The organism is Serratia sp. B501, assembly GCF_051172315.1.
In the GTDB taxonomy this organism is placed as follows: Bacteria; Pseudomonadota; Gammaproteobacteria; order Enterobacterales; family Enterobacteriaceae; genus Serratia; species Serratia ureilytica.
The window spans coordinates 1-55,390 of the sequence record NZ_JBPIZB010000004.1 but is presented as its reverse complement, the minus strand read 5'-3'; the positions used below and the strand labels follow the sequence as shown (position 1 = coordinate 55,390).

The window sequence follows — 55,390 nt, the reverse complement described above, 5'->3', positions numbered from 1 at the left end:
CCACTGCCGCCCCGACGGCGATGGCCTGGACTGGGCCGATCTGGCGCGGGCGCGGCAGACGCTGGCTATCTACATGGGCACCATGAAGGCGGCGGACATCAGCCAGCGCCTGATCGCCCACGGTCGCGACGCCGCGACGCCGGTGGCGGTGATCAGCCGCGGCACGCGCGCCGATCAGCAGGTGCAGATCGGCACGCTGGAACAACTGGAATATCTGGCCCAACGGGCGCCGTTGCCGGCGCTGCTGGTGATCGGCGAAGTGGTGGAACTGCACCACCAAATCGCCTGGTTCGGGCATCAATCGCAGACGGAAGGGGCCGCGCGCCCGGCCGTCGTGAATTTGGCATAGGCAAGGCTTTTAAGGACCTGTTATGGACGAAAAACGACTCACTCATTTGCGGCAATTGGAGGCGGAGAGTATCCATATCATCCGTGAAGTCGCCGCTGAATTCGCCAACCCGGTGATGCTGTATTCCATCGGCAAAGACTCTTCCGTGATGCTGCACCTGGCGCGTAAGGCGTTCTTCCCCGGCACGCTGCCATTCCCGCTGCTGCACGTCGATACCGGCTGGAAATTCCGCGAAATGTACGAATTCCGCGATCGCACCGCGAAGGAGTACGGCTTCGAGCTGCTGGTGCATAAAAACCCGGAAGGGGTGGCGATGGGCATCAACCCGTTCGTGCACGGCAGCGCCAAGCATACCGACATCATGAAAACCGAGGGCCTGAAGCAGGCGTTGAACAAGTACGGTTTCGACGCCGCCTTCGGCGGTGCGCGGCGCGACGAGGAGAAATCGCGCGCCAAAGAGCGCATCTATTCGTTCCGCGATCGCTTCCACCGCTGGGATCCGAAAAACCAGCGGCCGGAGCTGTGGCACAACTACAACGGCCAGATCAACAAAGGGGAGAGCATCCGCGTCTTCCCGCTGTCGAACTGGACCGAGCTGGATATCTGGCAGTATATCTTCCTGGAAAACATCGACATCGTGCCGCTGTATCTGGCGAAACCGCGCCCGGTGGTGGAGCGCGACGGCATGCTGATGATGGTGGACGACGATCGCATCGATCTGCAGCCGGGTGAAGTGATCAGCCAGCGCATGGTGCGTTTCCGCACCCTGGGGTGCTGGCCGCTGACCGGCGCGGTGGACTCGCAGGCGCAAACCCTGCCGGAGATCATCGAAGAAATGCTGGTCTCCACCACCAGTGAACGCCAGGGGCGGATGATCGATCGCGATCAGTCCGGCTCGATGGAGCTGAAAAAGCGTCAAGGGTATTTCTAAGGAGCCGCCGGATGAACAACGCAATTGCACAACAAATCGCTGACCAGGGCGGCGTCGAGTCCTATCTGCACGCGCAGCAGCACAAGAGCCTGCTGCGTTTTCTGACCTGCGGCAGCGTCGACGACGGCAAAAGCACCCTGATCGGCCGCCTGCTGCACGATACCCGCCAGATCTACGAGGATCAGCTGTCGACGCTGCACAGCGACAGCAAACGCATCGGCACCCAGGGCGAGAAGCTCGATCTGGCGCTGCTGGTGGACGGTCTGCAGGCCGAGCGCGAGCAGGGCATCACCATAGATGTGGCCTATCGCTACTTCTCGACCGAAAAACGCAAGTTTATCATCGCCGATACCCCGGGGCATGAGCAGTACACCCGCAACATGGCCACCGGCGCCTCCACCTGCGATCTGGCGATCCTGCTGATCGACGCGCGTAAAGGGGTGCTGGATCAGACTCGCCGCCACAGCTTTATCGCGACCCTGCTGGGCATTCGCCATCTGGTGGTCGCGGTAAACAAAATGGATCTGGTGGACTATCAGGAAGCGGTGTTCGAGCAGTTCAAACAGGATTACCTGACTTTCGCCCAGCAGCTGCCAGGCGATCTGGACATCAAGTTCGTGCCGCTGTCGGCGCTGGACGGCGACAACGTGGCGAGCGAAAGCGCCCATATGCCGTGGTACAGCGGCCCGACGCTGCTGGAAGTGCTGGAGAGCGTTGACGTGGTCAGCGAGCGAGAAAACCAGCCGCTGCGCTTCCCGGTGCAGTACGTCAACCGCCCGAACTTCGATTTTCGCGGCTATGCCGGCACGCTGTCCGCCGGCGTGGTGCGGGTGGGGCAACGCATCAAAGTGCTGCCTTCCGGCGTGGAGTCCAGCGTGGCGCGCATCGTGACCTTCGACGGCGATCTGCCAGAGGCGGTGCCGGGCGAAGCGATTACGCTGGTGCTGAAGGATGAAGTGGACATCAGCCGGGGCGATCTGCTGGTCGACGCCGGCGAAAGTCTGCAGGCGGCGCAGAGCGCGCTGGTGGACGTGGTATGGATGGCCGAGCAGCCGCTGGTGCCGGGCCAGAGCTACGACATCAAGATCGCCGGTAAAAAGACCCGCGCACGCGTGGAGAGCATCCGTCATCAGGTGGAGATCAATACGCTGGCGCAGCATCCGGCCGACACGTTGCCGCTCAACGGCATCGGATTGGTGGAGCTGACCTTCGACGAACCGCTGGTGCTGGACAGCTACCAGAGCAATCACGACACCGGCGGGCTGATCTTTATCGATCGCATGAGCAACGTGACGGTTGGCGCCGGGCTGGTGCGTGAAACGCTGCAGGCCGCATCGGCGGCGCGCGGCGAATTCAGCGCCTTCGAGCTGGAGCTGAATGCGCTGGTGCGCAAGCACTTCCCGCACTGGGGCGCGCGCGATCTGCTCGGTGGCCGATAAGGTGGCCGTTGAACTGAGGGCGACCGGGCCGGACGACGAAAATGTGGTTTGGCATCCGCACGCGGTGACGCGCGCGGATCGCGAAGCGCGCAACGGCCATCGCGGCGCGGTGCTGTGGTTTACCGGGCTGTCCGGCTCGGGCAAATCCACCGTCGCCGGCGCGCTGGAGCAGGCGCTGCATGGGCTCGGCGTCAGCACCTATCTGCTGGACGGCGATAACGTGCGCCACGGCCTGTGTCGCGATCTCGGCTTCTCCGACGAGGATCGGCGCGAGAACATTCGCCGGGTGGGGGAAGTGGCCAAGCTGATGGTGGACGCCGGGCTGGTGGTGCTGACCGCATTCATTTCGCCGCACCGCGCCGAACGGCAGATGGTGCGTGAGATGCTCGGCGACGATCGCTTTATCGAGGTGTTTGTCGATACGCCGTTGGCGATCTGCGAGGCGCGCGATCCGAAGGGATTGTATAAGAAAGCGCGCGCCGGCGAGCTGCGCAATTTCACCGGTATCGACGCGGTTTACGAGGCGCCGCAGCAGCCGGAAATCCACCTTGATGGCCAACAATTGGTAACAAATTTGATTGCGCAATTGTTAGACGTGTTGCGTGGTCAGGCTATTATCAAACCCTGAATTCAAAAAAAGCGTGTGGCGTTTTTCGCCATGCGCTTTTTACTCTAAGCCGCCGCAGAGCGAGCCGAATAACCAGGGATCACTATGCAAAATGTCACGCCTATCTTGATCGACTCCAAGCAGTCAAAACAGGAGAAAGAGGAGCCTTCTTATTCTTTCCTGGGCGGCGTCAGCGGCTTTGTTTTCTACTGGCTGGCGTTCGCGTTGCCGTTTTTGGTTTACGGTTCCAACACGCTGTTTTTCCTGCTTTATACCTGGCCATTCTTCCTGGCGCTAATGCCGCTGTCGGTGCTGATCGGCATCACCCTCAGCATGCTGCTGCGCGGCCGTCTGATCTTGACGCTGCTGCTGACCGGCGCCGTTGTGCTGTGCCTTTTCTGGCTGGTGTTCAGCTTCCTGACCGGGTGGTGAGAGAGTGGGCGCCGAGGCCGGCGCCCGCAGGATTGCAAAGCCGTGCCGAAGGTTACAAAACTTTGCTCAAAAATGCCTGAGTGCGCGGATTGGACGGGTGACTGAAGATCTGCTGCGGCTGCCCCTCTTCCTGAATGATCCCCTGATCGATAAACAGTACCCGGTCGGCCACCTCGCGGGCAAAGCCCATCTCATGCGTGACGACCACCATGGTCATGCCCTCATGGGCCAGCGATTTCATCACCGCCAACACTTCGCCCACCAGCTCCGGATCGAGCGCGGAGGTCGGTTCGTCGAACAGCATGATTTTCGGCTCCATCGCCAGCGCGCGGGCGATCGCTACCCGCTGCTGCTGGCCGCCGGACAGGCTGTTGGGATAGGCGTCGATTTTGTCGAGCAGGCCGACCTTGCGCAGCAGCTGTTCCGCTTGCGCGATGGCTTCGGCGCGCGGCAGTTTTTTCACGCTTACCGGCGCCATGATGATGTTTTCCAACACCGTCATGTGCGGGAACAGGTTAAAGCGTTGGAACACCATGCCCACGCTTTCACGCATCTTGTTCAGGTCGGTTTTCTGATCGTGGACGGCGAAGCCATTCACCTCTATCTCGCCGCCGGAGAGCGTTTCCAGCGCGTTGATGCAGCGCAGGAAGGTGCTTTTACCTGAGCCGGAGGGGCCGATGACGCACACCACTTCGTTGGCGGCGATCCGGCAGGAAATGCCGCGCAGCACGTGGCTTTCACCGAACTGTTTTTGCAGGTTATGTACGCGAATCACTTTTACCGAACCTCTTTTCCATGTGTTGCACCAGCAGCGAGAGCAGGAAGGTGATGACCCAATAGACCAGCGAAATGGTCAGGTAGGGCTCCCAATAGGTGGCGTAGGCGCCGGAGACGGTGCGGGCGGCATAGGCCAGATCCGCCAGGCCGATGGCGGAGGCCAGCGACGAATCCTTGACGATGGCGATGGCGTTGTTGCCCAGCGGCGGCAGCATGCGCCGGAAGGCTTGCGGCAAGATAACCTGTCGCATGGTCTTGCCGTAGCTCATGCCCAACGAGCGGGATGCTTCCATCTGGCCGCGGTCGATCGATTGGATCCCGGCGCGGAAGATCTCCGACACATAGGCGCCGGCGTTGAGCGTGATCGCCACCACGCAGGAGAGAAAGGCGCCGTAGTCGGCGCGCAGCGCGCGGGCGAAGTCGACGCTCATCAGGCCGCTGGTGACCAGCAGGCCGTCGCGCGGGTTGATGAACAGCGGCACCAGCGCAAAGTGCACCACCATGATCTGCACGAACAGCGGGGTGCCGCGAAAGGCGCTGATGTAGATACGTACCGGCCACTGAACGCCGTAATGCAGGATGGGTTTCCAGATGCCGTGCGGCGCCTGCGCCAAGCGCCCCAGACCGAGGATCAATCCCCAGGTGGTGCCCAGCAGCACGCAGATAATGGTGCATTTGATGGTCATCCAGGCGCCTTCCATAAACAGCGGCGCGTATTCCTGGATGATCTCCCAGCGGAAGTTCAAAGGGTATTCCTTCTTGGTATGCTGAAACGGTGGCGCGCCGACGGCCTTGCGGGCGCCGGCGGCAGGGCATTATTCCGCCGGCAGCGTCGGTACGTTGCTGTCGAACCAGGCTTGGTAGATCTTGGCGTAGGTGCCGTCGGCGATGATTTTCTTCAGGCCGGCGTTGATTTTGTTGCGCAGCTCATCGTTGCCTTTGGCGACGGCGATGCCGAAATACTGACGTTCGAACTTGGCGTCGGGCACCAGCTTGAAGGCTTTCTCAGGGTGGGTTTTGATATAGAACTTGGCCACGCCGACGTCGCCGACCGCCGCGCCGATGCCGTCTTCATACAGCTCTTGCAGCATCAGCGGGGTATTGTCGAAGCGTTTGATGGCGGTGCTGTTTTTGCCCAGTGCGTCGGACACCACGATGTCGCCGGTGCTGGAGTTCACCACGCCGACCTTCAGCGCTTTCAACGCGGCAATGGAGTCTACCTTCGAGTCTTGCGGCACCACGATGGCCTGCTCTGCCGGGAAGTAAGGCGCAGAAAAATCAACCATTTGTTTGCGTTTATCGGTGATGGTGATGCCGGAGATGATGATATCGCGATCGCCGGAATTCAGCGTGGCGAAGATCCCTTCCCACGGCGTATTGATCAGTTTTATTTGAAAACCTTCGGCCTTGGCTACGGCTTTGATTATGTCGATGTCGAAACCTTCCAGCTGCTTTTGGCTGTTTTCAAACTCGAACGGCCGATAGGTGCCGCCGGAGCCAACGACGTAGGTAGGTTCAGCCGCCAACGCGGCGGTGGAGAAGGTGGCGGCCAGGCAGGCGCCGATCAGAACTAAACGTTTTAACATCGCGATCCCCGATAATGAATGGTTATATATTGGAATTATTTATGCACTATGAGTGCATAAAAATAAGCTTCAATGAATGAAAGTGCAACCACTGCATGAGGATTATTCTTTCTATGGTGTTAAATATTCACTTCTTGCTTTGCCTTGGCGTAAGCGACGGGTCAGGATGCGATGGTGCAGTGATTCTTGCTGCATAATGGGGGAAGGGCAGTGTGTGTATCAGCGGAAAACGCGGCGCGCGCGCCGGACTAAAGCGGCTTTTTTTGCCGCTTTCGCAGCGGAATTAGGCGCTGAACACGGGAATCCTTCATCCGTATTCTGAATTTGGCGTTGAAATGCCGCTCTCAGTGTGGAGTCCAAAGAGAAGTTGTGGGATGATTGGTCGGTTTTTCAGGGGGCGGAGATGGGAAAACTTACGCTGCTATTGCTGGCATTGCTCGGTTGGTTACAGTATTCACTGTGGCTGGGCAAAAATGGTATTCACGATTACGTGCGGGTCAATGAAGACGTTGCGGTCCAACAGGGCAACAACGCGAAGTTGAAAGCGCGTAACGATCAGCTGTTTGCCGAAATCGATGATTTGAACGGCGGTCAGGAAGCGATCGAAGAGCGAGCGCGTAATGAGCTGGGCATGATCAAGCCCGGTGAGACTTTCTATCGTCTGGTTCCTGACCAATCCAGACGCAACGCGGCGTCTTCCTCGCAAAATAACGCACAAAAATAACGCATGAATCACTCCGCAGGCACCTTTCCCTCGGTGATTGCCGTCCTGCCCGCTGCCGGTATCGGCAGCCGCATGCAGGCGGAATGCCCGAAGCAATATTTAACCATCGGCCGGCACAGCATCGTCGAACACGCTATCCATGCCCTGTTGCGTCACCCGCGCATTGAACGGGTGATCGTGGCGATCGGCCCGGAAGATCGTCAGTTCGAACGGCTGCCCATCGCTCAGGATCCGCGGGTGATCGTCACCGAGGGCGGCAAACAGCGCGCCGATTCGGTGATGGCGGGGCTGAAACTGGCGGGTGATGCGGACTGGGTGCTGGTACACGACGCTGCGCGCCCCTGTCTGCACGCCGACGATCTCGAGCGCCTGTTGGCGATCACCGCACACAGCAAGGTGGGCGGCATTCTCGCCGCGCCGGTGCGCGACACCATGAAGCGCGCCGAACCCGGCCGCGACACCATCGCCCACACCGTTGACCGGCAGGATCTGTGGCATGCGCTGACGCCGCAGCTGTTTCCGCTGCCGCTGCTCAAGCAGTGCCTGCAGCGCGCGCTGGATGAAGGCGCAAACGTCACCGACGAAGCCTCGGCGCTGGAGCATTGCGGTTATCATCCGCTGCTGATCGCCGGCCGGGCGGATAACATTAAAGTAACGCGGCCGGAGGATTTGGCGCTGGCGGCGTTCTATTTGACTCAGTTGGACAATTAAGGAGCGCACCATGCGTATCGGTCACGGTTTTGACGTACATAAATTCGGCGGCGAAGGCCCGTTGGTGATCGGCGGTGTTCGCATCCCTTACGACAAAGGCTTGTTGGCCCACTCCGACGGCGACGTTGCGCTGCACGCCGCGACCGACGCCTTGCTGGGCGCGGCGGCGCTGGGCGATATCGGCAAGCTGTTCCCCGATACCGATCCGGCCTTCAAGGGCGCGGACAGCCGCGAGCTGCTGCGCGAAGCCTGGAAGCGCATCCGCGCCAAAGGGTACCGCCTCGGCAACCTCGACATCACGATTATTGCCCAGGCGCCGAAAATGGCGCCGCACATCCCGCAGATGCGCGTCTTCCTGGCGGAAGATCTGCAGTGCCATATGGATGACGTCAACGTGAAGGCCACGACCACCGAGCAGCTCGGCTTCACCGGGCGCGGCGAGGGCATCGCCTGCGAAGCGGTCGCCTTGCTGATCAAGGAATAACCGCATGGATATGGCGAATCTGACCTGGCTGCATGGCCAGCCGCAGAGCACCGGGGTGTTGAAAGCCAATCCGGAAGACTTCGTGGTGGTGGAAGACCTGGGCTTTGCGCCGGATGGCGAAGGCGAGCATGTGCTGGTGAACATCCGTAAAAACGGCTGCAATACCCAGTTCGTGGCCGACTATCTGGCGCGCTTCGCCGGTATTCACGCCCGTTCCGTCAGCTATGCCGGTTTGAAGGATCGCCACGCGGTGACCGAACAGTGGTTCTGCCTGCATATGCCGGGCAAAGACACGCCGGATTTCTCACAGTTTGCGCTGGAAGGCTGCGAGGTGCTCTCGTTCGCCCGCCACCTGCGCAAAATGCGCATCGGCAATCTGAAGGGCAACCACTTTACGCTGGTGCTGCGCCAGATTTCCGATCGTCAGGACGTTGAGCGCCGCCTGCAGGCTATCGCCGCGCAGGGCGTGCCAAACTATTTCGGCAGCCAACGCTTCGGCCGCGGCGGCAACAATCTGGTGATGGCACGCCGCTGGGCGAACGACGAAATCCGCGTTAAAGAGCGCAGCAAGCGCAGCTTCTACCTTTCCGCCAGCCGCAGTGCGCTGTTCAATCTGATAGCCGGCCGGCGCCTGGCCGACGGCCTGCAGCGCACCGTGCTGGAAGGGGATGCCCTGCAGTTGAGCGGCCGCGGTAGCTGGTTCGTCGCCAAAGCCGATGAGCTGGAGACGTTGCAACAGCGGCTGGATGCCGGCGAGCTGGCGATCACGGCCTCCTTGCCGGGCGACGGAGAGCCAGGCACCGCCGGCCAAGCCTTGGCTTTTGAACAACAATGCTTGGCGGAACAACCGGAATTGCTTACGCTTTTAAAGCGCGAGCGTGTCGAACCCGCTCGCCGGGCCCTGCTGTTGCAGCCGCAAAATTTGCAGTGGAACTGGTGGGATGACGTTACCGTGGAACTGCGCTTCTGGTTGCCGGCAGGCAGCTTTGCTACCAGCGTGGTTCGCGAAATCATGCAGCAGGATAACAGTGATGCGGATATTGCTGAGTAACGATGACGGCGTCAGCGCCCCGGGCATTCAGGTGCTGGCGGCGGCGCTGCGGGAGTTTGCCGAGGTGCAGGTCGTGGCGCCGGATCGTAACCGCAGCGGTTCTTCCAATGCCCTGACGCTGGAGTCGCCGCTGCGCACGCAAACGCTGGCCAACGGCGATATCGCGGTGCTGCAGGGGACGCCGACCGACTGCGTTTATCTTGGCGTCAACGCATTGATGCGCCCTGCGCCGGATATCGTGGTCTCCGGCATTAACGCCGGACCGAATTTAGGCGATGACGTCATCTATTCCGGCACCGTCGCGGCGGCGATGGAGGGCCGGCACCTGGGGCTGCCCGCGCTGGCGGTGTCGCTGAACGGTCACCAACACTACGCGACTGCAGCGGCCATTGCCTGCCGCATCTTGCGTGCGCTGCAGCGTGAACCGTTACGCACCGGAAAAATCCTGAATATCAACGTGCCGGATTTGCCGCTGGCGGAGATCAAAGGCCTGCGCGTCACTCGCTGTGGCAGCCGCCATCCCGCCGATAAGGTCTTCTGCCAGCAGGATCCGCGTGGACAAAATCTCTACTGGATCGGGCCGCCTGGTGATAAATTTGATGTCGGGCCGGATACCGACTTTGCGGCGGTGGAACAAGGCTATGTGGCGATCACGCCGCTACAGGTGGATCTGACCGCCTACGCGGCGCAGGAAGTCGTGAAAACATGGTTAACCAAGGCAGAGGTTAGCGGGGAATGGTGAACAAGCGTATGCAAACATTGCTGACGCAACTGCGTCAGCAAGGGATCCGGGACGAAAAGCTGCTACGAGCGATCGAAGCGGTGCCGCGCGAGCGTTTTGTTGACGAAGCGCTGGATCATAAAGCCTACGAAAACACTGCATTACCGATCGGTTCCGGCCAGACTATTTCTCAGCCTTATATGGTGGCGCGGATGACCGAGCTGCTGAATCTGAAGCCTACTTCACGGGTGCTTGAGATCGGCACCGGTTCCGGTTATCAAACCGCCATCCTGGCGCATCTGGTGCAACACGTTTGTTCCGTCGAGCGCATCAAGGGGCTGCAGTGGCAGGCCAAGCGCCGCCTGAAGCAGCTCGACCTTCATAATGTTTCCACTCGCCACGGCGACGGCTGGCAGGGCTGGGCGTCGCGCGGCCCGTTCGATGCGATCATCGTCACTGCCGCGCCGCCGGAGATCCCGCAGGCGCTGGTTGAGCAGTTGGACGACGGCGGCATTTTGGTGTTGCCGGTGGGCGAGCATGCCCAAACCCTCAAACGCATTCAGCGCCATGGCAACGATTTCGTGGTCGACGCGGTAGAGGCGGTGCGCTTTGTGCCGCTGGTGAAAGGCGAATTGGCCTAGCGATTGTCTGATTTTTCGACCGTCTGAAAAATCTGTTGCACTTTCATCACGTGCGGATAAGGTTTTCTCGTTCCAATCAGGCTAATTTTCACTAGAATTGGCCTTTCTACGTAGTTGTCTTATGGTGCGGTGACGCCAATGTGGTTAGCATTGGCGCGCGTTTTGATGCTCCGGCGGGAGATGACCTGGCGTTCAGGGATCGGCCGGCGGCGCCTTTACATCGCAGAAACTGGGAAGTGGCAAAAGCTCGGCTACGATGTAAAGGGTATTTTGGATATATCACTGATATTGCTGTCATGGGGGAAGCATGAGCACGGGAAGCCCAATGATTACGTTACGCCGGGTTGCGGTGTGTACGATGGTAAGTTTGTGGTTGGCGGGTTGTACAAACACGGCCTCGACGTCAGCCCCTATCAGCAGCGTGGGCGGCGGCGGCGCCGTTCCATCCGGCAATAATAATGGCGGAGCGCAGCAGGCCAGCCCAGAGGGCCGCATTGTCTATAACCGCAGTTATAACGCTATCCCTAAAGGGAGCTACAGCGGCGGCGACACCTATACGGTCAAGCGCGGTGATACGCTGTTTTACATCGCCTGGATCACCGGCAATGATTTCCGCGACCTGGCGCAGCGCAACAATATTCCCGAGCCTTACAGCCTGAATGTTGGCCAAACCATTCAACTTGGTAATGGTTCTGCCAATGGCGGCGGCGGTATGCTGGCGACGACTGACGCGACCAAAGGCGGTGTTCCGAAGCCACCTTCCAGCGCCCAGATCCAGACAGCAACGGTTGATTCTCAATCAACTAACGCGTATTCTGAAAACTCGGGTAAACAGAATGTAGGTAAGATGTTACCTGCAGCGGGCGCCGCAGCGGTTGGGACCGCGACTGCGCCTGTTACCGCACCGGAAGCCGCTCCACCAGTGAGCAGCACCGTCAGCAACAGCGCTCCGGTCAGTACCTGGAGATGGCCGACTGACGGCAAGATTATTGATAACTTTTCCTCATCAGAAGGTGGGAATAAGGGCGTCGATATCGCCGGTTCCCGTGGGCAGCCTATCTTCGCTACCGCCGATGGTCGCGTAGTGTATGCAGGCAACGCTTTACGGGGTTACGGTAATCTAATCATCATCAAACATAATGATGATTACCTGAGCGCCTACGCTCATAACGACACAATGCTGGTCCGGGAACAACAAGAAGTGAAGGCGGGTCAAAAAATAGCCACCATGGGTAGCTCCGGTACCAGTTCAGTACGTTTGCATTTTGAAATTCGTTACAAGGGGAAATCCGTAAACCCGCTGCGTTATCTTCCGCAGCGATAGATTGGGCAGAATACGCTGAGATTCTGCTCGCGGTATCACGGGTAGGAGCAGCATATGAGCCAAAATACGCTGAAAGTTAACGAGTTACATGATGATGCGGATTTCGACGAGAATGGAGCTGAGGCTGAGTCGTTTGATGAAAAAGCGCTGGTAGAAGAAGAGGCCAGTGAGAACGATTTAGCGGAAGAAGAGCTGTTGTCTCAAGGCGTTACGCAACGCGTATTGGATGCGACGCAGCTCTATCTGGGTGAGATCGGTTATTCACCTCTGTTGACCGCAGAGGAAGAGGTCTATTTTGCGCGGCGTGCTCTGCGCGGTGACGTGCCGTCCCGCCGTCGCATGATTGAAAGCAACCTGCGGCTGGTGGTGAAAATCGCCCGCCGCTACAGCAACCGCGGTCTGGCGCTGCTGGATCTTATCGAAGAGGGTAACCTTGGTCTGATCCGCGCGGTGGAAAAATTCGACCCGGAACGCGGTTTCCGTTTCTCCACTTACGCAACCTGGTGGATCCGTCAGACGATTGAACGGGCGATCATGAACCAAACCCGCACCATTCGTTTGCCTATCCATATCGTCAAAGAACTGAATGTTTATCTGCGCACCGCGCGCGAGCTTTCCCATAAACTGGATCATGAACCGAGCGCTGAAGAGATTGCCGAGCAACTCGACAAGCCGGTGGATGACGTCAGCCGCATGCTGCGCCTGAATGAGCGCATCACCTCGGTGGATACGCCGTTGGGCGGGGATTCGGAGAAAGCGCTGCTGGACATTCTGGCCGACGAGAAGGACAACGGGCCTGAAGACACCACGCAAGACGACGATATGAAGCAAAGCATCGTCAAATGGCTGTTCGAACTGAACGCCAAACAGCGTGAAGTGTTGGCGCGTCGTTTCGGCCTGCTGGGCTATGAAGCGGCGACGCTGGAAGACGTGGGCCGGGAGATTGGCCTGACGCGTGAACGCGTCCGTCAGATTCAGGTTGAAGGTCTGCGTCGCCTGCGTGAGATTCTGCAGATGCAGGGCCTGAGCATTGAGGCGCTGTTCCGCGAATAACGCCGGTTGTTGAATCGCATCAAATAAAAACGGTGAGCATGATGCTCACCGTTTTTTTATGCCCGCGTTTGGCGTCTGACTACACCATATTTTTCAGCCGGTAGATCCATTCCAGCGCCTGGCGCGGCGACAGGGAATCCGGATCCAGCGCCTCCAGGGCTTCTACTGCCGGCGAAGTCTCTTCCTGCAACAGCGTCATCTGGGTGGCATCAACGCTGCCCGACGCGGTGTGGCTGGAGATGGATTCCAGCTCGCGCAGCTTTTGGCGGGCGCGCTTGATGACGTCGCGCGGCACGCCGGCCAGCGCGGCGACCGCCAGGCCATAGCTTTTGCTGGCGGCACCGTCCTGCACGCTGTGCATAAAAGCGATGGTGTCGCCGTGCTCAAGCGCGTCCAGATGCACGTTGACCACGCCTTCCATTTTTTCCGGCAGCGTCGTCAGCTCGAAGTAGTGAGTGGCGAACAGTGTCATCGCTTTGATGCGGTTGGCCAGGTTCTCGGCGCAGGCCCAGGCCAGCGACAGGCCGTCGTAGGTGGAGGTGCCACGGCCGATTTCATCCATCAACACCAGGCTGTGCTCGGTGGCGTTGTGAAGAATATTGGCGGTTTCGGTCATCTCCACCATGAAGGTGGAACGGCCGGAAGCCAGATCGTCCGCCGCGCCGACGCGGGTGAAGATGCGATCCACCGGGCCGATGGTGGCTTTGGCAGCCGGAACGTAGCTGCCGATGTGCGCCATCAGCACAATCAGCGCCGTTTGCCGCATATAGGTGCTTTTACCGCCCATGTTAGGGCCGGTGATGATCAGCATGCGGCGCTGTGGCGACAGGGAGAGCGGGTTGGAGATAAACGGTTCGCTCAGCACCTGCTCCACCACCGGGTGGCGGCCTTCGGTAATGCGGATCCCCGGCTGGTCGCTCATGACCGGGCAGGCGTAGTTCAGGGTGTCGGCGCGCTCGGCCAGGTTGGCCAGCACGTCCAGCTCGGCCAGCGCGGCGGCGCTTTGCTGCAGTTCCGCCAGGTGCGGCAGCAGCAGATCGAACAGCTCGTCGTACAGGCTTTTCTCTATCGCCAGCGCTTTGCCCTTGGAGGTGAGTACCTTGTCTTCGTACTCTTTCAATTCCGGGATGATGTAGCGCTCGGCGTTTTTCAGCGTCTGGCGACGTACATAGTGGATCGGCACCAGGTGGCTCTGGCCGCGGCTCACCTGAATGTAGTAGCCGTGTACGCCGTTGAAGCCGACCTTGAGCGTATCCAGCCCCAGCTTTTCACGCTCGCGGATCTCCAGCCGATCGAGGTAGTCGCTGGCGCCGTCGGCCAGCGCGCGCCACTCGTCCAGCTCGCTGTTGTAACCGGGGGCGATCACGCCGCCGTCGCGCACCAGCACCGGCGGCGATTCAACGATCGCGCGTTCCAGCAGTTCGCGCAGCTCGTCGAACTGGCCTACCTGAGATAGCAGTTGCTGCACATGCGGCGTATCCACATCTTGCAGCACCGCGCGGATGTCCGGCAGTTGCTGGAAAGCATGACGCATGCGGGCCAGATCGCGCGGACGCGCAGTGCGCAGCGCCAGGCGCGCCAAAATTCGCTCCTGATCGCCCACCTGGCGCAGCGAAGGCTGCAGATCGGCGAACCGTTCCTGCAATGCGCCGATCGCCTGTTGGCGGGCGGTCAGCACCTTGATGTCTCGGGTCGGCATGTGCAGCCAGCGTTTCAGCATGCGGCTGCCCATCGGCGTGACTGTGCGATCGAGGATCGCCGCCAGCGTGTTGTCGCTGCCGCCGGACAGGCTCTGCGTCAGCTCCAGGTTGCGGCGGGTGGCGGCGTCCATGATGATGCCATCCTGCTGACGCTCCATGGTGATGCCGCGAATGTGCGGTAGTGAAGTGCGCTGGGTATCTTTCACGTACTGCAACAGACAGCCGGCGGCGCGCAGCGCCTGATGCGCCTGCTCGACGCCGAAGCCGGTCAAATCGCGGGTGCCGAACTGCAGGTTGAGTTGTTGGCGTGCGGTCTCCAGTTCGAATTCCCACAGCGGACGGCGGCGCAGGCCGTGGCGTTGTTCGATCAGCGCCATTTGTTCGAAGGTTTCCGGGTAGAGCAGCTCGGCCGGATTGGTGCGCTGCAGCTCGGCGGCCATGGTCTCTAGATCCTGCGGCTCGGCGACGCGGAAGCGGCCGGAGCTCACGTCCAGCGTGGCGTAACCGAAGCCGCGCGCATCCTGCCAGATCGCCGCCAGCAGGTTGTCCTGGCGCTCTTGCAGTAGCGCTTCGTCGGTGATGGTGCCGGGGGTGACGATGCGTACCACTTTGCGCTCGACCGGCCCTTTACTGGTGGCCGGATCGCCGATCTGTTCACAGATGGCGACGGATTCGCCGAGTTGAACCAGCTTGGCCAGGTAGTTCTCCACCGCGTGGTGCGGCACGCCGGCCATTGGGATCGGCTCGCCCGCCGAGGCGCCGCGTTTGGTCAGCGAGATATCCAGCAGTTGGGAAGCGCGCTTGGCGTCGTCGTAAAACAGCTCGTAGAAGTCGCCCATGCGGTAGAACAGCAGGATTTCAGGATGCTGGGCCTTGAGGCGCAGGTACTGCTGCATCATCGGCGTGTGCGAATCGAGTTTATCGGTGCTATTCATGCGATTATTTTTCCAATCCATTGAATGTAAAGGGAACTGTGATTTTCATTGTCGTCATTCGCTATCACATTGTTTCAGCAGGCGTCGCCCCACTCAGCGCTTGGCGGGCGGCGCAAATCAAATCATCAAAACGCCAAACGGCGCACTCAAACCTGAGGTTTGCACAGACGCTTATACTAGCCCAGCGGGCAATCGGCTGTCACAGGTAAAAATGGGAAGCGCTGCGCAAGGCGGGTTTGTAACGCGGTGAGATTGTTGTTCGCCTGCGGGCAACAACGCAAGTGTCGCCCGCTGAGGCGGCGTAGAGGTTATTGCGCGGCGGTGAGAGGCAAGGGCAGTTGATAGATGCGGAAGCTGTCGGGCACTTCGGTTTCATGGCCGGGCAGCAGGCGGTGGCGGATGCGCGACTCGCTGACGAAGGCGCAGCCTTGTGGGGTGATAGTCAGGTTGACCGGCGACTCCATGCCTTCGCGCAAGACCTCAATCCGATGCATGCCGGTCGCTTTTGGCAACGCGATCCGCAGGATCCGCCCTTGGCCGCTCTGGATCCCGTTCTCCAGCACGATCAATGCGCCGTCCGGCGCCAATCCCATTCCGTCCGGGTTTTCAATCAGGCGCGGCAGCTGCATTTCCGTCAGCTGCGGCTTTGGATCGTGATAGCTGAGAGTGTAAAGCTTACCGGTGCCGAAATTGGCGACAGCCATCAGCCGATCGTCGAGCAGCACGATCCCGGCCGCGCCCAGCCCGCTCGGAGCCGCCAACCGCGCATCCTGAAACAGCGTACTGAATGCCGCTTCGCCCGGCCGCAAGCGCAGGATGCCGCCGCCTCGGGTTTCTGTCACGTACACCGTACCGTCTGTGCCGAGCACGATATCGTTGCCCATTTCCCCCGTCGGCAGCGCCAGGCTGCGGTTGAGCGTGCCATCGGCGACGTTCAGCGCATAGATGCGGTTGGCGCGCGATTTGCCGCCGGAAAGGAAGTCCGGCGAATTGCCCCATAGCAACCCGCGCCGTTCGTCCAGCCGCAGCGCGTTTGAGGCGAACACCGTGTCAGCGCCAGGGAAAAAGGTTTCCCACGCTTTACCCGGCCGCTTGCGCAGCACGTTGCCGCTGGTGATCAGGCCGACATACAGCGTGCCGTCCGCCGCGCGGGCGATGCCGTTGGGATAAAGCGCGCCGGGCGGCAGCGTCATGCTGCTTTCGGCGCAGTGGGTATTGGCGGCGGCCTGCGCCGGAGTGGTCAGGGGGAGTGCGGCGGCGAGGGTGAACAACGCTGCTCGCGCGGTAAGCACATATGACATGTCTTCTCTCCTGGAATGACGGAAAAGGGGCTACCAGCGATCGGGGCGGGCAGCGTGCGCCATCGGCGCCTCCAGCGCGGCCACGTCTTGCGGCGATAAGCTGAGATTAAGCGCCGCCAGCGCATCCTGCAGATGGTGCGGCTTGGACATGCCCACCAGCGGCGACGCCACGCCGGGTTTGGCCAGCAGCCAGGCCAGCGCGATCTGCGCCGATGGAACGTCGCGCGCGGCCGCCACCTCCGCTACCGCTGCGACGGTGCGTTCCACTTCGTTTCTGCCGCCGTACCAACGGGGCGCCTGTTCGTCGGTGGCGGCGCGCAGCGTGCCGGCGTTGCCGGAACCGGCCAGCACGCCGCGGGCCAGCGGCGACCAGGGCGTCAGGCTGAGCCCCTCCTCCAGGCACAGCGGGATCAGCTCCTCTTCATCTTCACGCGTCACCAGGTTGTATTGGCTTTGCAGCGAAATAAACGGCGCCAGGCGGTGCTGACGTTGAAAGGCCAGCATTTTCATCAGGCGCCAGGCGTGCAGCGAGGAGGCGCCGAGATAGCGGATCTTGCCCGCCCGTACCAGGCCGTCGAGGGTATCGGCGGTTTCTTCGATCGGCGTTTCGGTGTCGAAGCGGTGCAGTACAAACAGATCGAGGTAATCCGTCCCCAACCGCTGCAAAGAGGCGTCGACGCTGTGCAGCAGGTGCTTGCGCGACAGCCCTCGGCTGTTCGGCTGCGCGTCCATCGGAAAGTAGGCCTTGGTGGCGATCACCACGTCTTCGCGGCGGGCGAACGCCTTCAGGGCGCGGCCGAGAATGCGCTCGCTTTCTCCGCTGGAGTAAATGTTGGCGGTATCGAAAAAATTGATGCCCGCTTCCAGCGCTTCGCGGATAAAGGGGCGCGCTTCATCTTCCTTCAGCACCCAGGGGCGCCAGGCCGGATCGCCATAGGTCATGCAGCCCAGGCAGAGACGAGACACTTTCAGGCCGCTGTCGCCAAGCCGAACGTAGTTCATGGCATCGTCTCCTCAGCGCATGCCGGCGATGGTGTAACCGCCGTCCACCAGCAGGCTTTGGCCGGTGATGAAGCGGGCCTCGTCCGTCGCCAACCACAGCGCCACATCGCCGATGTCTTCCGATTCGCCCAGGCGGCCGGCGGGCGTATGGGCGATAAAGGGCGCGAACGCCGCGCTGTCGGCCACGCTGCCGCGCGCCATCGGCGTGTCGATGATGCCGGGGTTGATGTTGTTGACGCGGATGCCCTGGCCGCTGTATTCGAGCGCCACCGCGCGGATCATCGCATCGAGCGCCCCTTTACTGGCGGAGTAGCTGGATGAGCCGGCCAGCGCGCCGTGGGTCAGCCAGGAGGAGGTGTTGATGATCACGCCGCCCGACCGCTGAGCCAGGAAGGTTTCAATCTCGTATTTCATCGCCAGCCAGACGCCTCTGAGGTTAATGGCAATCACCCGGTCAAAATCCTCGCTGCTCTGTTCGGTGATGGGGGCGAAGTTGCCGATGATGCCGGCGTTGTTGAAAGCGACGTCGAGCCGGCCGTAGTGGGCGGTCACCGCGGCGAGTAGCCGGCGGATATCGTCTTCTTGGGAGACGTCGGTCACGATGGGCAGGGCATCGCCGCCAGCCAGCGCGATATCGCGCGCCGTGGCTTCGATCTCCGCCGCGCGCCGGCCGGCCAGCGCCACGTTGGCGCCTTCGCGGGCATAGGCCAGCGCGGCGGCGCGGCCGATGCCGGTGCCGCCGCCGCTCACCAGTACGACTTTGCCCGCCAGACGGCGCGGCGTTTCATGGGTTGGAGCTGTAGCATTAATCATCGCATCAATACCTGGTAATGGGTTCGATCGCAATGCTATGTTGTTAGATGGTGGATAACTATCCGCTAAAAATTCATCTCACTATTAGATAATTTATATCAATAGCATGAAGAAACCCGAACTGTCCGGCCTGGCGGCCTTCGTGGCTATCGCCAGTGAACGCAGCTTCCGCCGCGCCGCCGTCCGATTGGGCGTGACGCCGCCGACGCTGACCCACACCCTGCGCGAACTTGAAGCGCAGGTGGGCATTCGCCTGCTGAACCGCACCACCCGCAACGTCTCGCCGACGGAGGCCGGAGAGCATCTGCTGGCGCAGCTGGTGCCGGCTTTTACCGACATCGACGCCGCGCTGGAGAGCCTGAATGCGTTTCGCGAAGGGCCACGCGGCCTGGTGCGTATCAACGCGCCGCGTTCGGCGATCGATCTCGCCATCGTGCCGCATCTGGGACGGCTGGCCAGCGAATACCCCGGCATTACGCTGGAAGTGGTGGCGGACGAGGGGTTCGCCAACATCGTCGAGCAGGGCTTTGACGCCGGCATCCGGCTCGGCGAGGATCTGCACAACGATATGCGCGCGGTGCGCCTGACGCCGGATCTGCGTTTTGCCATCGTCGCCACGCCGGATTACTTTCAACGGCACGGTGAACCGACGCATCCGCAGGATTTACTGCAGCATCGCTGCATCGGTTGGCGCAAGGCCTCTTCGGGCGAGCGCTACAAATGGGCTTTTCAGCAGGGGGAGCAGCGATTTTCCGTGGCGGTCAACAGCCCGTTGATACTCGATGACGGCAGGATGATGGTGCAGGCGGCGCTGGCGAACGTCGGCATCGCTTTTGCCATCGAGCAGGAGGTGGAAGAATATCTGGCGAGCGGGCGGCTGCGGCGGGTGCTGGCCGATTGGTGCGCGCCGTTTCCCGGTTTTTACCTCTATTACCCCAACCGCAGAAACCATTCCGTGGCGCTGGCCACGGTGATTGAGTTGCTGCGTCTGCCCACGTAATCCTCCTCACCAGCCATCGCGTTCGGATGGCAGCAGGCGAATCAAGCTTGAACTATTTTTATTCCCTCGCCGTTTGTTCAGACGCAAATAAACCCTTAAATTCCCAGCGAGTTCATAACTTGCTGTTTATAATTGTTATTTGATTATTTATTACGAATATTCTGAGTTTTTATCGGTTATTTGAGAGCCCGGTCACACTATTTTTTTGTGCGAAATGTGAAGAGGGTCAATCCATCAGGTCAATGAGAGACGGTTCTGTCTCCTTCTGGCTTACCGATCCTTTTTTCATGCTCCGTATACTGTCTGTAACCAGGGCAACGTGACGGAAATTTTCATAAGGAATGTGCGTGAAGCAATCGTGATTGCATCTGGCATACAAATAACACCGGGTTTTTTTGATTATCTGAGGTGCTTGGTATGGAAAAGAAAAAAATCTATCTGTTTTGTTCTGCCGGTATGTCCACTTCCCTGTTGGTATCAAAAATGAAGGCGCAGGCCGAAAAATATGAAGTGCCGGTGATCATCGCCGCCTATCCGGAAGCGCTGGCCGCGGAGAAGGGGGGGGAAGCGGATCTGATCCTGCTGGGGCCGCAGATCGCCTACACCCTGCCGGAAGTGCAGAAACAGTTGCCCAATAAACCTGTTGAAGTCATCGATCCGCTGCTGTACGGCAAGGTCGATGGGCTGGGCGTGCTGAAGGCCGCGGTGGCCGCCATCAAGAAAGCCAATCAATAACAGGAGGCCGCCGTGAATACCCTCATTGCCTCGCTCGAGAAGGTTATCCTGCCTTTCGCCGTAAAAATCGGTAAGCAGCCCCACGTCAACGCCATCAAAAACGGCTTTATCCGCCTGATGCCGCTGACCTTGACCGGGGCGATGTTCGTGTTGATCAACAACGTGTTCCTGAGCTTTGGCGAGGGATCGTTCTTCTATTCGCTGGGCGTGCGATTGGACGCCTCCACCATCGAGACGCTCAATAGCCTGAAGAGTATTGGCGGCAGCGTTTACAACGGTACGTTGGGGATCATGTCCCTGATGACGCCGTTCTTTATCAGCATGGCGCTGGCCGAAGAGCGCAAGGTCGATCCCCTGGCCTCGGCGTTGCTGGCGGTGGCGGCCTTCATGACCGTCACGCCGTTCAACGTCGGCGAGGCCTATGCGGTGGGCGCCAATTGGCTGGGCGGCGCCAACATCATTTCCGGTATGGTGATCGGGCTGGCGGTGGCTGAGATGTTTGCCTTCATCGTGCGGCGCAACTGGGTGATCAGCCTGCCGGACAGCGTGCCGGCTTCGGTGTCGCGCTCCTTCTCGGCGCTGATCCCCGGCTTCATCATCCTCTCCATCATGGGGCTGGTGGCGTTCGCGCTGGCGCACTGGGGCACTAACTTCCACCAGATCATCATGGACGGCATTTCGGCGCCGCTGGCCAAGATGGGCAGCGTGGTGGGCTGGGTATACGTGCTTTTCTCTTCGCTGCTGTGGTTCTTCGGGGTACACGGCTCCATGGCGCTGGCGGCGCTGGACAGCGGCATCATGACGCCTTTCGCGCTGGAAAACGTGGAGCTGTACAATAAATACGGTTCGGTCGAGGCGGCGGTGGCCGCCGGCAAAGAGTTCCACATGTGGGCGAAACCGTTCGTCGACTCTTATATTTACCTCGGCGGCACCGGTTCGACGCTGGGCCTGATAATCGCCATCTTCATCGCCTCGCGCCGCGAAGATTACCGCCAGGTCGCCAAACTGGCGACGCCATCCGGCATTTTCCAGATCAACGAACCTATCCTGTTCGGTTTGCCGGTGATCATGAACCCGGTGATGTTTATTCCGTTCATCCTGGTGCAGCCGGTGCTGACCCTCATCACCTCGCTGGCTTACTACTCTGGGCTGATCCCGCCGATCACCAACATCGCGCCCTGGACCATGCCGGTCGGCCTGGGAGCGTTCTTCAACACCAACGGCAGCATCATGGCCCTGTTGCTGAGCTTGTTCAACCTGGCGGTCGCCACCGTGATTTATCTGCCGTTCGTGGCGATTTCCAACAAGGCGCAAAGCCAGATCGACGCGGCGACGGAAAGCGAAGAAGACATCGCCAAGGCGCTGAAATTCTAACTGTGGAACGGGGCGGCGCGGTCGCCCCGCGAGGGACGCGAATATGGAATATCAATTTGCCGACGGGTTCTGGTGGGGCAGCGCCACCTCCGCGCCGCAGTCTGAAGGGGCGGCCGCGCGCGATGGCAAGAGCCGCAACATCTTCGACTATTGGTACGAGATCGCGCCCGAGCGCTTTCACGATCGGGTGGGGCCGGCCGAGGCCTCGACCTTTTATGACCATTTCCGCACCGATATCGGGCTGCTCAAAACGCTGGGCCACAATACCTTCAGAACCTCGATCTCGTGGTCACGGCTGATCCCGGACGGCGACGGCGAGGTGAACCCGCAGGCGGCGGCATTCTACAACGCGATGATCGACGAGCTGTTGGCGCAGGGCATCACCCCGTTTATCAATCTCTACCACTTCGATATGCCGCTGTGCATGCAGCAGCGCGGCGGCTGGGAAAGCCGGGCGGTGATCGACGCCTATGCGCGTTACGCCGACATCTGCTTCGGCCTGTTTGGCGATCGGGTTACCCACTGGTTCACCTTCAACGAGCCGATCGTGCCGGTAGAGGCCGGTTACCTGAATGACTTGCACTACCCTTGCGTGGTGGACTTCAAACGGGCGGTCACCGTGGCGTATCACAGCGTGCTGGCGCACGCCATGGCGGTGCAACGTTTCAGAGCGCGGGGGCTGCCGGGGAGCATCGGCATCATTTTGAACCTGAGCCCAACCTATCCGCGCTCCGACGCGCCGGAGGATCTGCAGGCGGCACACGACGCCGATCTGCTGCTCAATCGCAGCTTTCTCGACCCGGTCGCCAAAGGGCGTTACCCGGCGGCGTTGCTGCACCTGTTGGCGCAGCATGGGCTGATGCCTTACTGCGAACCGCAGGACGCGCAGCTGATCGAAGGCGGCGTGGTGGATATCCTCGGCGTCAACTATTACCAGCCGCGCAGGGTGCAGGCGAAAGCGGGGCGGCGCGCCGAGGGGCCGATCGCATCGCCGGAGGATTTGTTCAGTTACTATGCAATGCCGGGCCGCAAAATCAATCCGCACCGCGGCTGGGAGATCTACGAGAAGGGGCTGTACGACATTCTGATGGATCTGAAAGAGAACTACGGCAATCTGCCTTGTTATATTTCCGAAAACGGCATGGGCGTTGAGGGCGAAGAGGCGTTTATCGGCGCCGATGGGCGGGTGGAGGACGATTACCGCATCGAGTTTATTCGCGATCACCTGAAGTGGCTGCACCGCGCGCTGACGGAAGGCTCGCAGTGCAAGGGCTATCATCTGTGGACCTTTATCGATTGCTGGTCCTGGCTGAACGCCTACAAGAATCGTTATGGGCTGGTGCGGCTGGATCGGGCGGAGCAGCGGCGCACCATCAAAAAAAGCGGCTACTGGTTTGCCGAGGCGGCCAGACGCAACGGATTTGACTAACGGGAGGCCGGCGCCGTGTCCGATAACCCAATTTCGCTGAGTGCGAACGACGTGAAACTGATTCGCGAGCAGGATTTCTTTAACTGCAAAGACTTTCACCTGTTCATCTACAACAAGGTGGAAAGCGCCACCGGGCTGCATCAGCACGACTATTACGAATTCACCATCGTGCTGAGCGGCAAATGCTATCAGGAGATCAACGGCAAGCGGGTGCTGCTGGAACGCGGGGATTTCGTCTTTATCCCCATCGGCTCTTACCACCAGAGCTTTTACGAGTTCGGCGCGACGAAAATCTTCAACGTGGCGGTCAGCAAAGCGTTCTTTGAAGAGCACTATTTGCAGCAACTGCCGCGCTGCTTTGTCGCCTCGCAGGCCTACAGCCTGAGAAGCGAGTTTTTGGCCTATATCGAATCGGTGGTGAGTTCGCCGCAGTTTCGCGAGGACGATTTCGCCGAATTTCTCGAAACGCTGACCTTCTACGTGATCAGCCGTATTCGTCACTATAAAGAAGACAATGACGGCGGCGATGATATCCCGCAGTGGCTGAAAAACACCCTGGCCGGCATGCATGACAAGGCGATGTTCGGCGAGCGGGCGTTGGCGAACATGGTGGCGCTGTCGGGGAAAACTCAGGAGTACCTGACCCGGGCGATGCGGCGCTACTACCAGAAGACGCCGATGCAGGTGATCAACGAGATCCGCATCAACTTCGCCAAGACGCAGCTGGAGGTCACCAACTATTCGGTTTCCGATATCGCCTTTGATTCCGGCTATGGCGACGTCAGTCTGTTCATTAAAAACTTCAAGCGGCTCACCGACGTGACCCCAGGCAACTACCGAAAAAAGTGTTACGGCCCTCTTTAGGGCCGCTCCCGATCAGTATCAACGCCGATATGCCGATGAGCTTCAGGGCGCCGGTCGGTTAATCATTTGATTTATATCTTAGCGAAGGGGAATGCCGCACCGGTCGGTCGGCCCTCCCTTGCCAAAAATTCATCCCGCGGGAGCCACTATGGAAAAACTACTGATCGTGAATGCCGACGATTTCGGTCTGAGCAAAGGGCAGAACTATGGCGTTATCGAGGCGTATCAGCATGGCGTCGTTTCCTCCACCACGGCGATGGTGAACGGCGGCGGCGCGGAGCATGCTGCAGCGCTCAGCCGACAATATCCCGGATTGCCGATCGGGCTGCACTTCGTTTTGACCCATGGCAGGCCGCTGGGCGCCATGCCTTCGCTGGTCAACGAGCGCGGCGAACTGGGCAAATGGCTGTGGCGCCGCGCCGAGGCCGGCGAGCTGCCGCTGGACGAGATTCAGGAAGAGCTGCAGCGCCAGTTCGCGCGGTTCGTGACGCTGTTCGGCAGGCCGCCGACGCACATTGACAGCCACCACCATGTGCATATGCAGCCGCAGATTTACCCGCTGGTGGAGGCGTTCGCGCTGGCGCATGATTTGCCGCTGCGCATCGATCGCGAAGAGGCGAAACGGCGTGGCATCACGCTGCATGCCCCCTACAGCACGGACGCTTTCGACGCGGGATTCTACGGTGAGACGATTTCCGAAGCCTTGTTCTTGCAGCGGTTGGCGCGCGCCGACGAGCAGGGCGCCGAGTCATTGGAAATGATGTGCCACCCGGCCTTCCTCGACGCGACGATCCTGCAGAGCCAATACTGCCATCCGCGCCTCGCCGAGCTGGATGTGTTGACCGCGCCGACGCTGAAAGCGGCGATCGCCGAACGCGGTTTTATGCTGGGCTCTTTCCGGGATCTGTAACGCAGTCATTTACAGCATGGCGTGCGCCTTTTTCAGACCGGTGTCTTCTTCCGGATCCGCCCCCTGAGCTGAGGGTTCCGCCTCCTGTTCTTCGGGCTGCGGCTCCTCGACATCGGGCGCCGCTTCCGGCGGCGGCATGGTGTCGTGAATGATCTGCTCATCGAAGGTTGGATTGAGTGCCGGCGACAGCGGCGAGCTGGCGAGGCTGTCCGGCAGCGCAATATGCGGCACCGGCGCGTCCTGCGCCAGCTGCGGTTCCTCTGCTTTGGCCGTCCGGCTCAGGGCTGCCAGCAGCACGCCGCACAGGGCGAAGAAGGCGTACAGAATATTGCCGCCAAGCGGCTCGATCAGCGCGCCGACAGCCAACGGCCCGATGCTGGCGCCGACGCCGAACGCCATCAGCAGACAGGCGGCCAGCGAGACGCGGCGCTCCGGCTCGATCAGATCGTTGGCCAGCGCCACCGCCAGCGGGTAGAGCGTAAACTGCAGCATGCTGACGACGAATCCTACCGCCAGCAGCAGCGGAAAATCGATGTGCGGCAGCAGCGCCAGCGGCAGCGCCGCCACGATCAGCAGAATGGCGTTGAGGCGCATCAGCAAGGGGCGGTTATAGCGATCCGACAGCCAACTGAGCGGGAATTGCGCCACCAGCCCGGCGAAGATGGAGAGCGCCATGAACAGGCCGGTTTGCTGAGTGGTTAAGGACTGCAGGCTGGCGTAGACCGGCGCCAGTCCGTAAAATGAGCCCACGACCATGCCGATCACCAGCGTGGTGGCCAGCACCTTGGGAATGGCGCCGACAAAATAACGCAGTTCCATCGGCGCCGGCGACATGTGGCGCGCATTGGTGCTGGTAGTCAGAGCGATCGGCACCAGACAGAGCGCGAAGCACAGCGCGATCACCAGCAGCGTGGCGATGCCCAGATTGCTTTGCAGCATCAGCACGATCTGGCCCAGCGACATGCCGAGATAGGTCGCCGCCATATAGAAGCCGAACACCATGCCGCGCTGGTTGGATTCCGCCTGGTCGTTCAACCAGCTCTCCAGCACCATGTACTGACACATCATGCATAGGCCGATCACCAGGCGCAGCGCGACCCAGGCGGGAATGAACTCCGTCAGGCCGTGGCCCAGCACCGCGGCGGTGATGATGCCGGCGCAGGCCACGTAGGCGCGGATATGCCCGACGCGGGCGATGAGAAAGTGGCCGACCTTGCCGCCGATCACCAGCCCGATGTAGTTGGCGGCGATGATGGCGCCGATCAGCGCGCTGCTGACGTGAATGGAGGTCAGCCGCAGCGAGACGTAGGTAGTGAGCAGGCCTGAGCCCAACAGCAGCAGCAGGGTGGTGGTGTACAACGGCAAAAATACGCCCAACGTTTTTTTCACTCTATCATCCTAATCTCTTCTGGTGCGCCCTGAGGCCGCCGCCGCAGCGTGCCGCCTCCGTGATGTTCCTTGTGCTGGTGCGCCGCCGCTCGATGGGGCGCTTCTTTTGATACTAGCAGCTTGGCCGGGCGCTTAAAACCGCACCTCCTGCGAGGCGCTGCGCATTTCTGCGCGCCAGCCGCCGCGCCGCCTTGATAAATGTTACTATCGGGCGCATATACCTGAATTCGCGAGGGAGGGGTTATGAGTCAAAACCAACTGCGCCGGCTCAGCGTGCTGGCAGGGGAAAAACTGAAGGCGCAGGGCCGCTGGATCACCTGCGCGGAATCCTGCACCGGCGGCGGCATCGCCAAGGCCATTACCGATGTCGCGGGCAGCTCCGCCTATTTCGATCGCGGATTCGTGACCTACAGCAATGCGGCGAAGCATGACCTGTTGGGGGTGAGCGAAGCGACGTTGGCGGCGCATGGCGCGGTCAGCGAAGAGGTGGTGCGCGAGATGGCCATAGGGGCGCTGCGGGCGGCGCAGGCCGATCTGGCGCTGTCGGTGAGCGGCATCGCCGGCCCGGACGGCGGCAGCGCGGAAAAGCCGGTCGGCACCGTGTGGTTCGGCTTCGCCAGCAGCGATGGCCGTGGGCTGTCGCGCAAGATGCAATTCGAGGGCGACCGCGATGCGGTGCGGCTGCAGGCGACGATTTTCGCGCTGCAAACCGCCATCGACGAATTTTTGTAAATTAGGCTTGATACTGTATGACCATACAGTATAATTAGTGACATTTCCTGCACAACATACATTCAGTGGCAGTGTGGGGTAACACCGGCATTGCGAAACGAAGGAGCAAAAATGGCTATTGATGAGAACAAGCAAAAGGCGTTAGCTGCGGCACTGGGCCAGATTGAGAAACAGTTCGGCAAAGGCTCCATCATGCGCCTGGGTGAAGACCGCTCCATGGACGTGGAAACCATCTCCACCGGCTCACTGTCACTCGATATCGCTCTGGGCGCCGGCGGCCTGCCGATGGGCCGCATCGTCGAAATCTACGGCCCGGAATCGTCCGGTAAAACCACCCTGACGCTGCAGGTGATCGCCGCCGCGCAGCGCGAAGGCAAAACCTGTGCGTTCATCGATGCCGAGCACGCGCTGGATCCTATCTATGCGAAGAAGCTGGGCGTCGATATCGACAACCTGCTGTGCTCTCAGCCGGACACCGGCGAGCAGGCTCTGGAAATCTGTGATGCGCTGACCCGCTCCGGCGCGGTTGACGTCATCATCGTCGATTCCGTGGCGGCGTTGACGCCGAAGGCGGAAATCGAAGGTGAAATCGGCGATTCGCACATGGGGTTGGCGGCGCGCATGATGAGCCAGGCGATGCGTAAGCTGGCCGGCAACCTGAAAAATGCCAATACCCTGCTGATCTTCATCAACCAGATCCGTATGAAAATTGGTGTGATGTTCGGCAACCCGGAAACCACTACCGGTGGTAACGCTCTGAAGTTCTATGCTTCGGTGCGTCTGGATATCCGTCGTATCGGTGCCATCAAAGAGGGCGACGAAGTGGTGGGCAGCGAAACCCGCGTGAAAGTGGTGAAGAACAAAATCGCTGCGCCGTTCAAACAGGCTGAGTTCCAAATCATGTACGGCGAAGGCATCAACAGCCGTGGCGAGCTGGTCGATCTGGGCGTGAAGCACAAGATGATCGAAAAAGCCGGCGCCTGGTACAGCTATAACGGCGAGAAGATCGGTCAGGGCAAGGCGAACGCCTGTAACTTCCTGAAAGAAAACCCGGCTATCGCCGCCGAGCTGGATAAGAAACTGCGCGACCTGCTGCTGCACAGCGGCGGTGAGCTGGTGGCTGCCTCCGGTGACGACTTCGAAGATGACGAAGCGGAAACCAGCGAGCAGTTTTAATCGCTGAAGATGTGCGCCGCCGTTTATGTGGTGCACATCCCCTGAATTCAGGCTTGAATGATGAATGACTTGCTAAGCCGCGCCATGCGCCTGCTGTCGCAACGCGATCATAGTGAAGCTGAACTGCGCCGCAAACTTGCGGCGCAGCCGTTTGTGGCGAAAGCCCGGTTTGGCGGCAAGGGGCCGCATGCGCCGACATCGCCGCCGCCGGTAGCCGAAGAGCCGGTAGATCCCGCGCTGATCGATCAGGTTATCGTCTACTGTTACCAGCACAACTGGCTGGACGATAAGCGTTTCGCCCACAGCTACATCGGCAGCCGCAGCCGCAAAGGTTATGGCGCGCAGCGCATCCGCAGCGAACTGATGCAAAAGGGCGTGGATAAAGCGCTGGTGCAGGACGCGTTGGCGGAATGCGATATCGACTGGTGCGAACAGGCGAAACAGGTGGCGCAGCGAAAATTTGGCGATGCGTTGCCAACCGACTGGAAAGAGAAAGCCAAAGTGCAGCGTTATCTGCTCTATCGCGGCTTCTTCCAAGAAGAAATTCAGTCAATTTACCGTGATTTTGCGCAATGAGCGCACACGGGGTTTTACTTCCCTCTGAAGAAAATTTATCTTATCCCCACTTTTTGTTCGTGAGCTGGTTGTCATCGTCGGGATGACGCGCCACCGGCTCACGTGTCGTTATTCTAGCCTTTCCAGGAAAATTATGAGCAAGAGCACCGCTGAGATCCGTCAAGCGTTTCTCGATTTCTTTCATAGTAAGGGTCATCAGGTTGTAGCAAGCAGCTCCCTGGTGCCTAACAATGATCCGACATTGCTGTTTACCAATGCCGGCATGAACCAATTTAAGGATGTTTTCCTGGGGCTCGACAAACGCGCCTATTCCCGCGCCACCACCTCGCAGCGCTGCGTGCGCGCAGGCGGCAAGCATAACGACCTGGAAAACGTCGGTTATACCGCTCGTCACCACACCTTCTTTGAAATGCTGGGCAACTTCAGCTTCGGCGATTACTTCAAGCACGACGCTATCAGCTACGCGTGGGAACTGCTGACCGGTGAAAACTGGTTCAACCTGCCGAAAGAGAGACTGTGGGTCACCGTGTATGAAACCGATGACGAAGCATTCGACATCTGGCAGAAGCAAATCGGCGTACCGGCCGAGCGCATTATCCGCATCGGCGATAACAAGGGCGCGCCTTTCGCTTCAGATAACTTCTGGCAGATGGGTGATACCGGCCCATGCGGCCCGTGCACCGAGATTTTCTACGATCACGGCGATCACATCTGGGGCGGCCCTCCGGGCAGCCCGGAAGAAGACGGCGACCGCTACATCGAGATCTGGAACATCGTTTTCATGCAGTTCAACCGTCAGTCCGACGGCACCATGCTGCCGCTGCCGAAACCTTCGGTGGATACCGGTATGGGTCTGGAACGTATTGCGGCGGTGTTGCAGCATGTGAACTCCAACTATGAGATCGACCTGTTCCGCACCCTGATCGCCGCCGTGGCGAAAGTGACCGGCGCGACCGATCTGGATAACAAATCCCTGCGCGTTATCGCCGACCACATTCGTTCCTGCGCCTTCCTGGTGTCGGACGGCGTGATCCCGTCTAACGAAAACCGCGGCTACGTGCTGCGCCGCATCATTCGTCGCGCGATCCGCCATGGCAACATGCTGGGCGCGAAAGACACCTTCTTCTACAAGCTGGTGGCGCCGCTGATCGAAGTGATGGGCCCGGCGGCCGACGAGCTGAAACGCCAGCAATCGCTGGTGGAGCAGGTTCTGAAAACCGAAGAAGAACAGTTTGCCCGCACGCTGGAGCGTGGCCTGGCGCTGTTGGACGAAGAGCTGGCCAAGCTGCAGGGCGATACCCTGGACGGCGAGACCGCTTTTCGTCTGTACGACACCTATGGCTTCCCGGTGGATCTGACCGCAGACGTCTGCCGCGAGCGCGGTCTGAAAGTCGACGAAGCGGGCTTTGAAGAAGCGATGGAAGCGCAGCGCCGCCGCGCGCGCGAATCCAGCGGTTTCGGCGCCGACTACAACAGCCTGATCCGCGTGGACGGCAGCAGCCAGTTCAGCGGCTATGATCATGACGAGCAGCAGGCGACGGTGATCGCGCTGTTCCGTGACGGCCAGCCGGTCGAGCAGATCAACGCCGGCGAAGAGGCGGTGGTGGTGCTGGACGAGACGCCGTTCTACGGTGAATCCGGCGGCCAGGTCGGCGATAAAGGCGTGCTGAAAGCCGCCGGCGCCGAGTTTGTGGTCAACGACACCCAGAAATACGGTCAGGCTATCGGCCATCAAGGCAAGCTGGCGCAAGGTTCGCTGAAGCTGAACGATCGCGTGGACGCGCAGATCGACACTGAGCGCCGCAACAGCATCCGTCTGAACCACTCCGCGACCCACCTGCTACACGCCGCGCTGCGCCAAACGTTGGGCGAGCACGTTGCGCAGAAAGGCTCTCTGGTTAACGACAAATACCTGCGCTTCGACTTCTCGCATTTTGAAGCGATGAAGCCGGAACAAATTCGCGCGGTGGAAGATCTGGTTAACCAGCAGGTGCGTCGTAACCTGCCGGTGCAGACCGAGCTGATGGCGTTGGAAGACGCGAAAGAGAAGGGCGCAATGGCGCTGTTCGGTGAGAAGTACGACGACAACGTGCGCGTGCTGACCATGGGCGACTTCTCCACTGAGCTGTGCGGCGGCACCCACGCCAGCCGCACCGGCGATATCGGCCTGTTCCGCATTCTGAGCGAATCGGGCACCGCGGCGGGCATCCGCCGTATTGAAGCGGTGACCGGCGCTGGCGCTATCGCTACGCTGCATCAGCAAAGCGATTTGTTGCAAGACGTTGCTCAATTGGTGAAGGGCGACAGCAACAACCTGACCGATAAAGTGCGCTCGGTGCTCGATCGCACGCGCGTGCTGGAAAAAGAACTGCAGCAACTGAAAGATCAGCAGGCGGCGCAGGAAAGCGCGTCGCTGTCCAGCCAGGCGAAAGTGGTTAACGGCGTGAAGCTGTTGGTCAGCCAGTTGGACAATGTCGAAGCCAAAATGCTGCGCACCATGGTGGATGACCTGAAAAATCAATTGGGTTCGGCCATTATCGTGTTGGCGACGACGGCTGATGACAAAGTCAGCCTGGTCGCAGGCGTGACCAAGGATCTGACTGACCGCGTGAAAGCCGGCGAGTTGATCGGCAACGTGGCGCAGCAGGTCGGCGGCAAGGGCGGTGGTCGCCCTGATATGGCGATGGCGGGGGGGACGGATATCAACGCCCTGCCAGCGGCGTTAAACAGCGTAGAAGCCTGGGTGGCCTCAAAGCTGTGAACATAAATAAATAGCACGGACAAACGCCATAATACTTTGTTGATTATGGCGTTTTCATACTGTGCTAACACAATTTAGTTACAATTGCGGGAACAAAGTTTTTCTGGTCGGCTAAACTTACCATTATCTGAGGTGGGACCAAGTCTGCTTACACTTATTGTGGATTGCGCGGCTTACGTTTTCACCACATATGATGGATAATGACGGGGAAACTGAGAGACCCGACTCTTTTAATCTTTCAAGGAGCAAAGAATGTTAATTCTGACTCGTCGAGTTGGTGAAACCCTCATGATTGGCGATGAGGTTACGGTCACTGTGCTAGGGGTAAAAGGCAACCAGGTGCGTATTGGTGTGAACGCCCCCAAAGAGGTTTCAGTTCACCGTGAAGAAATCTATCAGCGCATTCAGGCAGAGAAGTCTCAGCAGACGACTTACTGATTCCGAAGCAGCGTCTCGTTGCCAGACGAGACGCTACTGCATCGTTTTACCCACTTCTTTCGTTCTCCCCTCTCTTTTTCGTGATTATTTTCCCGGTTAGTTTCCTGTTTTATTGCTGCAGACGTTGCGGTTGCCTGTTGATAAAACGCCCTTTTTGCCGTGAAATCGCCCATGTTGGGTGTGAATTGTGCAAACGCGCATGAGTTGGGAAAAATTGTTTGACTTAAAAGTCGGAGAAAGTAATATGTGCGCCACGCAGTGCCGATGAGCTTCTCCAAAGCAAGTTAGGCACAATTCGAAAGAAGCGTATGGTGAGGTGGCCGAGAGGCTGAAGGCGCTCCCCTGCTAAGGGAGTATGCGGTCAAAAGCTGCATCCGGGGTTCGAATCCCCGCCTCACCGCCATTTGCATCCGTAGCTCAGCTGGATAGAGTACTCGGCTACGAACCGAGCGGTCGGAGGTTCGAATCCTCCCGGATGCACCATATTTTGCAGTATGGTGGGGTAGTAACAACGTACCATACGGTATCAAAAAAGAATTCCTGTGCATCCGTAGCTCAGCTGGATAGAGTACTCGGCTACGAACCGAGCGGTCGGAGGTTCGAATCCTCCCGGATGCACCATTCTTAATCTCACTCGTTGCGAAGAGAAATCTTCAAGCGGGTGGAAGAAAAGAAAGTGTTACCAGGGAGGATAACGTTGCTTAAGCAACGGCCCGCAGGGTGAGGCGCTAGCGCCGAATCATCCTCCCGGATGCACCATTCTTCAAGTCTGGCTTTATTAACAAAGCCGGCACGCGGTAAAAATAGTAATGCATCCGTAGCTCAGCTGGATAGAGTACTCGGCTACGAACCGAGCGGTCGGAGGTTCGAATCCTCCCGGATGCACCATCTAAGAGAAGCCCGCCTTAGCGGGTTTTTGCTTTTCTGTTATTCGTGAAACAGGCAAGCGGCAAAAACAGTCATGCATCCGTAGCTCAGCTGGATAGAGTACTCGGCTACGAACCGAGCGGTCGGAGGTTCGAATCCTCCCGGATGCACCATGTTTAACCTCCCGTATCGCGAAGAGAAATCGTCATGCGGGTGGTAAAAAGAAAGTGTCCTTGGGGAGGATAACGTTGCTTTAGCAACGGCCCGCAGGGTGAGGCGTTGGCGCCGAATCATCCTCCCGGATGCACCATCTAAGAGAAACCCGCTTTGGCGGGTTTTTCGCTTTTCAGCATTTAGCCATTCTCTCTTCCCCCCTTTCCTTCTTTGCATGCGATCGATCACAGCACATTCCGCTATGACGCAGTCAGCGACAACCCAACGGCTTTACGCTAAAGTAGTTTTCTTTCCTCAACGATCATGGAGTAACGATGTACGACCGCTATCAGGGTCTTATTTTCGACATGGACGGCACGATTCTGGACACTGAGCCAACGCACCGTAAAGCGTGGCGCGAAGTGCTGTCCCGTTATGGCATGACGTTTGATGAAGCGGCCATGGTGGCGCTGAGCGGTTCACCGACCTGGCGCATCGCTCAGGCGATTATCGCCAGCCATCAGGCCGATCTCGATCCCCATCACCTGGCGGCGGAGAAAACGCGCGCGGTGGAAGCGATGCTGCTGGATAGCGTGCGTCCATTGCCATTGATCGAGGTGGTGAAGTCCTATCACGGCCGCCGTCCGATGGCGGTCGGCACTGGCAGCGAGCACCGCATGGCGGAAATGCTGCTGCGTCATCTCGGCCTGTTCAACTGCTTCGACGCGATCGTCGGTGCGGACGACGTGCAGCGCCATAAACCGGAGCCGGATACCTTCCTGCGCTGTGCCGAACTGATCGGCGTGCCGCCGGAAAAATGCGTGGTGTTTGAAGACGCCGAGTTTGGCATTCAGGCGGCGAAAAATGCCGGCATGGCTGTGGTAGACGTTCGTACGCTGTGAGTAGTACGCTAGCCATAATATCGTTATTTGGCAGTAGCTTCCTCAGTGCGACGCTGCTGCCGGGAAATTCAGAAATCGTTCTGGTCGCCTTGCTGACCCAGAGTCGCGTCTCGCCGGAGTTGCTGGTGCTGGCCGCGACCCTGGGCAACACTCTTGGCGGGTTGACCAATGTCATTATCGGGCGCCTGTTACCGGCGTTGAAACCACAGCGGGGGCTGGCAACGGCGCTCGGGTGGCTGCAACGCTTTGGCCCGGCTGCGCTGTTGCTCAGTTGGGTGCCGGTGGTGGGCGATTTGTTGTGCGTGTTGGCAGGTTGGCTGCGCATGCCCTGGGGCTCTGTCGCGCTGTTTCTGTGTATCGGAAAGGCGCTGCGTTACATCGTTTTGGCTATGATAACGGTACAGGGCATCGCCTGGTGGCAGTAACCAAGTGAATATAACTCAATATTCTCTCGGGTGCGGATTCAGTATGCTTACGAGTTATTGTTTTTAGAAGCGGGAGGTCAATTTGATCCCGGACGTATCACAGGCGCTTTCTTGGTTGGAAGCCCATCCCCAGGCATTAAAAGGCATTCGTCGCGGCATCGAGCGTGAAACGCTGCGAGTCACGCCGAACGGCACCTTGGCGACCACCGGGCATCCGGAAAAGCTGGGGGCGGCATTGACGCACCATTGGATCACCACGGATTTCGCCGAGGCGCTGTTAGAGTTCATTACGCCGGTTGATGACAATATCGATCACTTGCTGACGTTCCTGCGCGATATTCATCGCTACGTGGCGCGCAACATTGGCGATGAGCGCATGTGGCCGCTCAGCATGCCGTGCTTTATCGAAGCCGAGCAGGACATCGAGCTGGCGCAGTTCGGTTCGTCGAACATTGGCCGCATGAAGACGCTGTACCGTGAAGGGCTGAAGAATCGCTATGGCGCGCTGATGCAGACCATTTCCGGCGTGCACTACAACTTCTCGCTGCCGCTGGAATTTTGGCAGGCCTGGGCCGGCGTGCAGGACGCAGAAAGCGGTAAAGAGCAGATCTCGGCCGGTTATTTCCGCCTGATCCGCAACTATTACCGTTTCGGCTGGGTGATCCCGTATCTGTTCGGCGCATCGCCGGCCATTTGTTCTTCGTTCCTCAAAGGGCGCGAGACCAATCTGCCGTTCGAGCGCACCGAGCAGGGGATGTGCTACCTGCCGTACGCCACTTCGCTGCGCCTGAGCGACTTGGGTTATACCAATAAATCGCAGAGTAATCTGGGCATCACCTTCAACGATCTGCACAGCTATGTGGCCGGTTTGAAGCGGGCGATCGCCACGCCTTCCGAAGAGTTCGCCAAGCTGGGCGTGAAAGAGGGCGATCGCTACCTGCAGCTGAACAGCAACGTTCTGCAAATCGAGAACGAGCTGTATGCGCCGATCCGGCCAAAGCGCGTGACCCAAAGCGGCGAGACGCCGTCGGACGCGCTGCTGCGCGGCGGTATCGAATACATTGAAGTGCGTTCGCTGGACATCAACCCATTCTCGCCGATCGGCGTGGATGCGGTGCAGGCGCGTTTCCTTGATCTGTTCCTGGTGTGGTGCGCGCTGGCGGATGCGCCGGAGATGAGCAGCGATGAGCTGCTGTGCACGCGCAAGAACTGGAACCGGGTGATCCTCGAAGGGCGCAAGCCGGGCCAGACCATCGGCATCGGCTGTGGCGCCAGCCATGAGCCGCTGGAGAAAGTCGGCAAGGCGCTGTTCGCCGATCTGCGTCGGGTGGCGGAAGTGCTGGACGGCGAAGCCGGCGATCGTCAATACCAGCAGGTGTGCGATGAGCTGGTCGCCGCGTTTGACGATCCTGAGCTGACCTTCTCCGCGCGCATTCTCAAGGCCATGAAGGCGGAAGGCACCGGGCGCGTCGGTTTGCAGCTGGCGGAGCAGTATCGCCAGACATTGCTGGAAGAACCGTTGGAAATCCTGAACGAAGCCGAGCTGGATAAAGAGCGGGAAGCCTCGTGGCAGCGTCAACGCGACATAGAAGCCAATGATACGCTAAGCTTTGAAGCGTTCCTGAAGCAAAACGGCGGAAGCTGAAAAAGAAAAAGGCCACATCAATGTGGCCAAATATGCATCTCTGATGACAGGGATGATGATAACAAATGCGCGTCTTTCACATACTCAGACTCGCAGGGTTGGAAAAGGTTTCCCGGTTAGGAAAAAAAGTTTCGAAATAAATGCTCTTTTACGAGGAGGTAGCGAAATGCCATTGCTGGATAGCTTTACCGTCGATCATACCCGTATGGCAGCCCCGGCTGTCCGCGTTGCAAAAACCATGAAAACGCCTCATGGCGATACCATCACGGTGTTTGATCTGCGCTTTTGCCGCCCGAACCTGGAAGTGATGCCCGAGCGCGGCATTCACACGCTGGAGCACCTGTTCGCCGGCTTTATGCGTGACCACCTGAACGGCCAGGGCGTGGAAATTATCGACATCTCCCCGATGGGCTGTCGCACCGGTTTCTACATGAGCCTGATCGGCGTGCCGGAAGAGCAGCGCGTTGCCGATGCCTGGAAAGCGGCGATGGCCGACGTGCTGAAAGTGACCGACCAGCGCAAGATCCCTGAGCTTAACGAGTACCAGTGCGGCACCTACCATATGCACTCGCTGGAAGAAGCGCAGGAAATCGCCAAGCACATTCTGGATCACGGCGTGGTGGTGAACCACAACGACGAGCTGGCGCTGCCGAAAGAGAAGCTGCAGGAACTGCATATCTAGTCGTGCGTGGCCCGCAAAATAAAAAAAGACGCGATTTCGCGTCTTTTTTACGTTCTGGCCGAGGGCTAATTAATGATGGCCGACGCTGGACTGCAGCGAGGTGATCGGCGTGACCCGCACCTGTTTAATCATGTTGCCCTGCACGTCGAGGATGTCGATATCGTAATGACCGATGCGCACCCGGGTGCCGATTTCGGGGATCTCTTCCAGCTCTTCCAGCAGCATGCCGTTGACGGTACGGGCTTCATTGGCCGGCAAGGTCCAGTTGAAGGCCTTGTTCAGCTCGCGTACGTTGGCGGTGCCGTCGATCAAGACCGAACCGTCGCTTTGCGGCGTGACTTCTTCCGCCAGCGTGGGTGACATCGAGGTGGTGAAATCGCCCACGATCTCCTCGAGGATGTCTTCCACCGTGACCAGGCCCTGAATGTCGCCGTACTCGTCGACCACGATGCCGACCTTCTCTTTGTTGCGCTGGAATTTCACCAGCTGCACGTTGAGCGGCGTGCCTTCCGGAACGAAATAGATCTCATCGGCGGCGCGCAGCAGGTTCTCTTTGTTGAACTCTTTTTTCTCGGTCATCAGGCGGTAGGCTTCGCGCACGCGCAGCATGCCGATCGCATCGTCCAGCGAGCTGCGATACAGCACGATGCGGCCGTGCGGCGAGTGGGTCAGCTGGCGCATGATCGACTTCCAGTCGTCGTTGACGTCGATGCCGACGATCTCGGTGCGCGGTACCATGATGTCGTTGACCGTCACCTTTTCCAGATCCAGCACCGAGATCAGCATGTCCTGATTGCGGCGGGAGATCTGCGACTGGGATTCGCGCACGATAGTGCGCAGCTCATCCTTGCTGACGGCGTCGCTGATGCGCACGTTGGTGCGAATGCCGAACAGGCGCAAGGTCAGGCTGGTGATGCCGTTGAGCAGCCAGACCAGCGGGAACATCACCTTTTGCAACGGGGCGAGCAGGACGCTGCTGGGGAAGGCGATGCGTTCCGGATAGAGTGCGGCGAAGGTCTTCGGCAGCACTTCGGCGAACAGCAACACGGCGAAAGTCAGTATGCCGGTCGCAATCGCCACGCCGAGATCGCCATACAGCCGCATGCCGACGATGGTCGCCAGCGCCGAAGCGAGGATGTTGACCAGGTTGTTGCCGATCAGCACCAGGCCGATCAGCCGATCCGGTTTTTGCAGCAGCTTCTCGACCCGACGCGCCGAGCGGTTGCCCTGTTTGGACAGGTGACGCAGGCGATAACGGTTGAGCGTCATCATGCCGGTTTCGGAGGCGGAGAAGTAAGCGGAGACCACGATCATGATCACCAGGATAATGATGAGGGTCCCCGTCGACACATGCTCCAATGCAGTATTCCTTATAGAGAGGGAGAATTGAGCCAGGCTGGCCTAGCGCACCATCACCTGCTGAATCAGACGGCTGCCGAAGTAGGCGAGCGTCAGCAGGAAGGCGCCGGCGAAGCTGAACCAGACGACGCGGCGGCCGCGCCAGCCCTCATGGTAGTGGCCCCACAACAGCACGATATACACGAACCAGGCCATGATCGACAGCACGGCTTTATGCACGTTCTCTTTGCTGAACAGATTATCCATGTACAGCAGGCCGGTGCACAGGGTGAGCGTCAGCAGCACCACGCCGATCTGGGTGATATGGAACATCTTGCGCTCAATGCTCATCAGCGGCGGCATGTCGGCGCTGAAGGTCAGCTTCTTGTTTTTCAACAGGTAGTCGAGCCAGGCGAGCTGCAAGGCATAGAGCGCGGCGATGATCAGGGTGGCGTAAGAGAACAGCGCCAGGCCGATATGCACCATCAGTTCCGGGCTGGCCTCCAGGTGAGTGATGAACTCGCCGGGCATAAAGCTGGCGAAGGCCAGGTTGATCATCGCGAAGCTGTAGACGATTGGCAGCAGGAACCAGCCGCGATCGCGCGAAGCGACGAAGGTCATCACCGAGCAGATGATCAGGCTGACGATGGAACCAATGTTCAGCAGGCTGAGATTCTGCCCGGCGCTGACGTCAAAGATGCGCTGCTGCAGCGCGATGGCGTGGCAAATCAGCGCCACCACCGCCGAGACGAGGGCAAGCCGACGGTATGCGCTGTTCTTCCGCAACAAACTGGGAATGATCAGTCCAAGGCTGAGCAGGTAGGCCATCAAAGCCACAATGGAGAAAACTGGCATAGCGTTTAATTTTGCTTCGGCGTGGTTAATTGGAGTGTCAGTATAACGTTGCGCGCGTTTCACTCCAACCTATCTCCAACGCTGAGGCAGAGATCCTGCTCGCTTCGTGTTATCATCGGCGCAATTGTGTCGCCGGAGCGGCCTGTCATTACACGTTGAGCATGAGACGATGTTTGAAAATTTAACCGATCGATTGTCGCGCACGTTGCGCAATATCAGCGGCCGCGGGCGGCTGACCGAAGAAAATATCAAGGAAACCCTGCGTGAAGTGCGTATGGCATTGCTGGAAGCGGACGTTGCGCTGCCGGTGGTGCGCGACTTCATCAACCGCGTAAAAGAGAGCGCGGTTGGCCATGAAGTCAACAAGAGCCTGACGCCGGGGCAGGAGTTCGTCAAGATCGTCAAGGGCGAGCTGATCGCCGCGATGGGCGAAGTCAACACCGAGCTGAATCTGGCGGCTCAGCCGCCGGCCGTGGTGCTGATGGCGGGCCTGCAGGGCGCCGGTAAAACCACCAGCGTCGGTAAGCTCGGCAAGTTCCTGAAAGAAAAACAGAAGAAGAAAGTGTTGGTGGTTTCCGCGGACGTTTATCGCCCGGCGGCGATCAAACAGCTGGAAACGCTGGCGGAAGGTGTCGGCATCGATTTCTTCCCGTCCGACGTCAAAGAAAAACCGATCGACATCGTCAACCGCGCGTTGCAGCAGGCCAAGCTGAAGTTCTATGACGTACTGATCGTCGATACCGCCGGCCGTCTGCATGTTGACGAAGCGATGATGGACGAGATCAAACAGGTGCACGCGGCCATCAAGCCGGTGGAAACCCTGTTCGTGGTCGACGCCATGACCGGCCAGGACGCAGCCAATACCGCCAAGGCGTTTAACGAAGCGCTGCCGCTGACCGGCGTGGTGCTGACCAAGGTCGACGGCGATGCGCGCGGCGGTGCGGCGTTGTCCATCCGCCACATCACCGGCAAGCCGATCAAGTTCCTCGGCGTCGGCGAGAAGACCGAAGCGCTGGAGCCGTTCTATCCGGATCGCGTGGCGTCACGCATCCTGGGCATGGGCGACGTGCTGTCGCTGATCGAAGATATCGAAAGCAAGGTCGACCGCGAGCAGGCGGAGAAACTGGCCAACAAGCTGAAGAAGGGCGACGGTTTCGATCTGACCGACTTCCTGGAGCAGCTCAAGCAGATGCGCAACATGGGCGGCATGGCCAATATGCTGAGCAAGCTGCCGGGCGCGGGCCAGCTGCCGGATAACGTCAAGTCGCAGATGGACGACAAAGTGTTGGTGCGCATGGAGGCGATCATCAACTCGATGACGCTGAAAGAGCGCGCCAAACCGGAAATCATCAAGGGCTCGCGCAAGCGCCGCATCGCGATGGGGGCCGGCATGCAGGTGCAGGACGTCAACCGCTTGCTGAAGCAGTTCGACGAAATGCAGCGTATGATGAAGAAGATGAAGAAAGGCGGTATGGCGAAGATGATGCGCGGCATGAAAGGTATGATGCCGCCGGGCTTCCCAGGCCGCTGACGGGCCTCCGCACGCCGAGTGCGGGCGCTTTCAGCATTCGCCGTTCGCGGTGAAAACCGCCCGAAATTTGACAGGCTGCAAAAGTTGTCCCCTGCGATCGACGCTTTAGATTGCTTTTTGCGCCAAAATGAGTAAAATTTTCGGGCTTTTTATATTGCAACCGGGCCCCGTCCCTCAATGGGGCCCGGCTGTTTTATTAACTAAAGAGGATGTTATGGTAACAATTCGTTTGGCACGTGGCGGCGCTAAAAAGCGTCCGTTCTATCAAGTAGTAGTGACCGACAGCCGCAACGCTCGTGATGGTCGTTTCATCGAGCGCGTAGGCTTCTTCAACCCGATCGCTTCCGGTCAGGCTGAAGCACTGCGTCTGGACCTGGACCGCATCGAGCACTGGGTTGGTCTGGGTGCAACCGTTTCTGATCGCGTTCACGCGCTGATCAAAGACGCTAAGAAAGCAGCTTAATCTGTCGCGGTGGTGGCAATGAGCAAGCAACTCAAACCGGTAGCGCCTAAGCAGCCGATTGTACTCGGTAAAATGGGGTCCGCTTACGGCATTCGTGGTTGGCTCAGAGTGTTTTCATCCACCGAGAACGCCGAAAGCATTTTTGACTATCAGCCGTGGTTTATCCAGCAGGCGGGTCAGTGGCAGCATATCGAGTTGGAAGACTGGAAGCGCCACAGTCAGGATCTGATCATCAAAGTCAAAGGCATTGACGATCGGGACGCGGCGAATCTGCTGACCAATCGCGAGATTATGGTGGATTCTGAGCAACTTCCTCCGCTGGAGGGTGATGATTACTACTGGAAAGACCTGATGGGCTGCCAGGTAGTCACCACCGCCGGCTACGAGCTGGGTAAAGTCATCGATATGATGGAAACCGGCTCGAACGATGTGATGGTTGTGAAAGCGAACCTGAAAGATGCGTTCGGCATGAAGGAGCGGTTGATTCCGTTTCTTCATGGGCAGGTTATCAAGAAAGTCGATCTCACTGCCCGCGTGATTGAGGCAGATTGGGATCCTGGTTTTTGACCCCCGGATCAAACGGTCGAAGCAAGTGGAATAACGGTAAGGGGATTGGCTTGTGTTCATCGGTATTGTAAGCCTGTTTCCTGAGATGTTCCGCGCTATCACCGATTACGGGGTGACTGGCCGGGCAGTAAAAAATGGCCTGCTGAGCGTGCAGTGTTGGAGTCCACGCGACTTCACCTACGACCGGCATCGTACCGTGGACGATCGCCCTTACGGCGGTGGCCCGGGAATGCTGATGATGGTGCAACCTTTACGGGAAGCCATTCATGCGGCGAAAGCAGCGGCAGGCGAGGGAGCAAAGGTGATTTATCTGTCACCTCAGGGGCGCAAGCTGGATCAAACCGGCGTGTGCGAACTGGCGGCCAATCAGAAGATGATTCTGGTGTGCGGCCGTTATGAAGGGATAGACGAGCGCGTAATCCAAACCGAAATTGACGAAGAATGGTCAATCGGCGATTACGTTCTCAGCGGCGGGGAACTGCCGGCGATGACCCTGATTGATTCAGTCGCCCGTTTCATACCGGGTGTGCTGGGCCATCAGGCCTCAGCGGAGGAAGACTCCTTCGCCGACGGATTGCTGGACTGCCCGCACTATACCCGCCCCGAGGTGTTGGAAGGAATGGAAGTACCGCCGGTTCTGCTGTCGGGCAACCATGCCGAGATACGTCGCTGGCGCTTAAAGCAGTCGCTGGGCCGAACCTGGCTTAGAAGACCTGAACTTCTAGAAAGCCTAGCTCTGACTGACGAGCAAGCGGTGTTGCTGGCTGAGTTCCAACGGGAACATCAGGCCAGGCAACAGGACTATGAAGGAAACGTCTGACATCAGACGGGACCGATATATCAGTTTACCTAGGGTAAGAGACATATTATGAGCAACATTATTAAGCAACTTGAACAAGAGCAGATGAAACAAGACGTACCTGCATTCCGTCCGGGTGATTCCGTGGAAGTGAAGGTATGGGTCGTTGAAGGTAGCAAAAAACGTCTGCAGGCATTCGAGGGCGTGGTTATCGCTATCCGTAACCGCGGTCTGCACTCTGCATTCACTGTTCGTAAGATTTCCAACGGCGAAGGTGTTGAGCGCGTATTCCAGACTCACTCCCCAGTAATCGACAGCATTACTGTTAAACGTCGTGGTGCCGTTCGTAAAGCTAAACTGTACTACCTGCGTGAACGTACTGGTAAGGCTGCTCGTATCAAAGAGCGTCTGAACCGCGTTAACTAACGCTGCATCCAAAAGTTAATAGTTATCAGGGGTTGGCCTATGCCAACCCCTTTTTTTATCTGAAAATCCGGCTGCGTTGCATTTGCGAGATTTGGCCACGTTGTAGCGACATTAAAAAGCCTGCATCAGCAGGCTTTTTGCATTACAGCGCGGCGGCGCTGTGTTTCTGCTGACTCTCCGGCGGGTGAGGCTGCGCCGGGATAATGTCATCGCCAGGTTTGACGATCACCCGCGCGACGGATTCGTGCGTGGCGAACGTGCAGCTGCAATTGATGTTGCGGCATTGATGGTAACGCTCTTTGGTCGACTCGCTCAGATAGCGGCTGGAGCGAGTGTGGGCCACGTGACCGCATAATGGACAGTGCATCATAAGAACCCCCTTGAACAAAATTAAGTGAAATTGTTGTGGCATCACCACTTAGGCGAGCGAGCCCGTCATGATGAGGCAATACCTTGCAAGCACAGTGCGCGTTCCATGGCGCGTCGCTGTTCCAGCCCCTTGTTTTTCTTTCCATTTACATAAACCCAGCGTGGCAACTGATCGCAGGCCTGCTGCCACTGACCCTGCTGCAGCAGCGCGACCAGCGTGGAATGGCAGGCGGCGCTGATACCCACGTTGAAGGCGAAGGCGATCACCGCATCATAGGTTTCTTGCGAGAGCGTTTGCGGTAGACAGGCGGCCATACCGCGCTCGGTGCGGCGAACATCGTCTACCAAATCCGCAGCGGCTTTCCGTTCATCTATCGCCTTGCCAGGGATGACGCCGGCGGTGTGCCCAATGCCCTGTGTCCATACCCCGGCGTTGCACTGGTAAGGAGACAGCCGGCAACCTTCGAGATCGGCGATCAGCCTGAGGCCGGTTTCTGAGGTTTGCAGCTCGCCGAACGACGGCAACAACACGGCGATGGCTAAAACGGCGGCGACGCTGCAGCGTTTAACGATTGCACTCATCGAAAATTTTCCTCCGTGATGCCGCATTGCGCTCAATAGCCTTCAAGATCTGCAGGCTTTTACGTCGGTAATACCAGTTCACCAGGAAAGTGCCGATGCCTACTGCGGCGCCGACTAAAAAGGCAATGTCCTGCGGAGACAGTTTGCCCAGCCAGGCGAGGAACAGCGCCATGGCATAGGTGATGAATGAGGTGATTTTCTCCATAGCTTATGCTCGCTTCGTTTACAGAACCTCGGGATCCGAAGGCATCGACGCTTGGCAGCTCGCTATCGATATCCGTCATGCTCCTAGCCTGTATAATAATTACTGTATATGCATACAGTATTAAGCTATTTGCTAAAGTCGTCAATGGGTGGGGTGAATATTTTTAGCAGATTGTGCAAAAGGTGACTGCGCGCATAAAAAAAGCCCATCGATGATGGGCTTCGAGAAATAATGGGCGGGCAGGTTACAGGCCGTAGACCAGCGTGACCGAGGTTGTCGTGTCGGTGTTCTTCGGCGCAGAGGCCGGTGGCTTGCTGTTATAGGTCACGGTGTAAGCTACACGCAGTGAAAAGCGATCGTTGATCGCCACGTTCAATGCGCTTTCCGAGTTCAGCGTGGTCTCTTCGTTCGCCAGTGCGGAGACGCCCTGAATGAACTTGGTGTTATCGGTCAGCTGATAGGAATAGTTGGCCGCGCCATAGGCCAGCCCTTTGGTCGAGCGGCCGCCGCCATGGTATTCGTCATGGCGCACGCCGGGACCGAATTCCACCCGCAGGTCGCTGAGCGGCCCGTTGAGGAGTTGACGGCCATAGCCGCTGGTCAGCGTGGAGCGTGAGTCGTAACCGTTGAAACGGTCGCTCAGCCAGCTGGCCTGGCCAAACAGGTAGTTGCGATCGGTCAGGTTATAGCGCGTACGGCCGCCGGCCTGATACTTTTCGGACGAGCGAACGTTGGAGGAGGTGGTGTTGTTGGCCGCCCCCCACAGGCTGTACGCCGCGTCGGTATTGAACCAGGTCATGTTGGTATTGGCCAACAGAGTGGAACTCTGCGAGTTGCCGGACTGGGCGTTGTAGCCCGCCTGCACGTTGCCTTCGAACGGTTTCTTGGCGGTGGCCGGATCGTCCATCGCGGTGAAAAGCGTATTGTCGGCAAGGGCTGAAACACTGGTGAAAGTCGTTAAGCAGCAAATATACAGCGGAAAAGCGCGACGAGCGCGAGAAAAGAGCATCTTGGATCCAGTTGTTAAGGGTGATTATTGTTGATGACGGTCACATTATATCGGTTCATTTCGGCGACAAAAATAGCCGCCATTAGCTTAAGTTTTTAATTTTTATTCCTCATTTATTCGCTTTTCTTCTACTTAAATTCATCGCTTTCGGCGGCATTTCGTGCTGATCCTGCTTTGCCCGGCCGTCGGTGCCGAGATGGGTTGCGCATCCTCGGTGTAAAATCAGGTGTACAATTATATTTACATTCAATGGTTTTATTAGGCAGGAGAAGGTAAAGCGTGGTGATGGGTTTTTTATTTGGCTAACCATATGTATTAATTGTTTTTAATTCTATTTGTGCAACCCTTTTTCAAAGGCGATTTAATCACGATGACTACGGTAATTTTTTATTTACGGAAAATGGATTGAAAACTTTACATATCGTGATAGGGTAGACCCCTGAAACGCTCAATGTTCCATTTCAACGCATAACGTCAAACGACAGGAATAGCATCATGCAAAAAGACGCGCTCAATAACGTACACATCAGTGCAGAACAGGTTCTCATCACGCCGGAGGAGCTGAAGAACCAGTTCCCGCTCAGCGCCGACGACGAAAATGAAATCGCCACTGCGCGTAACACCATCGCCAACATTTTGCAGGGGCGGGATCATCGCCTGTTGGTGGTGTGCGGGCCTTGTTCAATCCACGATCCGGATGCGGCGCTGGACTACGCCCGTCGTTTGAAAACCCTGGCGGCTGACTTGAGCGATCAGCTGTATATCGTTATGCGCGTCTACTTTGAAAAACCCAGAACCACTGTCGGCTGGAAAGGTTTGATCAACGATCCGTACATGGACGGTTCGTTTGACGTTGAAGCAGGCTTGCATATCGCGCGTCGCCTGTTGCTGGATCTGGTGGGCATGGGCTTGCCGTTGGCTACCGAAGCGTTGGATCCGAACAGCCCGCAGTACCTGGGCGACTTGTTCAGCTGGTCGGCGATCGGCGCGCGTACCACCGAATCTCAGACCCACCGTGAAATGGCATCCGGCCTGTCGATGCCGGTCGGGTTCAAAAACGGCACCGACGGCAGCCTGGGCACCGCCATCAATGCCATGCGTGCCGCCGCTATGCCGCATCGCTTCGTCGGCATCAACCAGGCAGGCCAGGTTTGCCTGCTGCAGACTCAAGGCAACCCGGATGGGCACGTGATCCTGCGCGGCGGCAAAACTCCGAACTACAGTGCCGAACACGTTGCGGCCTGTGAAAAACAGATGCTCGAGGCGGGACTCCACCCGTCCTTGATGATAGATTGCAGCCATGGCAACTCGAATAAAGACTATCGCCGTCAGCCGGCGGTTGCCGAGTCCGTGGTGGAGCAGATCAAGGCGGGTAACCGCTCAATCACCGGCATTATGCTGGAGAGCCATCTGCATGAGGGCAATCAGTCTTCCGAACAGCCGCGTGCAGACATGCGTTACGGTGTGTCCGTCACCGACGCCTGCATCAACTGGGAGAGTACGGAAACCCTGCTGCGTCACATGCATCAGGAACTCGGCGCTGCGCTGACGGCCCGCACGGGAGAAAAGTAAGTTATGGTGGCAGAACTGACCGCGCTGCGCGATCAAATCGATGAGGTGGATAAAGCGCTGCTGGATCTGTTGGCGAAACGCCTGCATCTGGTAGCGGAGGTGGGCGAAGTCAAAAGCCGTCATGGCCTGCCGGTTTACGTACCGGAGCGCGAAGCCGCGATGCTGGCCTCGCGCCGCCGGGAGGCGGAAAATCTCGGCGTGCCGCCGGATCTGATCGAAGACGTGTTGCGCCGCGTGATGCGCGAGTCTTACGTCAGCGAGAACGATAAGGGCTTTAAAACCCTGTGCCCGCAGCTGAGGCCGATCGTCATTATCGGCGGCAACGGCCAAATGGGTAGGCTGTTCAATCGCTTGCTGACGTTGTCGGGTTATCAGGTCAGGGTATTGGATCAGGAAGATTGGCCGCAGGCGGAGCAGCTGTTGGCGGATGCCGGCATGGTGATCGTCAGCGTGCCGATCCACGTGACCGAGCAGGTGATAAGCCGCCTGCCGACGCTGCCTGCCGACTGTATTCTGGTGGATCTGGCGTCGGTGAAGAACCGGCCTTTGCACGCGATGTTGGCGGCGCACAGTGGCCCGGTGGTCGGTCTGCATCCGATGTTCGGCCCGGACGTGGGCAGCGTGGCGAAGCAGGTGGTGGTCTACTGCGACGGCCGTCAGCCGGAGGCTTACCAGTGGCTGCTTGAACAGTTGCAGGTGTGGGGCGCGCGGTTGCATCGCATCAGCGCGGCCGAGCACGATCAGAATATGGCGTTTATTCAGGCGCTGCGGCACTTCGCCACCTTCGCCTACGGGCTGCACCTGGCGGAAGAGAACGTGCAACTGGAGCAGCTGCTGGCGCTCTCTTCACCAATCTACCGGCTGGAGCTGGCGATGGTTGGCCGCCTGTTCGCGCAGGATCCGCAGCTGTACGCTGATATCATCATGTCGTCGGAAGAAAACGTGGCGTTGATTAAGCGTTACTACCAGCGCTTCGGCGAGGCGATAACGCTGTTGGAGCATGGCGACAAACAGGCGTTTATCGAAAGCTTCCGCAAGGTAGAGCATTGGTTCGGCGATTACGCCCAGCGCTTCCTGGTGGAGAGCCGTACGCTGTTGCGGCAGGCTAACGACAGCCGGCAGTAAAACGCGGGCAGTAAACATAAAGGGTTCGGCTTGGCCGAACCCTTTTTTACGGCTTCAGGATGGGTTGACCGGCACCACGGTGTCGCTTGGGTAACAACCCAGCACCTTCAGTGAGCGAGTGATCGGCGCCAGATCGCGCAGCGCTTTTTGCATCGCCTCGGCGCGCAGGTTGGCCTGCACATCGATATAGAACATCTCCTCCCACGGATTGCCGTTGATCGGACGGGATTCCAGCTTGGTCATGATGATGCCGTTATCGCGCAATACCAGCAGCGCCTCGACCAGCGCGCCGGATTGCTGGCCGGTCGCCATGATCAGCGTGGTTTTTGCCGGCACCTGTTCGGAGACATCGATCGCTTTGCGCGCCAGGACGATGAAGCGAGTGATGTTTTGCTGCTGGTTGGCGAGATTGTGTTCCAGCACTTGCAGCCCGTACAGCGCGCCGCCGGCCTCGCTGCCCAGCGCAGCCACCTTCGGCGAATTCAGCTTGGCAACTTTCTCCATCGCGGCCGCCGTGCTTTCGGTGTATTCGATTTTCCAGTGCGGGAAGCGGTTAAGGAACTGGCTGCACTGTTGGAACGGCTGCGGATGGCTGTAGACGGTTTCAATCTGGCTCAGATCGCTGTCGCCGGCGATCAGAACGCAGTGGTTGATCGGGTTAGTCAGTTCGCCGACGATCGACAGGCTGGTGTGTTGCAGCAGATCGTAGACCTCGTTTATCGAGCCGGAGCTGGTGTTCTCGATCGGCAAAATCGCGTAGTCCGCCTGGCCGGTTTCCACCTGGGCGAAAATATCCTGAAACTTCTGGCAGCCACATTCAATCAGCCGATCGAAATGGCGAGCGGCATATTGCCGTGCCGCCAGATGTGAGTAAGAGCCTTTCGGGCCGAGGAAGGCGATGCGTGCGGCGTGTTGGCTGACGGGGTTGAGCTGGTGCTGCAGCAGCGCTTGCTGGGTCAGGACGGAATCTTCGATAATCAGTTGAAACAGACGGGTGACGTAGAAGCCGTCCAGATCGTAAGGCTTGGCGGCGGCGATCAGCGCATCCAGCAGATCGCGTTCGCGCTCTTTATCGCGGATCGGGCGGTGGGAGTGCAGCTTGGTCTTGCCGACTTCGATCGCCAGTTCACGGCGTTCTGCCAGCAAGGCCAACAGTTTCAAGTCCAGTGCGCTGATGCGCTCGCGCAGCACCAATAACGGGTTGTCAGTCATAATCAGCTTCCGCCTTCAGTTCTTATTCGTTGTAAAACAGCCATAAAAAAAGCCCCCTGTTTCCAGGAGGCCTTGTTGTTCGTCTTCGCATTCTTTCTCACACGACGAAACGCCTCCCAGTCAGGGGAAGGTAAAAAAGAATGCGAAGAAAAACGGTGTGCGTGGCATGGTCTACCTAAGGTTAATGCGAACAGGTTTTAAAGTAACCGCTGGCTTTTACCCCGTCAACAAAAATACCCGACAAAAAACGCGCCCTCGGGCGCGTTTGATGCGGCAATCGCTGTCGGACGGTTATTCCTGCTCTTGCGTGACTTCCGGCACGATGTCTTTCACGCTGGCATTGCAGCGGCGCGCTTCGCCTTTGTGCTGCACCTTGTTCAGCTGGCGCTCCAGCTTGGCGATCAGCTCATTAACGGCGGTGTACATGTCATCATGTTTGGCGCTGGCGACCAGCGGGCCGTTAGGCGTGGTAATGGTAGCGTCGGCGACAAACCCCTGCGGTTCTTTAGATAAGACGATATGCGGGTTAATCAGCTGGGTCTGCCATTTTTCCAGTTTGGTGAGACGGTCTTCGACGTGATTGCGGATTGCGGGAGTGATATCCATTTGTTTGCTGGTAATGTTCAATGTCATATAACTTACCTCTCTGTCTTTCCGTCTTGGTGAATCCAGCATACCCCGCTTTTTGTTTAAATGCGTGATGTAAATCACGATTTTTTGTCACTTTTTGCAAAGTTAGTTCAATCTGTGATTCAGCATCTGAATTGGCTATCTAATGCTTGAGAGTTGCCGCCGGATGGCGCATTATCGATGAGTTGACCGGTGAGGAGCGCTAGCTAACTCCGTGTTTTTACTTGTGTATTTTTCCAGTAAAAAACCGGTCCACGCCAATGAAAACGGCAGCCGAAGCTGCCGTTTTGTTTTTCTGCCGTTGCCGACGCGCGCTTATTGCGGGTTGGCGGCGATCACTTTGGCCACTTTGTCAGCCTGGCCGTTCAGCTGCAGCTGCTTGTAGGCATTTTCCATCAGCGGCAACACGTCGTGCGTTGCTTTGGTATCCGGGAATTCACGCAACATCTGCTCGGCGCGATTAACGACCGCGACGTAAGCACCGCGTTTAGTGTAGTATTCCGCCACCGAAAGCTCATACTTGGCCAAACGGTCTTTCAGATACACCAAACGCTTGTTGGCGTCGGTCGCGTATTGGCTGTTCGGGTATTGCTGAATCAACTGGCTGAAGTCGCGGAACGCAGCGCGAGCGTGCTGAGGATCGCGGTCAGAACGGTCAACCCCGAAGAAGCCCTGCAGTGCGCTGTCATCGAGCGCCATGTCGGTCAGGCCGCGCATGTACATCACGTAATCGATGTTCGGGTGCGTCGGGTTCAGACGCATGAAGCGATCGATGGATGCCTGAGCCATCGGCAAGTCGGCAGCCTTATAGTAGGCGTAAATCAAATCCAGCTGGACCTGCTGGGAATACGGCCCGAAAGGATAGCGGTTATCTAACGCTTCGAGTTGCGTAATCGCGCCCTTGAAGTTACCGTCCTGCAGTTTTTGCTGCGCGGTAGCATAGATTTCCGAAGGTGGGTTGTCGGGAACCGCATCCTTGGATGTGGAGCAACCTGCCAGCGCCAGGCTCAACGTGGCTGCCGCCACCAGATATTTCATACGCGTCATGACGTTTTGATTATCCTCAGGGTGTTATTCCGGGAGACTGTCCGTTAAGCTCCCGACAAAGACCAGGTACAATAGCACATTATATTAAACGGCATCGCCGTGAAAACCCAACGTTAACGAAGAAGCTGCATATGGCACAACAAGTACAACTCACCGCAACGGTGGCCGAATCTCAACTCGGACAACGTTTAGATCAGGCTTTGGCCGAATTGTTCCCTGATTATTCACGATCTCGCATAAAAGAGTGGATCCTGGGCGATCGGGTGAAGGTCAATGGCAAAACGTCCAACAAACCGAAAGAGAAGGTGCTGGGCGGAGAGACCGTCGCCATCGATGCACAGATTGAAGAAGAGGCGCGTTGGGAGCCGCAGGATATCGCGTTGGATATCGTCTATGAAGACAGCGACATCCTGGTGATCAACAAACCGCGCGATCTGGTGGTGCACCCTGGCGCCGGTAACCCGGACGGTACGGTGCTCAATGCGTTGCTGCATCATTACCCGGAAATCGCCGACGTGCCGCGTGCCGGCATCGTACACCGTCTGGATAAAGACACCACCGGTCTGATGGTGGTGGCGAAAACCGTGCCGGCGCAAACCCGGCTGGTGGAAGCGCTGCAGGCGCGTGAAATTACCCGTGAATACGAAGCGGTGGCGATCGGCACCATGACCGCCGGCGGCACGGTAGAAGAGCCAATCGCGCGTCACTCCACCAAGCGCACCCACATGGCGGTACACCCGATGGGTAAACCGGCGGTGACGCACTACCGCATTATGGAACACTTCCGTGCGCACACCCGTCTGCGTCTGCGCCTGGAAACCGGCCGTACTCACCAGATCCGCGTACACATGGCCTATATCAGCCATCCGCTGGTGGGCGATCCGCTGTACGGCGGCCGTCCACGTCCGCCGAAAGGCGCTTCGGAAGCCTTCATCAACACGCTGCGCGGCTTTGACCGCCAGGCGCTGCACGCCACCATGCTGCGTTTGTATCATCCGATCAGCGGTATCCAGATGGAGTGGCATGCGCCGCTGCCGCAGGACATGGTCGATCTGATCAACGCGCTGAAGGCGGACACCGAAGAATTCAAAGATCAGATGGACTGGTAATGAATTCGCTCATTCTGCCCGACTGGCCGTTGCCTCCCGGCGTTAAGGCCTGCAGCACTACGCGCGGCGGCGGCGTCAGCCTGCCGCCTTATGACTCGCTGAACCTCGGCACCCACGTCGGTGACGGGGAGCAAGCGGTGAAGCGCAATCGGGAACGGTTGGTTACCGCCGCCGGCTTGCCGCAGATGCCGGTGTGGCTCGAGCAGGTACACGGCACCCGCGTGGTGACGTTGACGGGGCAAGCGCCCGCCGATCTGCGGGCGGATGCGGTGTACAGCAACGTGCCGGGGCAGGTGTGTGCCGTGATGACGGCGGATTGTCTGCCGGTGCTGTTCTGCTCGCAGAACGGCGATGAAGTGGCCGCCGCCCACGCCGGCTGGCGTGGGTTGTGCCACGGCGTGCTGGAACAAACCGTGGCGGCGTTCAGCGCCGAGCCGGGCCAGATCCGCGCCTGGCTGGGGCCGGCGATCGGCCCGCAGCAGTTTGAAGTCGGGCCGGAGGTGCGTGCCGCCTTTATCGCGGAAGACGCCGAAGCCGCGGCGGCGTTTATGCCGCACGGCGATAAGTTTTTGGCTAATATCTACTTACTGGCTCGCCAACGTTTGTTACGGGCAGGCGTGCAGGCCATCTATGGTGGTGACCGCTGCACGGTTAACGAAAAGAGTCATTTTTTCTCCTATCGACGCGATGGAATAACCGGACGTCTGGCAAGTTTAATCTGGCTGATATAACCTATTGAATTAGGACGATCCAACGACGCATGGCGTTGTACCGAAAATTTAGCGTCGAGATAACCTTGAAAATTTGAGGGATGACCTCATTTAATCTCCAGTAGCAATTTCGACCCATCTTGGAGGTGTTATGCGTCTGGATCGTCTTACCAACAAATTCCAGCTTGCCCTCGCCGATGCCCAGTCACTAGCCCTTGGGCACGACAACCAGTTTATTGAACCGCTACATCTGATGAGCGCCCTGCTTAATCAGGAAGGGGGCACGGTTCGTCCACTATTAACTTCCGCAGGTATCGATGCCGGGCGCGTGCGCACCGAAATCGAACAGGCGCTGTCCCGTTTACCGCAGGTAGAAGGCACCGGTGGCGACGTTCAACCGTCCCACGAGCTGGTGCGCGTCTTGAACCTGTGCGACAAGCTGGCGCAGAAGCGCGCGGACAAATTCATTTCTTCCGAGCTGTTTGTGCTTGCGGTGCTGGAAGACCGCGGCTCGTTGACCGACTTGTTGAAAGCGGCCGGCGCAACGGCCGACAAAATCAGCAAAGCCATTGAACAAATGAGAGGCGGTGACAGCGTGGAAGACCAAGGCGCCGAAGACCAACGGCAAGCATTGAAGAAATACACGATCGATCTGACCGAACGCGCCGAGCAGGGCAAACTTGACCCGGTAATCGGCCGTGACGAAGAGATCCGCCGCACCATTCAGGTGCTGCAGCGCCGTACCAAAAACAACCCGGTGCTGATCGGCGAGCCTGGCGTGGGTAAAACCGCCATCGTCGAAGGCCTGGCGCAGCGCATCATCAACGGCGAAGTGCCTGAAGGGCTGAAGCACAAGCGCGTATTGTCCCTCGATATGGGCGCCTTGATCGCCGGCGCCAAATATCGCGGCGAGTTTGAAGAGCGTCTGAAAGGCGTGCTCAACGATCTGGCCAAGCAGGAAGGCAGCGTTATCCTGTTTATCGACGAACTGCATACCATGGTCGGTGCCGGTAAGGCGGATGGCGCGATGGACGCAGGCAACATGCTGAAGCCGGCGCTGGCGCGCGGCGAACTGCACTGCGTCGGTGCCACCACGCTGGATGAATACCGTCAATATATAGAGAAGGATGCGGCGCTCGAACGTCGTTTCCAGAAAGTGTATGTGGCTGAGCCGAGCGTGGAAGACACCATTGCTATTCTGCGCGGCCTGAAAGAGCGTTACGAACTGCACCACCACGTGCAGATAACCGACCCGGCCATTGTGGCGGCGGCAACGCTTTCGCACCGCTATATCGCCGATCGTCAATTGCCGGACAAGGCTATTGACCTTATCGATGAAGCGGCGTCCAGCATTCGCATGCAGATGGACTCCAAGCCGGAGTCGCTCGACAGGCTTGAGCGCCGCATCATCCAATTGAAACTGGAACAGCAGGCGCTGAATAAAGAGTCTGACGACGCCAGCAAGAAACGCCTGGACATGCTCAGCGATGAGCTGGGGCAGAAAGAGCGCGAATACTCGGAGCTGGAAGAAGAGTGGAAAGCGGAAAAAGCGTCGCTCTCCGGCACCCAGAACATCAAGGCAGAACTCGAGCAGGCCAAAATCACCCTGGAGCAGGCGCGTCGCGTCGGCGATCTGGGGCGGATGTCGGAACTGCAGTACGGCAAAATCCCTGAGCTGGAAAAACAGCTCGCCGCCGCCACGCAGGCCGAAGGCAAGAGCATGAAGCTGCTGCGCAACCGGGTGACCGATGCGGAGATTGCCGAAGTGCTGGCGCGTGCCACCGGGATCCCGGTCGCAAGAATGCTGGAAGGCGAGCGCGACAAGCTGCTGCGCCTGGAACAAGAACTGCATTCGCGAGTGATTGGCCAGGACGAAGCGGTCAGCGCAGTCTCCAATGCGATTCGCCGCAGCCGTGCGGGGCTGTCCGATCCTAACCGACCGATCGGTTCGTTCCTGTTCCTCGGCCCGACCGGGGTGGGGAAAACCGAGCTCTGCAAGGCGCTGGCTTCGTTCCTGTTCGACAGCGACGACGCCATGGTGCGTATCGATATGTCCGAGTTTATGGAGAAACACTCCGTTTCGCGTCTGGTCGGTGCGCCTCCGGGCTATGTCGGTTATGAAGAGGGCGGCTACCTGACGGAAGCCGTACGTCGCCGGCCTTATTCGGTGATTCTGCTGGATGAAGTCGAGAAAGCGCACCCGGACGTGTTCAATATTCTGTTGCAGGTGTTGGATGACGGCCGCCTGACCGATGGTCAAGGCCGCACCGTCGATTTCCGCAATACCGTGGTGATCATGACGTCCAACCTGGGGTCAGATCTGATCCAGGAGCATTTCGGTCAGATGAACTACGCGCAGATGAAAGAGTCGGTGATGGAGATGGTGAGTCACCACTTCCGTCCGGAGTTCATCAACCGTATCGACGAAGTGGTGGTGTTCCACCCGCTGGGCGAGAAACACATCGCCGCGATCGCCAAGATTCAGTTGTCGCGTCTGTACAAGCGTTTGGAAGAGCGCGGTTACGAAGTGACCATGACCGAACCGGCTCTGGCGCTGTTAAGCAAAACCGGCTACGACCCTGTATATGGCGCGCGCCCGTTGAAACGCGCTATTCAGCAGGAAATCGAGAACCCGCTGGCGCAACAAATCCTGTCCGGCAAGCTGATACCTGGCAAGCTGGTGACTCTGGATGTGGAAAACGACCATATCGTTGCCCGCCAATAACGGCGATTAAGGATAATAAAGATGAAAGGGAGCGGGGGACCGCTCCCTTTTCTTTATCTTCGTTTGTCCCTATTTACAGGGGTTGCCGCTATTACTGCCCTAAAACCGGTATTTTTTGACTAATAAATATCCTAAAAAGTCGTTTTTGGTGATTATTTGAACGCTTGAAAAGTTTTTTGCATTTAGGGGTTGCGGCCTGCCGAGAACTCCCTATAATGCGCCTCCACTGACCGGGAACAACGACTGACAAGCCGCCGGGTCAGCGAGAAGAAAGCGAAATAAACGCTTGACTCTCCGGGGGAAAAGCGTAATATACGCCACCTCGAGTTAGCAAGCGAAAGCGCCTAACTCACTGCTCTTTAACAATTTATCAGACAATCTGTGTGGGCACTCCACAAGACGATATCCAGCATCTTCGGATGCAAAAAAATATCAAGTCTTGAAGAGTGACTAACTGAAGTAAAATTCATGCAGTAA

At 58.5% G+C, this 55,390-nt stretch carries 57 protein-coding genes, 5 tRNA genes and 1 other annotated feature (1 of these 63 cut by a window edge); of the genes, 43 read left to right on the top strand and 19 right to left on the bottom strand.

Features of this window, described 5'->3' with window-relative positions; genetic code table 11:
• The 5 genes from cysG to ACSBQV_RS13860 all read left to right on the top strand — a co-directional run.
• A protein-coding gene (gene cysG, locus ACSBQV_RS13880) for a siroheme synthase CysG (RefSeq protein WP_042783702.1) crosses the window boundary here: on the top strand, positions 1-349 show its 3' portion. The gene continues 1,082 nt to the left of window position 1, outside the view; only the last 349 of its 1,431 coding nucleotides appear in the window; its start codon lies off the left edge, out of view; the stop codon is at positions 347-349.
• Between the two features lie 22 nt (positions 350-371).
• On the top strand, positions 372-1,280 hold the full coding sequence (cysD, locus tag ACSBQV_RS13875; protein ID WP_033641883.1) for a sulfate adenylyltransferase subunit CysD: 909 nt from the start codon (positions 372-374) through the stop codon (positions 1,278-1,280).
• Positions 1,281-1,291: 11 nt separating this feature from the next.
• A complete protein-coding gene (gene cysN, locus ACSBQV_RS13870; protein WP_099785530.1) occupies positions 1,292-2,719 on the top strand; it encodes a sulfate adenylyltransferase subunit CysN in 1,428 nt (475 codons plus the stop codon).
• Entirely contained in the window at positions 2,658-3,347 is a 690-nt protein-coding gene (gene cysC, locus ACSBQV_RS13865) for an adenylyl-sulfate kinase (RefSeq protein WP_080271240.1), read from the top strand. The genes cysN and cysC overlap by 62 nt, the downstream gene beginning before the upstream one ends.
• 84 nt (positions 3,348-3,431) lie before the next feature.
• Positions 3,432-3,758, top strand: a complete 327-nt coding sequence (locus ACSBQV_RS13860; RefSeq protein ID WP_033641885.1) for a DUF3561 family protein — start codon at positions 3,432-3,434, stop codon at positions 3,756-3,758.
• Between the two features lie 52 nt (positions 3,759-3,810).
• Here ACSBQV_RS13860 and ACSBQV_RS13855 read toward each other — a convergent pair whose 3' ends face one another.
• The 3 genes from ACSBQV_RS13855 to ACSBQV_RS13845 form a co-directional block, all read right to left on the bottom strand.
• Positions 3,811-4,533, bottom strand: a complete 723-nt coding sequence (locus ACSBQV_RS13855) for an amino acid ABC transporter ATP-binding protein (protein ID WP_042783703.1) — start codon at positions 4,531-4,533, stop codon at positions 3,811-3,813.
• On the bottom strand, positions 4,517-5,236 hold the full coding sequence (locus ACSBQV_RS13850; RefSeq protein WP_042706788.1) for an amino acid ABC transporter permease: 720 nt from the start codon (positions 5,234-5,236) through the stop codon (positions 4,517-4,519). The genes ACSBQV_RS13855 and ACSBQV_RS13850 overlap by 17 nt, the downstream gene beginning before the upstream one ends.
• 114 nt (positions 5,237-5,350) lie before the next feature.
• Positions 5,351-6,121: a basic amino acid ABC transporter substrate-binding protein gene (locus ACSBQV_RS13845; protein WP_033651644.1), complete on the bottom strand. Its 771-nt coding sequence runs from the start codon at positions 6,119-6,121 to the stop codon at positions 5,351-5,353.
• A gap of 403 nt (positions 6,122-6,524) precedes the next feature.
• Here ACSBQV_RS13845 and ftsB point away from each other — a divergent pair, with 403 nt between their 5' ends.
• The 8 genes from ftsB to rpoS all read left to right on the top strand — a co-directional run bounded on the left by ftsB (position 6,525) and on the right by rpoS (position 12,830).
• Positions 6,525-6,845 carry a cell division protein FtsB gene (ftsB, locus tag ACSBQV_RS13840; RefSeq protein ID WP_016929043.1) on the top strand — a complete coding sequence of 107 codons (321 nt, stop codon included), beginning with the start codon at positions 6,525-6,527 and terminating at the stop codon, positions 6,843-6,845.
• Positions 6,846-6,848: 3 nt separating this feature from the next.
• On the top strand, positions 6,849-7,556 hold the full coding sequence (gene ispD / locus ACSBQV_RS13835) for a 2-C-methyl-D-erythritol 4-phosphate cytidylyltransferase (RefSeq protein WP_099785527.1): 708 nt from the start codon (positions 6,849-6,851) through the stop codon (positions 7,554-7,556).
• A 10-nt stretch (positions 7,557-7,566) separates the two neighbouring features.
• A complete protein-coding gene (gene ispF, locus ACSBQV_RS13830; RefSeq protein ID WP_004932594.1) occupies positions 7,567-8,040 on the top strand; it encodes a 2-C-methyl-D-erythritol 2,4-cyclodiphosphate synthase in 474 nt (157 codons plus the stop codon).
• Between the two features lie 4 nt (positions 8,041-8,044).
• Positions 8,045-9,091 carry a tRNA pseudouridine(13) synthase TruD gene (gene truD, locus ACSBQV_RS13825; RefSeq protein ID WP_033641888.1) on the top strand — a complete coding sequence of 349 codons (1,047 nt, stop codon included), beginning with the start codon at positions 8,045-8,047 and terminating at the stop codon, positions 9,089-9,091.
• Entirely contained in the window at positions 9,072-9,833 is a 762-nt protein-coding gene (surE, locus tag ACSBQV_RS13820; protein ID WP_168177246.1) for a 5'/3'-nucleotidase SurE, read from the top strand. The genes truD and surE overlap by 20 nt, the downstream gene beginning before the upstream one ends.
• A complete protein-coding gene (locus ACSBQV_RS13815) occupies positions 9,827-10,453 on the top strand; it encodes a protein-L-isoaspartate(D-aspartate) O-methyltransferase (RefSeq protein ID WP_033641890.1) in 627 nt (208 codons plus the stop codon). Before surE ends, ACSBQV_RS13815 begins: the two co-directional genes overlap by 7 nt.
• Before the next feature lie 325 nt (positions 10,454-10,778).
• Positions 10,779-11,777 (top strand): murein hydrolase activator NlpD, encoded by a 999-nt coding sequence (gene nlpD, locus ACSBQV_RS13810; protein WP_033651642.1) that lies wholly within the window; start codon positions 10,779-10,781, stop codon positions 11,775-11,777.
• Between the two features lie 54 nt (positions 11,778-11,831).
• Complete coding sequence (gene rpoS, locus ACSBQV_RS13805; protein WP_019455119.1) at positions 11,832-12,830, top strand: RNA polymerase sigma factor RpoS; 999 nt, start codon at positions 11,832-11,834, stop codon at positions 12,828-12,830.
• 79 nt (positions 12,831-12,909) lie between these two features.
• Here rpoS and mutS read toward each other — a convergent pair whose 3' ends face one another.
• The 4 genes from mutS to ACSBQV_RS13785 all read right to left on the bottom strand — a co-directional run bounded on the left by mutS (position 12,910) and on the right by ACSBQV_RS13785 (position 18,581).
• Positions 12,910-15,465, bottom strand: a complete 2,556-nt coding sequence (gene mutS, locus ACSBQV_RS13800) for a DNA mismatch repair protein MutS (RefSeq protein WP_089192564.1) — start codon at positions 15,463-15,465, stop codon at positions 12,910-12,912.
• Between the two features lie 308 nt (positions 15,466-15,773).
• Positions 15,774-16,766 (bottom strand): Vgb family protein, encoded by a 993-nt coding sequence (locus ACSBQV_RS13795; RefSeq protein ID WP_226886047.1) that lies wholly within the window; start codon positions 16,764-16,766, stop codon positions 15,774-15,776.
• A gap of 30 nt (positions 16,767-16,796) precedes the next feature.
• The gene (locus ACSBQV_RS13790; RefSeq protein ID WP_099785522.1) at positions 16,797-17,768 is read right to left on the bottom strand and encodes an aldo/keto reductase; all 972 of its coding nucleotides are present in this window, start codon (positions 17,766-17,768) and stop codon (positions 16,797-16,799) included.
• A 12-nt stretch (positions 17,769-17,780) separates the two neighbouring features.
• Complete coding sequence (locus ACSBQV_RS13785; protein ID WP_049866646.1) at positions 17,781-18,581, bottom strand: SDR family NAD(P)-dependent oxidoreductase; 801 nt, start codon at positions 18,579-18,581, stop codon at positions 17,781-17,783.
• 106 nt (positions 18,582-18,687) lie between these two features.
• Here ACSBQV_RS13785 and ACSBQV_RS13780 point away from each other — a divergent pair, with 106 nt between their 5' ends.
• The 6 genes from ACSBQV_RS13780 (at position 18,688) to chbG (ending at position 24,893) form a co-directional block, all read left to right on the top strand.
• Positions 18,688-19,581 carry a LysR family transcriptional regulator gene (locus ACSBQV_RS13780; protein WP_099785520.1) on the top strand — a complete coding sequence of 298 codons (894 nt, stop codon included), beginning with the start codon at positions 18,688-18,690 and terminating at the stop codon, positions 19,579-19,581.
• Positions 19,582-19,998: 417 nt separating this feature from the next.
• Positions 19,999-20,316: a PTS sugar transporter subunit IIB gene (locus tag ACSBQV_RS13775; protein ID WP_099785518.1), complete on the top strand. Its 318-nt coding sequence runs from the start codon at positions 19,999-20,001 to the stop codon at positions 20,314-20,316.
• Positions 20,317-20,328: 12 nt separating this feature from the next.
• Complete coding sequence (gene chbC, locus ACSBQV_RS13770; protein WP_033641899.1) at positions 20,329-21,690, top strand: PTS N,N'-diacetylchitobiose transporter subunit IIC; 1,362 nt, start codon at positions 20,329-20,331, stop codon at positions 21,688-21,690.
• A gap of 43 nt (positions 21,691-21,733) precedes the next feature.
• Positions 21,734-23,119 (top strand): glycoside hydrolase family 1 protein, encoded by a 1,386-nt coding sequence (locus ACSBQV_RS13765; RefSeq protein ID WP_099785516.1) that lies wholly within the window; start codon positions 21,734-21,736, stop codon positions 23,117-23,119.
• Positions 23,120-23,134: 15 nt separating this feature from the next.
• Positions 23,135-23,983: a transcriptional regulator ChbR gene (gene chbR, locus ACSBQV_RS13760; protein WP_099785514.1), complete on the top strand. Its 849-nt coding sequence runs from the start codon at positions 23,135-23,137 to the stop codon at positions 23,981-23,983.
• A gap of 148 nt (positions 23,984-24,131) precedes the next feature.
• The gene (gene chbG / locus ACSBQV_RS13755; protein ID WP_099785512.1) at positions 24,132-24,893 is read left to right on the top strand and encodes a chitin disaccharide deacetylase; all 762 of its coding nucleotides are present in this window, start codon (positions 24,132-24,134) and stop codon (positions 24,891-24,893) included.
• 9 nt (positions 24,894-24,902) lie between these two features.
• On the opposite strand, the gene ACSBQV_RS13750 is transcribed toward chbG, so the two are convergent.
• Positions 24,903-26,282 (bottom strand): MFS transporter, encoded by a 1,380-nt coding sequence (locus ACSBQV_RS13750; protein ID WP_099785511.1) that lies wholly within the window; start codon positions 26,280-26,282, stop codon positions 24,903-24,905.
• A 243-nt stretch (positions 26,283-26,525) separates the two neighbouring features.
• Between ACSBQV_RS13750 and pncC the strand changes: the two genes are divergently transcribed.
• The 3 genes from pncC (at position 26,526) to recX (ending at position 28,766) form a co-directional block, all read left to right on the top strand.
• Positions 26,526-27,014: a nicotinamide-nucleotide amidase gene (gene pncC / locus ACSBQV_RS13745; RefSeq protein WP_033641905.1), complete on the top strand. Its 489-nt coding sequence runs from the start codon at positions 26,526-26,528 to the stop codon at positions 27,012-27,014.
• A 111-nt stretch (positions 27,015-27,125) separates the two neighbouring features.
• Complete coding sequence (recA, locus tag ACSBQV_RS13740; RefSeq protein ID WP_004932541.1) at positions 27,126-28,190, top strand: recombinase RecA; 1,065 nt, start codon at positions 27,126-27,128, stop codon at positions 28,188-28,190.
• Between the two features lie 60 nt (positions 28,191-28,250).
• Positions 28,251-28,766, top strand: a complete 516-nt coding sequence (gene recX, locus ACSBQV_RS13735; protein WP_033651636.1) for a recombination regulator RecX — start codon at positions 28,251-28,253, stop codon at positions 28,764-28,766.
• 40 nt (positions 28,767-28,806) lie between these two features.
• Here recX and ACSBQV_RS13730 read toward each other — a convergent pair whose 3' ends face one another.
• On the bottom strand, positions 28,807-28,950 hold the full coding sequence (locus ACSBQV_RS13730) for a hypothetical protein (RefSeq protein ID WP_162180460.1): 144 nt from the start codon (positions 28,948-28,950) through the stop codon (positions 28,807-28,809).
• On the opposite strand from ACSBQV_RS13730, the gene alaS reads away from it, so the two are divergent.
• From alaS to luxS, 11 genes are all read left to right on the top strand, one after another.
• The gene (alaS, locus tag ACSBQV_RS13725; RefSeq protein ID WP_033641907.1) at positions 28,900-31,527 is read left to right on the top strand and encodes an alanine--tRNA ligase; all 2,628 of its coding nucleotides are present in this window, start codon (positions 28,900-28,902) and stop codon (positions 31,525-31,527) included. The two genes, ACSBQV_RS13730 and alaS, sit on opposite strands and share 51 nt — an antisense overlap.
• Positions 31,528-31,779: 252 nt before the next feature.
• Complete coding sequence (gene csrA / locus ACSBQV_RS13720) at positions 31,780-31,965, top strand: carbon storage regulator CsrA (protein WP_004091602.1); 186 nt, start codon at positions 31,780-31,782, stop codon at positions 31,963-31,965.
• 310 nt (positions 31,966-32,275) lie between these two features.
• Positions 32,276-32,368, top strand: a tRNA-Ser gene (locus tag ACSBQV_RS13715).
• Between the two features lie 3 nt (positions 32,369-32,371).
• Positions 32,372-32,448 (top strand) — tRNA-Arg (locus tag ACSBQV_RS13710).
• Positions 32,449-32,509: 61 nt separating this feature from the next.
• A tRNA-Arg gene (locus tag ACSBQV_RS13705) sits at positions 32,510-32,586 on the top strand.
• Between the two features lie 190 nt (positions 32,587-32,776).
• Positions 32,777-32,853: transfer RNA gene (locus tag ACSBQV_RS13700), tRNA-Arg, on the top strand.
• A gap of 75 nt (positions 32,854-32,928) precedes the next feature.
• A tRNA-Arg gene (locus tag ACSBQV_RS13695) sits at positions 32,929-33,005 on the top strand.
• A 315-nt stretch (positions 33,006-33,320) separates the two neighbouring features.
• The gene (gene yqaB, locus ACSBQV_RS13690) at positions 33,321-33,887 is read left to right on the top strand and encodes a fructose-1-phosphate/6-phosphogluconate phosphatase (protein ID WP_033641908.1); all 567 of its coding nucleotides are present in this window, start codon (positions 33,321-33,323) and stop codon (positions 33,885-33,887) included.
• Positions 33,884-34,312, top strand: coding sequence for a YqaA family protein (locus ACSBQV_RS13685; RefSeq protein ID WP_046898167.1), 429 nt, complete (start codon positions 33,884-33,886; stop codon positions 34,310-34,312). Before yqaB ends, ACSBQV_RS13685 begins: the two co-directional genes overlap by 4 nt.
• 82 nt (positions 34,313-34,394) lie before the next feature.
• Positions 34,395-35,957, top strand: a complete 1,563-nt coding sequence (gshA, locus tag ACSBQV_RS13680) for a glutamate--cysteine ligase (RefSeq protein ID WP_033641909.1) — start codon at positions 34,395-34,397, stop codon at positions 35,955-35,957.
• 166 nt (positions 35,958-36,123) lie between these two features.
• Positions 36,124-36,639: an S-ribosylhomocysteine lyase gene (gene luxS / locus ACSBQV_RS13675; protein WP_033641910.1), complete on the top strand. Its 516-nt coding sequence runs from the start codon at positions 36,124-36,126 to the stop codon at positions 36,637-36,639.
• 69 nt (positions 36,640-36,708) lie between these two features.
• On the opposite strand, the gene ACSBQV_RS13670 is transcribed toward luxS, so the two are convergent.
• Positions 36,709-37,998: an HlyC/CorC family transporter gene (locus ACSBQV_RS13670; RefSeq protein WP_016929024.1), complete on the bottom strand. Its 1,290-nt coding sequence runs from the start codon at positions 37,996-37,998 to the stop codon at positions 36,709-36,711.
• A 42-nt stretch (positions 37,999-38,040) separates the two neighbouring features.
• Positions 38,041-38,832 carry a cytochrome C assembly family protein gene (locus ACSBQV_RS13665; RefSeq protein ID WP_004932506.1) on the bottom strand — a complete coding sequence of 264 codons (792 nt, stop codon included), beginning with the start codon at positions 38,830-38,832 and terminating at the stop codon, positions 38,041-38,043.
• Positions 38,833-39,001: 169 nt separating this feature from the next.
• Between ACSBQV_RS13665 and ffh the strand changes: the two genes are divergently transcribed.
• The 5 genes from ffh (at position 39,002) to rplS (ending at position 42,618) form a co-directional block, all read left to right on the top strand.
• Positions 39,002-40,363 (top strand): signal recognition particle protein, encoded by a 1,362-nt coding sequence (gene ffh, locus ACSBQV_RS13660; RefSeq protein ID WP_004932504.1) that lies wholly within the window; start codon positions 39,002-39,004, stop codon positions 40,361-40,363.
• A gap of 214 nt (positions 40,364-40,577) precedes the next feature.
• Positions 40,578-40,826 (top strand): 30S ribosomal protein S16, encoded by a 249-nt coding sequence (gene rpsP / locus ACSBQV_RS13655; RefSeq protein ID WP_004932501.1) that lies wholly within the window; start codon positions 40,578-40,580, stop codon positions 40,824-40,826.
• Positions 40,827-40,844: 18 nt separating this feature from the next.
• A complete protein-coding gene (gene rimM / locus ACSBQV_RS13650) occupies positions 40,845-41,393 on the top strand; it encodes a ribosome maturation factor RimM (RefSeq protein WP_019455135.1) in 549 nt (182 codons plus the stop codon).
• 52 nt (positions 41,394-41,445) lie between these two features.
• Positions 41,446-42,213: a tRNA (guanosine(37)-N1)-methyltransferase TrmD gene (gene trmD, locus ACSBQV_RS13645; protein WP_004932485.1), complete on the top strand. Its 768-nt coding sequence runs from the start codon at positions 41,446-41,448 to the stop codon at positions 42,211-42,213.
• Between the two features lie 48 nt (positions 42,214-42,261).
• The gene (gene rplS / locus ACSBQV_RS13640) at positions 42,262-42,618 is read left to right on the top strand and encodes a 50S ribosomal protein L19 (protein ID WP_015376707.1); all 357 of its coding nucleotides are present in this window, start codon (positions 42,262-42,264) and stop codon (positions 42,616-42,618) included.
• A 142-nt stretch (positions 42,619-42,760) separates the two neighbouring features.
• On the opposite strand, the gene ACSBQV_RS13635 is transcribed toward rplS, so the two are convergent.
• From ACSBQV_RS13635 to ACSBQV_RS13620, 4 genes are all read right to left on the bottom strand, one after another.
• Positions 42,761-42,988: an ogr/Delta-like zinc finger family protein gene (locus ACSBQV_RS13635; protein ID WP_021505301.1), complete on the bottom strand. Its 228-nt coding sequence runs from the start codon at positions 42,986-42,988 to the stop codon at positions 42,761-42,763.
• Between the two features lie 65 nt (positions 42,989-43,053).
• Entirely contained in the window at positions 43,054-43,569 is a 516-nt protein-coding gene (locus ACSBQV_RS13630; protein ID WP_033652733.1) for a lysozyme, read from the bottom strand.
• A complete protein-coding gene (locus tag ACSBQV_RS13625) occupies positions 43,553-43,774 on the bottom strand; it encodes an HP1 family phage holin (protein ID WP_033652732.1) in 222 nt (73 codons plus the stop codon). The genes ACSBQV_RS13630 and ACSBQV_RS13625 overlap by 17 nt, the downstream gene beginning before the upstream one ends.
• Before the next feature lie 244 nt (positions 43,775-44,018).
• Positions 44,019-44,783: a DUF481 domain-containing protein gene (locus ACSBQV_RS13620; protein ID WP_143557059.1), complete on the bottom strand. Its 765-nt coding sequence runs from the start codon at positions 44,781-44,783 to the stop codon at positions 44,019-44,021.
• A 495-nt stretch (positions 44,784-45,278) separates the two neighbouring features.
• Between ACSBQV_RS13620 and ACSBQV_RS13615 the strand changes: the two genes are divergently transcribed.
• Positions 45,279-46,355, top strand: coding sequence for a 3-deoxy-7-phosphoheptulonate synthase (locus ACSBQV_RS13615; RefSeq protein ID WP_016929016.1), 1,077 nt, complete (start codon positions 45,279-45,281; stop codon positions 46,353-46,355).
• Between the two features lie 3 nt (positions 46,356-46,358).
• Positions 46,359-47,480 (top strand): bifunctional chorismate mutase/prephenate dehydrogenase, encoded by a 1,122-nt coding sequence (tyrA, locus tag ACSBQV_RS13610; RefSeq protein WP_099785501.1) that lies wholly within the window; start codon positions 46,359-46,361, stop codon positions 47,478-47,480.
• A gap of 54 nt (positions 47,481-47,534) precedes the next feature.
• On the opposite strand, the gene pheA is transcribed toward tyrA, so the two are convergent.
• The 4 genes from pheA to bamD form a co-directional block, all read right to left on the bottom strand.
• A complete protein-coding gene (gene pheA / locus ACSBQV_RS13605) occupies positions 47,535-48,692 on the bottom strand; it encodes a bifunctional chorismate mutase/prephenate dehydratase (RefSeq protein WP_099785499.1) in 1,158 nt (385 codons plus the stop codon).
• Positions 48,693-48,734: 42 nt separating this feature from the next.
• Positions 48,735-48,861 (bottom strand) — a sequence feature (Phe leader region).
• Positions 48,813-48,860 (bottom strand): hypothetical protein, encoded by a 48-nt coding sequence (locus tag ACSBQV_RS13600; protein ID WP_101428074.1) that lies wholly within the window; start codon positions 48,858-48,860, stop codon positions 48,813-48,815. Its footprint overlaps the feature before it by 48 nt.
• A 122-nt stretch (positions 48,862-48,983) precedes the next feature.
• On the bottom strand, positions 48,984-49,325 hold the full coding sequence (gene raiA / locus ACSBQV_RS13595) for a ribosome-associated translation inhibitor RaiA (protein WP_004932457.1): 342 nt from the start codon (positions 49,323-49,325) through the stop codon (positions 48,984-48,986).
• A gap of 312 nt (positions 49,326-49,637) precedes the next feature.
• The gene (gene bamD / locus ACSBQV_RS13590; RefSeq protein WP_004932456.1) at positions 49,638-50,369 is read right to left on the bottom strand and encodes an outer membrane protein assembly factor BamD; all 732 of its coding nucleotides are present in this window, start codon (positions 50,367-50,369) and stop codon (positions 49,638-49,640) included.
• Positions 50,370-50,500: 131 nt separating this feature from the next.
• Between bamD and rluD the strand changes: the two genes are divergently transcribed.
• From rluD to clpB, 3 genes are all read left to right on the top strand, one after another.
• Complete coding sequence (gene rluD / locus ACSBQV_RS13585; protein ID WP_004932452.1) at positions 50,501-51,478, top strand: 23S rRNA pseudouridine(1911/1915/1917) synthase RluD; 978 nt, start codon at positions 50,501-50,503, stop codon at positions 51,476-51,478.
• Complete coding sequence (yfiH, locus tag ACSBQV_RS13580; protein ID WP_099785497.1) at positions 51,478-52,209, top strand: purine nucleoside phosphorylase YfiH; 732 nt, start codon at positions 51,478-51,480, stop codon at positions 52,207-52,209. Before rluD ends, yfiH begins: the two co-directional genes overlap by 1 nt.
• A 130-nt stretch (positions 52,210-52,339) precedes the next feature.
• Positions 52,340-54,913 carry an ATP-dependent chaperone ClpB gene (clpB, locus tag ACSBQV_RS13575; protein WP_025301647.1) on the top strand — a complete coding sequence of 858 codons (2,574 nt, stop codon included), beginning with the start codon at positions 52,340-52,342 and terminating at the stop codon, positions 54,911-54,913.
• Positions 54,914-55,390 lie beyond the last annotated feature (477 nt).

Bases quoted from the DNA above. Each gene is read 5' to 3' on its own strand.
- ACSBQV_RS13730 (WP_162180460.1), bottom strand. From the start codon at position 28,950: ATGAAAGAAATCGAGAAACGCTTGACGGATCTCAGCGGTGCTCTTGCT.
- cysN (WP_099785530.1), top strand. From the start codon at position 1,292: ATGAACAACGCAATTGCACAACAAATCGCTGACCAGGGCGGCGTCGAG.
- ACSBQV_RS13630 (WP_033652733.1), bottom strand. From the start codon at position 43,569: ATGAGTGCAATCGTTAAACGCTGCAGCGTCGCCGCCGTTTTAGCCATC.
- recX (WP_033651636.1), top strand. From the start codon at position 28,251: ATGAATGACTTGCTAAGCCGCGCCATGCGCCTGCTGTCGCAACGCGAT.
- rimM (WP_019455135.1), top strand. From the start codon at position 40,845: ATGAGCAAGCAACTCAAACCGGTAGCGCCTAAGCAGCCGATTGTACTC.
- ACSBQV_RS13765 (WP_099785516.1), top strand. From the start codon at position 21,734: ATGGAATATCAATTTGCCGACGGGTTCTGGTGGGGCAGCGCCACCTCC.
- ACSBQV_RS13665 (WP_004932506.1), bottom strand. From the start codon at position 38,832: ATGCCAGTTTTCTCCATTGTGGCTTTGATGGCCTACCTGCTCAGCCTT.
- ffh (WP_004932504.1), top strand. From the start codon at position 39,002: ATGTTTGAAAATTTAACCGATCGATTGTCGCGCACGTTGCGCAATATC.
- truD (WP_033641888.1), top strand. From the start codon at position 8,045: ATGGATATGGCGAATCTGACCTGGCTGCATGGCCAGCCGCAGAGCACC.
- bamD (WP_004932456.1), bottom strand. From the start codon at position 50,369: ATGACGCGTATGAAATATCTGGTGGCGGCAGCCACGTTGAGCCTGGCG.
- yqaB (WP_033641908.1), top strand. From the start codon at position 33,321: ATGTACGACCGCTATCAGGGTCTTATTTTCGACATGGACGGCACGATT.
- ftsB (WP_016929043.1), top strand. From the start codon at position 6,525: ATGGGAAAACTTACGCTGCTATTGCTGGCATTGCTCGGTTGGTTACAG.
- ACSBQV_RS13790 (WP_099785522.1), bottom strand. From the start codon at position 17,768: ATGAACTACGTTCGGCTTGGCGACAGCGGCCTGAAAGTGTCTCGTCTC.
- chbG (WP_099785512.1), top strand. From the start codon at position 24,132: ATGGAAAAACTACTGATCGTGAATGCCGACGATTTCGGTCTGAGCAAA.
- raiA (WP_004932457.1), bottom strand. From the start codon at position 49,325: ATGACATTGAACATTACCAGCAAACAAATGGATATCACTCCCGCAATC.
- ACSBQV_RS13620 (WP_143557059.1), bottom strand. From the start codon at position 44,783: ATGCTCTTTTCTCGCGCTCGTCGCGCTTTTCCGCTGTATATTTGCTGC.
- ispD (WP_099785527.1), top strand. From the start codon at position 6,849: ATGAATCACTCCGCAGGCACCTTTCCCTCGGTGATTGCCGTCCTGCCC.
- ACSBQV_RS13860 (WP_033641885.1), top strand. From the start codon at position 3,432: ATGCAAAATGTCACGCCTATCTTGATCGACTCCAAGCAGTCAAAACAG.
- ACSBQV_RS13625 (WP_033652732.1), bottom strand. From the start codon at position 43,774: ATGGAGAAAATCACCTCATTCATCACCTATGCCATGGCGCTGTTCCTC.
- nlpD (WP_033651642.1), top strand. From the start codon at position 10,779: ATGATTACGTTACGCCGGGTTGCGGTGTGTACGATGGTAAGTTTGTGG.
- ACSBQV_RS13635 (WP_021505301.1), bottom strand. From the start codon at position 42,988: ATGATGCACTGTCCATTATGCGGTCACGTGGCCCACACTCGCTCCAGC.
- mutS (WP_089192564.1), bottom strand. From the start codon at position 15,465: ATGAATAGCACCGATAAACTCGATTCGCACACGCCGATGATGCAGCAG.
- ACSBQV_RS13815 (WP_033641890.1), top strand. From the start codon at position 9,827: ATGGTGAACAAGCGTATGCAAACATTGCTGACGCAACTGCGTCAGCAA.
- recA (WP_004932541.1), top strand. From the start codon at position 27,126: ATGGCTATTGATGAGAACAAGCAAAAGGCGTTAGCTGCGGCACTGGGC.
- pheA (WP_099785499.1), bottom strand. From the start codon at position 48,692: ATGACTGACAACCCGTTATTGGTGCTGCGCGAGCGCATCAGCGCACTG.
- ACSBQV_RS13615 (WP_016929016.1), top strand. From the start codon at position 45,279: ATGCAAAAAGACGCGCTCAATAACGTACACATCAGTGCAGAACAGGTT.
- cysD (WP_033641883.1), top strand. From the start codon at position 372: ATGGACGAAAAACGACTCACTCATTTGCGGCAATTGGAGGCGGAGAGT.
- ACSBQV_RS13780 (WP_099785520.1), top strand. From the start codon at position 18,688: ATGAAGAAACCCGAACTGTCCGGCCTGGCGGCCTTCGTGGCTATCGCC.
- rplS (WP_015376707.1), top strand. From the start codon at position 42,262: ATGAGCAACATTATTAAGCAACTTGAACAAGAGCAGATGAAACAAGAC.
- alaS (WP_033641907.1), top strand. From the start codon at position 28,900: ATGAGCAAGAGCACCGCTGAGATCCGTCAAGCGTTTCTCGATTTCTTT.
- csrA (WP_004091602.1), top strand. From the start codon at position 31,780: ATGTTAATTCTGACTCGTCGAGTTGGTGAAACCCTCATGATTGGCGAT.
- ACSBQV_RS13845 (WP_033651644.1), bottom strand. From the start codon at position 6,121: ATGTTAAAACGTTTAGTTCTGATCGGCGCCTGCCTGGCCGCCACCTTC.
- surE (WP_168177246.1), top strand. From the start codon at position 9,072: ATGCGGATATTGCTGAGTAACGATGACGGCGTCAGCGCCCCGGGCATT.
- ACSBQV_RS13795 (WP_226886047.1), bottom strand. From the start codon at position 16,766: ATGTCATATGTGCTTACCGCGCGAGCAGCGTTGTTCACCCTCGCCGCC.
- rluD (WP_004932452.1), top strand. From the start codon at position 50,501: ATGGCACAACAAGTACAACTCACCGCAACGGTGGCCGAATCTCAACTC.
- ispF (WP_004932594.1), top strand. From the start codon at position 7,567: ATGCGTATCGGTCACGGTTTTGACGTACATAAATTCGGCGGCGAAGGC.
- ACSBQV_RS13850 (WP_042706788.1), bottom strand. From the start codon at position 5,236: ATGGAAGGCGCCTGGATGACCATCAAATGCACCATTATCTGCGTGCTG.
- cysC (WP_080271240.1), top strand. From the start codon at position 2,658: ATGCGCTGGTGCGCAAGCACTTCCCGCACTGGGGCGCGCGCGATCTGC.
- luxS (WP_033641910.1), top strand. From the start codon at position 36,124: ATGCCATTGCTGGATAGCTTTACCGTCGATCATACCCGTATGGCAGCC.
- yfiH (WP_099785497.1), top strand. From the start codon at position 51,478: ATGAATTCGCTCATTCTGCCCGACTGGCCGTTGCCTCCCGGCGTTAAG.
- ACSBQV_RS13785 (WP_049866646.1), bottom strand. From the start codon at position 18,581: ATGATTAATGCTACAGCTCCAACCCATGAAACGCCGCGCCGTCTGGCG.
- tyrA (WP_099785501.1), top strand. From the start codon at position 46,359: ATGGTGGCAGAACTGACCGCGCTGCGCGATCAAATCGATGAGGTGGAT.
- rpoS (WP_019455119.1), top strand. From the start codon at position 11,832: ATGAGCCAAAATACGCTGAAAGTTAACGAGTTACATGATGATGCGGAT.
- ACSBQV_RS13775 (WP_099785518.1), top strand. From the start codon at position 19,999: ATGGAAAAGAAAAAAATCTATCTGTTTTGTTCTGCCGGTATGTCCACT.
- pncC (WP_033641905.1), top strand. From the start codon at position 26,526: ATGAGTCAAAACCAACTGCGCCGGCTCAGCGTGCTGGCAGGGGAAAAA.
- clpB (WP_025301647.1), top strand. From the start codon at position 52,340: ATGCGTCTGGATCGTCTTACCAACAAATTCCAGCTTGCCCTCGCCGAT.
- rpsP (WP_004932501.1), top strand. From the start codon at position 40,578: ATGGTAACAATTCGTTTGGCACGTGGCGGCGCTAAAAAGCGTCCGTTC.